The 57,671-nt window shown below is 62.7% G+C and carries 42 protein-coding genes (1 of these 42 running past the window's edge); 19 read left to right on the top strand and 23 right to left on the bottom strand.

Going from position 1 to position 57,671, the window contains the following annotated elements; all coding sequences use genetic code 11:
* From JIN81_RS12260 to JIN81_RS12225, 8 genes are all read right to left on the bottom strand, one after another.
* Positions 1-1,244: the 5' portion of a nucleotide sugar dehydrogenase gene (locus tag JIN81_RS12260; RefSeq protein WP_200279898.1), read on the bottom strand. Its footprint begins 61 nt before the window's first position; only the first 1,244 of its 1,305 coding nucleotides appear in the window; its start codon is at positions 1,242-1,244; its stop codon lies off the left edge, out of view.
* Positions 1,241-2,425 carry a UDP-galactopyranose mutase gene (gene glf, locus JIN81_RS12255; protein WP_200279895.1) on the bottom strand — a complete coding sequence of 395 codons (1,185 nt, stop codon included), beginning with the start codon at positions 2,423-2,425 and terminating at the stop codon, positions 1,241-1,243. The genes JIN81_RS12260 and glf overlap by 4 nt, the downstream gene beginning before the upstream one ends.
* A 4-nt stretch (positions 2,426-2,429) precedes the next feature.
* Positions 2,430-3,398: a UDP-glucuronic acid decarboxylase family protein gene (locus tag JIN81_RS12250; protein ID WP_200279892.1), complete on the bottom strand. Its 969-nt coding sequence runs from the start codon at positions 3,396-3,398 to the stop codon at positions 2,430-2,432.
* Between the two features lie 181 nt (positions 3,399-3,579).
* The gene (nusG, locus tag JIN81_RS12245; protein ID WP_200279889.1) at positions 3,580-4,128 is read right to left on the bottom strand and encodes a transcription termination/antitermination protein NusG; all 549 of its coding nucleotides are present in this window, start codon (positions 4,126-4,128) and stop codon (positions 3,580-3,582) included.
* A complete protein-coding gene (locus JIN81_RS12240; RefSeq protein WP_200279886.1) occupies positions 4,125-4,637 on the bottom strand; it encodes a GbsR/MarR family transcriptional regulator in 513 nt (170 codons plus the stop codon). Before JIN81_RS12240 ends, nusG begins: the two co-directional genes overlap by 4 nt.
* Before the next feature lie 61 nt (positions 4,638-4,698).
* A complete protein-coding gene (locus JIN81_RS12235) occupies positions 4,699-5,961 on the bottom strand; it encodes a DUF1501 domain-containing protein (protein ID WP_234044822.1) in 1,263 nt (420 codons plus the stop codon).
* Between the two features lie 79 nt (positions 5,962-6,040).
* A complete protein-coding gene (locus JIN81_RS12230; RefSeq protein WP_200279880.1) occupies positions 6,041-7,591 on the bottom strand; it encodes a DUF1800 domain-containing protein in 1,551 nt (516 codons plus the stop codon).
* 93 nt (positions 7,592-7,684) lie between these two features.
* A complete protein-coding gene (locus JIN81_RS12225; RefSeq protein ID WP_200279877.1) occupies positions 7,685-8,107 on the bottom strand; it encodes a hypothetical protein in 423 nt (140 codons plus the stop codon).
* Positions 8,108-8,231: 124 nt separating this feature from the next.
* On the opposite strand from JIN81_RS12225, the gene JIN81_RS12220 reads away from it, so the two are divergent.
* The 3 genes from JIN81_RS12220 (at position 8,232) to JIN81_RS12210 (ending at position 13,251) form a co-directional block, all read left to right on the top strand.
* Positions 8,232-10,727 (top strand): peptidase U32 family protein, encoded by a 2,496-nt coding sequence (locus JIN81_RS12220; protein WP_234044820.1) that lies wholly within the window; start codon positions 8,232-8,234, stop codon positions 10,725-10,727.
* 219 nt (positions 10,728-10,946) lie between these two features.
* Positions 10,947-12,665: a DUF1194 domain-containing protein gene (locus JIN81_RS12215; protein ID WP_200279874.1), complete on the top strand. Its 1,719-nt coding sequence runs from the start codon at positions 10,947-10,949 to the stop codon at positions 12,663-12,665.
* 238 nt (positions 12,666-12,903) lie between these two features.
* Positions 12,904-13,251 carry a DUF3024 domain-containing protein gene (locus JIN81_RS12210; RefSeq protein WP_200279871.1) on the top strand — a complete coding sequence of 116 codons (348 nt, stop codon included), beginning with the start codon at positions 12,904-12,906 and terminating at the stop codon, positions 13,249-13,251.
* 4 nt (positions 13,252-13,255) lie between these two features.
* Here JIN81_RS12210 and JIN81_RS12205 read toward each other — a convergent pair whose 3' ends face one another.
* On the bottom strand, positions 13,256-14,902 hold the full coding sequence (locus tag JIN81_RS12205) for an ATP-dependent nuclease (protein WP_200279868.1): 1,647 nt from the start codon (positions 14,900-14,902) through the stop codon (positions 13,256-13,258).
* Between the two features lie 133 nt (positions 14,903-15,035).
* Here JIN81_RS12205 and rseP point away from each other — a divergent pair, with 133 nt between their 5' ends.
* Positions 15,036-16,481, top strand: coding sequence for an RIP metalloprotease RseP (rseP, locus tag JIN81_RS12200; RefSeq protein ID WP_325100883.1), 1,446 nt, complete (start codon positions 15,036-15,038; stop codon positions 16,479-16,481).
* Positions 16,482-16,499: 18 nt separating this feature from the next.
* On the opposite strand, the gene JIN81_RS12195 is transcribed toward rseP, so the two are convergent.
* From JIN81_RS12195 to JIN81_RS12165, 7 genes are all read right to left on the bottom strand, one after another.
* Positions 16,500-16,964: a tRNA (cytidine(34)-2'-O)-methyltransferase gene (locus tag JIN81_RS12195; RefSeq protein ID WP_200279863.1), complete on the bottom strand. Its 465-nt coding sequence runs from the start codon at positions 16,962-16,964 to the stop codon at positions 16,500-16,502.
* Positions 16,961-17,845: a thiamine-phosphate kinase gene (locus tag JIN81_RS12190; RefSeq protein ID WP_200279860.1), complete on the bottom strand. Its 885-nt coding sequence runs from the start codon at positions 17,843-17,845 to the stop codon at positions 16,961-16,963. Before JIN81_RS12190 ends, JIN81_RS12195 begins: the two co-directional genes overlap by 4 nt.
* A complete protein-coding gene (locus tag JIN81_RS12185; protein ID WP_200279857.1) occupies positions 17,842-18,813 on the bottom strand; it encodes a CPBP family intramembrane glutamic endopeptidase in 972 nt (323 codons plus the stop codon). Before JIN81_RS12185 ends, JIN81_RS12190 begins: the two co-directional genes overlap by 4 nt.
* A gap of 435 nt (positions 18,814-19,248) precedes the next feature.
* Entirely contained in the window at positions 19,249-20,598 is a 1,350-nt protein-coding gene (locus JIN81_RS12180) for a hypothetical protein (protein WP_200279854.1), read from the bottom strand.
* Between the two features lie 104 nt (positions 20,599-20,702).
* Positions 20,703-21,218 (bottom strand): C40 family peptidase, encoded by a 516-nt coding sequence (locus tag JIN81_RS12175; RefSeq protein WP_200279850.1) that lies wholly within the window; start codon positions 21,216-21,218, stop codon positions 20,703-20,705.
* A 75-nt stretch (positions 21,219-21,293) separates the two neighbouring features.
* Positions 21,294-23,696: an ATP-binding protein gene (locus tag JIN81_RS12170; protein WP_200279846.1), complete on the bottom strand. Its 2,403-nt coding sequence runs from the start codon at positions 23,694-23,696 to the stop codon at positions 21,294-21,296.
* 21 nt (positions 23,697-23,717) lie between these two features.
* Positions 23,718-24,110: a hypothetical protein gene (locus JIN81_RS12165; protein ID WP_200279835.1), complete on the bottom strand. Its 393-nt coding sequence runs from the start codon at positions 24,108-24,110 to the stop codon at positions 23,718-23,720.
* 179 nt (positions 24,111-24,289) lie between these two features.
* Here JIN81_RS12165 and JIN81_RS12160 point away from each other — a divergent pair, with 179 nt between their 5' ends.
* The 4 genes from JIN81_RS12160 to JIN81_RS12145 all read left to right on the top strand — a co-directional run bounded on the left by JIN81_RS12160 (position 24,290) and on the right by JIN81_RS12145 (position 34,012).
* Positions 24,290-25,555: a Gfo/Idh/MocA family protein gene (locus JIN81_RS12160; protein ID WP_200279832.1), complete on the top strand. Its 1,266-nt coding sequence runs from the start codon at positions 24,290-24,292 to the stop codon at positions 25,553-25,555.
* 154 nt (positions 25,556-25,709) lie between these two features.
* Positions 25,710-29,573 carry a carbohydrate-binding protein gene (locus tag JIN81_RS12155; protein ID WP_200279829.1) on the top strand — a complete coding sequence of 1,288 codons (3,864 nt, stop codon included), beginning with the start codon at positions 25,710-25,712 and terminating at the stop codon, positions 29,571-29,573.
* 300 nt (positions 29,574-29,873) lie between these two features.
* Positions 29,874-33,356, top strand: a complete 3,483-nt coding sequence (locus JIN81_RS12150; RefSeq protein WP_200279826.1) for a hypothetical protein — start codon at positions 29,874-29,876, stop codon at positions 33,354-33,356.
* 2 nt (positions 33,357-33,358) lie between these two features.
* A complete protein-coding gene (locus JIN81_RS12145; protein ID WP_200279823.1) occupies positions 33,359-34,012 on the top strand; it encodes a hypothetical protein in 654 nt (217 codons plus the stop codon).
* A gap of 12 nt (positions 34,013-34,024) precedes the next feature.
* On the opposite strand, the gene JIN81_RS12140 is transcribed toward JIN81_RS12145, so the two are convergent.
* The 4 genes from JIN81_RS12140 to tadA form a co-directional block, all read right to left on the bottom strand.
* Complete coding sequence (locus tag JIN81_RS12140; protein WP_200279820.1) at positions 34,025-36,259, bottom strand: transglycosylase domain-containing protein; 2,235 nt, start codon at positions 36,257-36,259, stop codon at positions 34,025-34,027.
* Positions 36,259-42,033 carry an alpha-2-macroglobulin family protein gene (locus JIN81_RS12135; protein ID WP_200279802.1) on the bottom strand — a complete coding sequence of 1,925 codons (5,775 nt, stop codon included), beginning with the start codon at positions 42,031-42,033 and terminating at the stop codon, positions 36,259-36,261. Before JIN81_RS12135 ends, JIN81_RS12140 begins: the two co-directional genes overlap by 1 nt.
* A gap of 98 nt (positions 42,034-42,131) precedes the next feature.
* Positions 42,132-43,124, bottom strand: a complete 993-nt coding sequence (locus JIN81_RS12130; RefSeq protein ID WP_200279799.1) for an aminopeptidase — start codon at positions 43,122-43,124, stop codon at positions 42,132-42,134.
* A complete protein-coding gene (tadA, locus tag JIN81_RS12125) occupies positions 43,117-43,674 on the bottom strand; it encodes a tRNA adenosine(34) deaminase TadA (protein WP_325100882.1) in 558 nt (185 codons plus the stop codon). The genes JIN81_RS12130 and tadA overlap by 8 nt, the downstream gene beginning before the upstream one ends.
* Before the next feature lie 46 nt (positions 43,675-43,720).
* Here tadA and rpe point away from each other — a divergent pair, with 46 nt between their 5' ends.
* The 4 genes from rpe to JIN81_RS12105 all read left to right on the top strand — a co-directional run bounded on the left by rpe (position 43,721) and on the right by JIN81_RS12105 (position 46,784).
* On the top strand, positions 43,721-44,389 hold the full coding sequence (gene rpe / locus JIN81_RS12120) for a ribulose-phosphate 3-epimerase (RefSeq protein WP_325100881.1): 669 nt from the start codon (positions 43,721-43,723) through the stop codon (positions 44,387-44,389).
* Between the two features lie 42 nt (positions 44,390-44,431).
* Positions 44,432-45,172: a restriction endonuclease subunit S domain-containing protein gene (locus JIN81_RS12115; RefSeq protein WP_200279793.1), complete on the top strand. Its 741-nt coding sequence runs from the start codon at positions 44,432-44,434 to the stop codon at positions 45,170-45,172.
* On the top strand, positions 45,169-46,026 hold the full coding sequence (locus JIN81_RS19490) for a peptidylprolyl isomerase (protein WP_200279790.1): 858 nt from the start codon (positions 45,169-45,171) through the stop codon (positions 46,024-46,026). Before JIN81_RS12115 ends, JIN81_RS19490 begins: the two co-directional genes overlap by 4 nt.
* A 263-nt stretch (positions 46,027-46,289) precedes the next feature.
* The gene (locus JIN81_RS12105; protein WP_234044818.1) at positions 46,290-46,784 is read left to right on the top strand and encodes a type II secretion system protein GspG; all 495 of its coding nucleotides are present in this window, start codon (positions 46,290-46,292) and stop codon (positions 46,782-46,784) included.
* 14 nt (positions 46,785-46,798) lie between these two features.
* On the opposite strand, the gene JIN81_RS12100 is transcribed toward JIN81_RS12105, so the two are convergent.
* Complete coding sequence (locus JIN81_RS12100) at positions 46,799-48,052, bottom strand: anthranilate synthase component I family protein (RefSeq protein ID WP_200279777.1); 1,254 nt, start codon at positions 48,050-48,052, stop codon at positions 46,799-46,801.
* 110 nt (positions 48,053-48,162) lie between these two features.
* On the opposite strand from JIN81_RS12100, the gene JIN81_RS12095 reads away from it, so the two are divergent.
* The 3 genes from JIN81_RS12095 to JIN81_RS12085 are packed head-to-tail and all read left to right on the top strand — an operon-like array spanning position 48,163 to position 51,505.
* Positions 48,163-49,293, top strand: a complete 1,131-nt coding sequence (locus JIN81_RS12095; RefSeq protein WP_200279774.1) for a tetratricopeptide repeat protein — start codon at positions 48,163-48,165, stop codon at positions 49,291-49,293.
* Between the two features lie 12 nt (positions 49,294-49,305).
* Positions 49,306-50,787, top strand: a complete 1,482-nt coding sequence (locus JIN81_RS12090) for an SUMF1/EgtB/PvdO family nonheme iron enzyme (protein WP_200279771.1) — start codon at positions 49,306-49,308, stop codon at positions 50,785-50,787.
* A 4-nt stretch (positions 50,788-50,791) separates the two neighbouring features.
* Positions 50,792-51,505 (top strand): hypothetical protein, encoded by a 714-nt coding sequence (locus tag JIN81_RS12085; protein WP_200279753.1) that lies wholly within the window; start codon positions 50,792-50,794, stop codon positions 51,503-51,505.
* 12 nt (positions 51,506-51,517) lie between these two features.
* Here JIN81_RS12085 and JIN81_RS12080 read toward each other — a convergent pair whose 3' ends face one another.
* Complete coding sequence (locus JIN81_RS12080; RefSeq protein WP_200279750.1) at positions 51,518-52,675, bottom strand: hypothetical protein; 1,158 nt, start codon at positions 52,673-52,675, stop codon at positions 51,518-51,520.
* A 398-nt stretch (positions 52,676-53,073) separates the two neighbouring features.
* On the opposite strand from JIN81_RS12080, the gene mutS reads away from it, so the two are divergent.
* Together mutS and JIN81_RS19655 are read left to right on the top strand one after the other, a co-directional pair.
* Positions 53,074-55,791 carry a DNA mismatch repair protein MutS gene (mutS, locus tag JIN81_RS12075; protein ID WP_234044817.1) on the top strand — a complete coding sequence of 906 codons (2,718 nt, stop codon included), beginning with the start codon at positions 53,074-53,076 and terminating at the stop codon, positions 55,789-55,791.
* A gap of 70 nt (positions 55,792-55,861) precedes the next feature.
* Entirely contained in the window at positions 55,862-56,467 is a 606-nt protein-coding gene (locus tag JIN81_RS19655) for a HigA family addiction module antitoxin (protein ID WP_234044816.1), read from the top strand.
* Between the two features lie 132 nt (positions 56,468-56,599).
* Here the strand turns inward: JIN81_RS19655 and JIN81_RS12060 are convergent, their stop codons facing one another.
* Positions 56,600-56,938 (bottom strand): hypothetical protein, encoded by a 339-nt coding sequence (locus JIN81_RS12060; protein ID WP_200279745.1) that lies wholly within the window; start codon positions 56,936-56,938, stop codon positions 56,600-56,602.
* Between the two features lie 27 nt (positions 56,939-56,965).
* On the opposite strand from JIN81_RS12060, the gene JIN81_RS12055 reads away from it, so the two are divergent.
* On the top strand, positions 56,966-57,361 hold the full coding sequence (locus JIN81_RS12055) for a hypothetical protein (RefSeq protein WP_200279742.1): 396 nt from the start codon (positions 56,966-56,968) through the stop codon (positions 57,359-57,361).
* Positions 57,362-57,429: 68 nt separating this feature from the next.
* A partial coding sequence (locus JIN81_RS12050; protein ID WP_234044810.1) for a sialate O-acetylesterase occupies positions 57,430-57,671 on the top strand: 242 nt, incomplete at its 3' end.

Genomic DNA, 57,671 nt, shown 5'->3' with positions numbered 1-57,671 from the left:
ACGATGAGATCAGACCATTTCGCAAGTTCATCGAGGTTCACCACTTGGTGATGGGTGGAAATGACCACGCAATCCTGGGCGCGGATCACCTCTTCCGACCATTCCACCGATTCATGCCCCGCCCATTCCATGTGCTCGCGGGTCGGACCAACCACTGGAACATGAGGGTCGTAGTAGGAAACATCCGCGCCGAGCCGCTTGAAGCCGTCGAGCAACTCGAAGGTCGGGGACTCCCGCATGTCATCGACATCCGATTTGTAGGCCAAGCCAAGAAGAAGGATCCGGCTCCCCTTCACCGCCTTGCACCTCGAGTTGAGGGCCTCCATTGTACGATGGATCACGTAATTCGGCATGCTCCGGTTCACCTCCCCGGCCAACTCGATGAACCGGGTATGGACCCCGTACTCGCGTGCCTTCCAGGTGAGATAGAAGGGGTCAATGGGAATGCAGTGGCCACCCAATCCGGGTCCGGGGTAGAATGCCTTGAAGCCGAAGGGTTTGGTCGACGCCGCTCGAATCACCTCCCATATGTCGATATCCATGCGATCCGCAGCGATCTTCAACTCATTGACCAAACCGATGTTCACCGAACGATAGATGTTCTCAAGCAGCTTGGTCAATTCGGCCACCTTGCAGGAACTCACGGGCACGACTTCATCGAACACGGCGTCGTACAAGGCGACGCCCGCCTCAAGACAGGCCGGAGTCACTCCCCCCACAACCTTCGGGATGTTGGTGGCCGTAAACTCAGGATTGCCCGGATCCTCACGCTCGGGCGAGTAGACCACATGGATCGATTCGCCAACCTTGAAGCCTGCATCCTCGATCCTCGTGACCAGTTCCTCATCCGTTGTTCCCGGATAAGTCGTACTTTCCAAACTAACCACCTGCCCGGCCCTGAGGCCCGGTAGGATCGACTCGATCGTCGCGACGACATAGCTCAGATCCGGCTCGAAGTGTTCGTCCAGCGGAGTGGGGACACAGAGAATCAGGGCATCGCATTCGGAGACGCGTGAAAAATCGGTTGTTGCATCCAACTTCCCATCCTCGGAGGCCGCCTGAAGTTCGGAGTCCGGGATGTGCTTGATGTAGGTCTTCCGCGCCTTGATCGCGGTTTCCTTGGTGGGATCCACATCGAAGCCCAAAGCGGCGTACCCAGCCTTGGCGTAGGCGAGCAACAGAGGCAGGCCGACGTAGCCGAGACCTACGACTCCAACGGTTGCATCTTGAGGGAGCTTCTTCATTCTGATTGGTCGAGTGGAATCGGTGTTCCGTATCGCTTGAGGAGGCGTTCAGCTTCTGCCAGCGCCATCCCGGTCACCTGATCCATGTTGTAGTATCGGTAGGTCGCCAGGCGGCCAATGAAGCTCACCTTGGACTCCCGGGCAGCGAGTTCAGCATACTGCCGGTAGATGGCGGCGGAGTCATCCGCAGGGACGGGATAATAGGGTTCATCCCCTTCACTCCAATCCTTCGGAAACTCGCGCACGATGGAGGTCGCGTCGATCCGCTGCCCTGTCGCGTGCTTGATCTCGACGATTCGGGTGAATGGAACGTTTTCGTCCGGATAGTTGACCTGCATCGCTGGCTGCCAGAACCCCTTCTTTCCGGAAATCTCCTTGCGCGCCCTGAGTGAATCGCCGTCGAAGCTCTCCGATTCAAAGCGAAGGGACCGGTAGGGCAGTGCGCCGAATCGACGGCCGAAGTATTCATCGATGGGCCCGCTATAGACCAGATGCCGGCAGGTCCAACGCTTCCGTGCTTCGGAGAAATCGACGCCCAGATGAAGTTCGAGGCCCGGGGAGGCATCAAGCATCCGCTCGAACATCGCCGTGTAACCATTCTCCGGAAGTGCTTGGAATGATTCGCGAAGATAGCGGTCATCCCGGTTGGTGCGGATGGGAATCCTGCCACACACACTGGCATCAAGCTCGCGCGGGTGCCTCTTCCACTGCTTGATCGTGTATCCCTTGAAAAACTTCTCGTAGAGTTCGCGCCCGACCTGGGCGAGGATGATCTCCTCCGAGTTGGCGGGCTTGTCGATGGCAATCCTGTTGGATCCCAGCCACGCTTCGAACTTCTCCGCCGTTGAAGGCCTGCCGATGAGTTCCTCAAAGGTGTTGAGATTGATCGGGAAGCTCCAGTAGCGGCCGTCCGTGAAGCTCTTGATCTTGTAGTCGACGGGATGCCAACCGGTGAACTGCGAGAGATGGTCGACGATCCGTTGAGAATTACTACGGAAGTAGTGGGGCCCGTATTGGTGGGTCAGGACACCCGCCTTGTCCGGCGCATCGTAGGCATTTCCACCGAGGTGATCGCGGCGATCGACCACCACGCATTTCCAGCCGGCAGACGCGAGCCGTTGCCCGATCACAAGACCGGAGAACCCGGCACCCACAATCAGGAAATCGACTTCAGTCGCCACAGGATCAGGCGGGGTTCACCACTTCCCGGAAGTAATCAATCGTTTCGCCGATGCCCTCGGCAAAAGAAACCTGAGGTTCCCAGCCCAACTGCTCCTTTGCCCGACGGATGTCCGGCTTGCGGACCTTGGGGTCATCCGGCGGAAGGGGACGGTCGTCGACCTTCAGTTCCACCTGAAAGATCCCGGCGATGGCTTCGGCGAATTCACGGATGGTCATCTCGTGAGGGTTGCCGCAATTCACCGGCTCGTGGAACTCCGAGCGGGCGAGTCGCCAAATGCCTTCGACCAGATCGCTGACGTAACAGAACGACCGCGTCTGGCTACCATCACCGAAAATCGTCATCGGTTCGCCGCGCAGAGCCTGCCCGATGAAGGCGGGAACCACCCGCCCGTCGTCGAGACGCATGCGCGGGCCATAGGTATTGAAGATCCGTACGATCTTCGTGTCGACGCCGTGCGCGCGATGATACGCCATCGTCACCGCCTCCGCGTAGCGCTTTGCCTCATCGTAGCATGAGCGAACCCCAATCGAGTTCACATTGCCCCAATAACTCTCGGGCTGCGGATGGATTTCGGGGTCGCCGTAAATTTCGGAAGTCGATGCCACGAGGAAGGTGGCCCGCTTCCGTTTCGCCAAATCCAGAGCGTGGTGGGTGGCATAGGAGCCGGCCTTGAGCGTCTCCACCGGGATCTCGACATAGTCGATCGGACTTGCCGGCGAGGCCATGTGAAACACAAAGGCGACGTCCCCATCGACCTCATAGGGCTCGGACACGTCGTGTTCGATGAAGGAGAAGTTCGGATCGTTTTCCAAGTGCGCCAGATTGCTCATCGCCCCGGTCACCAGATTATCCAGAGCCACCACCTTCAGGCCGTCGGCGAGGAGGCGATCGATCAAATGAGACGCCACGAAGCCGGCGCCACCGGTCACGACCGCAATCCTTCCTTGGTAGTTGGAGGTATCCTGAATCATGGGATCACATCAAAGCTGGACACGCTGCCGCCCGTGGTCGGATGTCCAATGCACGAACAAAACCACAGGAGCATGTCGGGATCTGAGAGGCAGTAAGCTTCATGAGAAGTCCTGCAGCGCCCTGTTCATGGGCGATTTCGTATATTGTTCAATCTAAAATGAACAAATCTCGGTCCTCCCCTCACGGGAGCGGTCTCCGCGGAAGCAAGAGCGAGAACAAGTCGACCTCGACGACCTGCGGTTGACCGAGGAAATCAAGGAGCACTTTGACCCGGTCCTTGGCGGGCAGAACCGACACCACTTTCCCCTGAAATCCACCCAAGGGTCCACTTGCCACCTCGACCTCTTCCCCCACGTCAATCTGAGGTGCGACGGTCAGGGTTTCCTCGTCGATCTCCTCGTCGCGCGCATGCATTTCGGACCGCAGCACGTCGACGAATTCATCCGCCACTGGCGGAATCACGTTTCCAAAGCGAACCAGCCCCCTAACCCCCTGAGAATAAGTCACCAATCGCTCACAATCCTTGAGCACAAAGCGCCCGAGGATGTAGCCGGGAAACAGGGCTTCAACCCACCAGACCTTCCCCCTCCGCGTGGCCTTTTTGTAGCGCAACCGGGGACAAAAGACCTCAACCCCCTCCTGCTCCCGCAGGTGCCCGGCCGCGATGTGTTCACGCTTCGGCTGCGTCTTGATGCAGTACCACCTCGCTTCGTCCGGATCCGAACTCATTCGCCCAGTATCTTCTGGAGAATGGGGAGCACTTTCCGCCCCTTCTTCATCCAGCCCTCCAGCTTATCCACTCTCTCGTCGTAAAACTCCCTCGCCTGCGAGTCATCCTCCGCCGCGACCGCCTCTTGAAGCCGGCCCACTTTCAGCTGACCGCTTTCCAGGTGTGGCCGCACTTGTTCGCGGATGAACCCTCCGACGAGCCTTTTCAAATCAGCCGCGGCCTTGTAGTGCGTCCGGCGTGCTCCCGGCACCTCACAATCCCGCACGGCCCCGAGCCCCTTCAAAGTCCTAAGTCCCTGACTGGCAGAACCTTTGCTGATCCCCAAGCGCTGCACCAGGTCATCGAGCGCGAGTGGTTCCCGGCTGATGAAAAGCAGGCCGTAGATCTCTCCAACCGAGCGCGGTAGCCCGAGGACACGCACCCCATCGACGAAGACATCGACGACTTGGCGCTCCAAGGAACTGAGCACCTGAGACGGCGCATTTCCATCCTGCTGGATCTCAGGCACGAGGCGTCCCTAAACGGGATTCGACAATTGTTCAATCCAAAATGAACAGACCATCCCTTTGTTAGCCCATGAAACCCAAGGAAGGGTAATCCCCCTTCAGCACCGGCCCCGGATGGGTCTTCAGCCAATCTCCGAGCACCGTGGCGTAGACACTCCTGAAATCGATCCCGTGCTTGAGATCCCCCTGGTCCAGTTTGGTCAGGCTCGGTTGTTTGCCGTAGAATCCGCCCTTCACCGGAGATCCGGCGACAAAGAGACAGGAGGCCTTGCCGTGGTCCGTACCCCCGCTGGCATTCTCCGAAACCCGCCGGCCGAACTCGGAAAAGGTCATCAGGGTCACCCGGTCCGCATTCCCCTGCTGCTTCAGGTCGGCGAAGAACGACTTCAGCGCCTCGTCCAGCTGGCCGAGCAGGCGGTCATGCGAGTTGGCTTGGCCGTTGTGGGTATCAAAGCCGCCATGACTGACGTAATAGACCCGCGTCGGCATCTTCCCGGCGATCATCCTGGCCACCATGTTGAGACTCCTTGAGATCGGCGTGCCACCATACTGGACACGGCTCCGGTGCTTCGAAGCAACCTCGAGGATCTTCTTCGACGACACCCGAGCATCCATCGCGACCCGCTCGAGGAAGGCCAGATTGCTCTCGCCCACGATCCCTCCCACCTTGCCCACCGAGGGCTCCGCGATCGACGCCCCGTCGACCGGCGCCTGAGGCGAATTCAGGGATTCGAAGAACTGCTCCGCTCCATCCTTGTCACCCCCACTGTGGATCCAGCGGTAAAGCTCCGGCGAACTCAGGCAAACACCCGGGTTCCGCATGGCACCGAAACTCTCCGGCTGCGTCTTGTTGAGCGAGATCCCCACCGTCGGATCGGAACCCGCACAGGCGTTGTCAAAATAGCGGCCAAGCCAGCCAGTATTGGATCGATTCGCCGTGTCGCCGGTTTCCCAAATGGAGGTCGATACGAAGTGGGAGCGGTTCGGATTCGGGTAGCCGACTCCTTGCACCACCGCCAGCTCCCCTTCGTTGTAGAGCTCTCCGAGGAAAGGCATCGAACGGTTGAGCCCCATGCCATCGCCAAGCTGGATCAGATCCTTCCGTTGCTTCGCCAATCGCGGCCGGGCGTTGTAATAGGCATCGTCCTCATAGGGCACCAGCGTGTTTAGCCCGTCATTGCCGCCCGCAAGTTGCAGCACCACCAGGATCGTATCATCCTTGCCGGTGACCGCCTGCGTCGCGAGATCCTTCGCGCCGGCATGCAGGTCGGCAAACGTCCGCTCGACGAACATCGGCACCGTCCAGGCCGAGGAAGCGCCCAGCATCGTGGACCTCAAAAATTCACGTCTCGTTTTCATCGCATGTTTGGAAATCAGGATTAGTAGATGGAAACTCCAGCGAGCCTCAGGTGAGTTGATAGTGCGGCGTGCTCATCATCAGGTGGCACAACTCGGCGACTTCATGATTGGTGAACACCACGCCCTTCTTGGCCTTCGCGTAGTCCACGAATGCCGCGCGTTGCTTGGGACCCGGGTCCGCTTGGAAAAGTCGCTCGATCAGGGAATCCACCACGGCCTCGGGGTCCTCCCGCAAGGATCGCGGCACCAACTTCTCGTAGTCCGGGCCTTCCCACTGGGACATCGAGCGCTGCACCATCCGCTCCAACATCGCTCCCCGGCCGCCAGCATTCGCCATGCCCATCATCATGCTTCCGCCGTCCTCCTCGGTCCCCTGCGCTGGCTGCGCCCCCTTGGTCACCGCTCCCGCGATGTTGTAGCGCGTCAGCAGTGTGTTCGTGCTGATCCAGGCCCGCCCCCAGTCCCAGCCGGCGACATTGGGTGGACGGAACAGGGTTTGTCCAAGTTGCTCCTGCGAGGTCAGCGCATATCCGCGCGGCAAGCCGTCCACTTCAAGCTCCTTGCACATTTGGATCAGGAACTGGACCGGGCTTTTGATCTGATTCCGGATCACCGTGCTGTCGTAGAAGGCACGGGAAAGAAAGATCTCACGGAGCACCGGCTCGATCTCGAAGCCGCCCTCCCGGAACGTCCGGGCCAGGTCCTTCACGATCACCGCTGGAGGCTCATCCTCGACGAAAAACGCCCACAGCTTCGACGGCAGGTATTCCGCAGCCGCCGACTGCTCGAACAGAACATCGATCACATCCTCGCCATCAAAGCGCCCCGTCTGCCCCAGCACCGTCTTCCGGCCGCCGTCCCATTGGAAACCTGCGTGACCGACATTCCCATTCAGCCGATTGACCGTGTAGCCGGTGAATGCCCGTGCCGCTTCCTTGACGTCCTGCTCCGTGTAGTTTCCCTCGCCCAGGGTGAACAACTCCATCACCTCACGCGCGAAGTTCTCGTTCGGCTTGCCCTTCTTCGAGGTCTGCACGTCCAGATAAAGCATCATCGCCGGGTCCTTGAGGACCTGCTGAGTCAGGTGCTTGAAGTTCCCGAACGCATGCGCACGGAACAGGTCATTCTGTTTCAGCATCAGCGCGGGATTCTTCACCTTCTGCGCCGAGGTGGCGAAATGATCGTGCCAGAACAGCACCATCTTCTCCCGCAAGGGCGCACGCGTGGTCATCATTCGGTCAAACCACCACTGGGATCCCTCGACGATCCGCTGCCGTGACTCGCGTTGACGTTCACGCAGCTTCTTCTGCCGGGCCTCCGCGGCATCCTCCCGACTCATCGACCGCTCCGAGTCCCGCATCGAGCGATTCGCCGCCATCTGCTCGCGCATCTGTTCAGCGAGCCGCCCTGGATCCATCCAGCTCGGCAGCTCAAAGGCATCGAGCGGCTCATCTGGAAACAGCAGGCTCTCCACCGCCTTCTCCCTTCCCAGCTCATGAATCTCACGGATATCTTGCGGTGACGCACCGAATCCCGCCCGGCGCACCAGATGTGCCGCTTCTTCCACCGTCCATTCGTCTTTCGCTTTGGGGAGCATGATGAGTCGTACGCTTGGGTTGCAAGGTGGGTAACCTCCCCGCACCGATAAAGTTGCGATCCCCCCACACGTTTCTGCCGTAGCCCTGCCGTCTCACCGCTGCTCCGCCCGCTCACCGATGCCATGCAGCGCGATACCCAGCACGCACACCGCCGCGAGGATGATCCATATCGGCAACACAGGCTGAGTATTCATCATCAATAGCGCCAGGGTCGCGATGCCAAAGGACACGCACAGGTCGCGTGCCAGCTTCAGCATCAAGAAACGCCTACCCCGAATCGAGACATCACCGACGCCCTGGCAGCCCGAAAGAATTCGTTCGAATGTCAACATGCCCTGTCCAAGCAGAGCCATCAGCCCAGCGCCGAGAACCCACACAAATGCCGGTTCATCATGAGCTCCCAGCCACAACCCCGCCGACCCATCGCTCAGCCAAATGAATGCCAAGAGCAGCCCCCAAACACTTCCTCCGGCCCAGAAAAACCAGCCCGGCAATCCGAGAAACAACACCAGCACCACTGCTCGGCTTCGGTCACCCCTCGGGCTCATCCACCCACCCTCTGCCACTCCCATTCGCTCATCAATCCGGAAGTCGCCGGACGGTCGTCAGCGCATTTCGTCCGTGCTTTCCCACCAGTCCATGGTTTCCTCCCCCAGCACCGCCATGACCGACTCCACTCCTGAACTCCTCAGCCCCGCCGGGAACTGGGACTGCGCCCGTGCCGCGGTCGCAGCCGGAGCGGATGCCATCTTCTTCGGCCTTCCCGCCTTCAATGCCCGCCTGCGGGCCGACAACTTTTCCAACGACGACCTGCCGGAGCTCATGGAGTTCCTCCACAAGCACGGCGTCAAAGGCTTCGTGACGATGAACACCCTCATCTTCACCAGTGAACTCAAGGCCGCTGAAGCCCAGCTTCACCGGGTGGCCGAAGCCGGCGTCGACGCCCTCATCATCCAGGACCTCGGTCTTGCAAAGATGGCCCGTGAGATCGCCCCAGACGTCGAGCTTCATGCCTCGACCCAGATGACCATCACCTCGCCCGAAGGACTGCAATTCGTCGAATCCTTATTCCCTCTCGAGCGAGCCGTGCTTGCCCGTGAGCTTTCGGTGAAGGAAATCAGTCGCTTCGAAGACGCACGATCCCAGACGATCACCCCCCTCGAAGTCTTCGTCCACGGTGCCCTCTGCGTCGCCTACTCCGGCCAGTGCCTCACCAGCGAAAGCCTCGGCCAACGGTCCGCCAACCGCGGTGAGTGCGCCCAAGCCTGCCGCATGCCCTACGAACTCGTCGTCGATGGCAAAACGCAGGACATGGAGGAAGTCCGCTACCTGCTCAGCCCGCAGGACCTCGCTGCCGTCGATATCATTCCCGACCTCGTCCGCGCCGGCGTCAAGTCGTTCAAGATCGAAGGCCGCCTGAAGTCTCCCGAATACGTCGCCGCCGTCACCCGCGTTTACCGTAAGGCACTCGACGACGCCATGGCCCAGCGTGACTCAACCGTCACCGCCGCCGATCGCTACAGCCTCGAGATGACCTTCTCCCGCGGGCTCACCAGCGGCTGGCTCGCCGGGACCGATCACCCCTATCTCACGCACGGTCGCTTTGGAAAAAAGCGTGGACCGCTTCTCGGCACCATCACCCATTGCGGCGGCACCTGGATCGAGCTCGACGCCCCCCTTGCCGAACTCGATCCCCCGTTGAAGGCAGGCGATGGCGTCGTCTTCGATGCCGGAGAAAACCGCGACCTCGAACAAGGGGCGCGCATCTGGAAGATCGAGGGCAAGCGCATCGTCTTCCACCGCACCTACAGCGGCATCAACTTCGAGCGCATCCGCCCCGGCAACACCCTCTACAAAACCTCCGACCCCTCCCTGGAGTCCGAGATCCGCAAGTTCTGGCAAAACGCCAAACTCACACCGAAGAAGACCCCCCTCCATGTCAAGGTCACCGGCCAACCCGGCGCCCCGCTGGTAATCTCATCAGGACATGCCAGTTGCTCGAGCGAAAGCCCGCTTCAGCCCGCCAGCAAACATCCCCTCGGGACCGAGACCCTCACCAAACAACTCTCCCGCCTCGGCGATACCCGCTACGAACTCGCGTCCCTCGACAACCAACTGGAAGGCGACTGCCACATCGCGATCTCCGCGCTCAACCGACTGCGCCGCGAGCTGATCGCCCAGTTGGACTCGGACCTTGCCCCGCAGGAAAGGCCCATCACCACCACCGAGGTCCGCCTCGACGACCTCCTTCCCCAGCCATCCACCATCGCCGACTCAGCGTCCAGCAGCCCCCGACTCTCCGTGCTGTGCCGCACCCTCGAGCAGGTCGACGCCGCATTGGCCGAGCAGATCCACGTGATCTACTGCGACTTCGAGGATCCGCGCCGCTACAAGGAAGCCGTGGCCGCCGTCCGCAGCAGTGCCGCGCCCAGCTCCACGGTTCACCTCGCCACCCCGCGCATTCTGAAGCCCGGAGAAACCGGCTACCTGAAACTCATCGAACGCGCGGAACCCGACGGGCTCCTCCTCCGCAACCTCGCCTCGCTCCAGTATTACAAGGACCGCAGCGACCTCGTCAAAACCGCGGACTTCTCGCTCAATATCGCGAACCCGATCACCGCATCGCTGCTCAAGGAAGCCGCCACACTGGACACCCTCACCGTCTCCTACGACCTGAACATCTCCCAGGTCCTCGACCTCCTTTCCCAAGCGCCCACCGACTGGTTCGAACTCACCCTGCACCAGCACATGCCCCTCTTCCACATGGAGCACTGCGTCTTCTGCACCTTCATGAGCGAAGGCACCAGCTACAAGGACTGCGGGCGCCCCTGCGAGGAACACGTGGTCCATCTCCGCGACCGGGTCGGCCAACTCCACCGGCTCCACGCCGACGTCGGCTGCCGCAACACCCTCTTCAACGGCAAGGCACAAACCGGAGCCCGCTTCCACGACGCCCTCCGCAAGACCGGCCTGAAGAAGTTCCGGGTCGAACTGCTCGACGAAGATGCCGCCACCACCCGACTCACCCTTTCGAGCTACCAGGCACTGCTCGACGGCACCGCCAGCGCCAACGAACTCCTCGATGAGGTCGCCGCACTGGAAAAACTCGGCGTCACTGAAGGCACTCTGGCGTAACCGCCGGAAACCGAAATCACCCAAGAACACCATGCCTCCGAATTCCTATTTCTGTTAGGTTAATTGTAATTGGAGTTATCACACCTTGAATCAAAAGATATATTTGAAGAATGGGGTTGATTTCTTCTATCAAGGGCCCTAAACACAGGACGCTCCCTAAGGAGTTTTTCTGCCAGATTCAGATGCTTCGGCGGGGAGTTGCCTACAACCCCCAGAACGATGAAAAGCAAGACATTGAATGCCTGCGCCGTCGCAGCGGCGTTCGGGTTGCCACTCGGGCCCATGGAGGCCCAGAACATCCTCGTCGACCTCGAGCTCTCGCTCGTTACCGACGTGTCCGGTAGCGTCGATCTCAGCGAATACCAGTTGATGATGGACGGCTACGAAAGCGCCTTCCGGAATTCATCCCTCATCAACGCCATCGAGAGCGGACCGCTCGGCAGCATCGCGGTGAACCTGGTGTTCTTCGACTCCTCGGCCTCTGAAGGTATTCCCTTCACCCTGATCTCGAATGCTTCCGAGGCCGATGCCTTTGCCGACAGCATCTTTGCTCTTCGTGGAGCGAAACCTTCCAGCGGAGGCACGTCCATCAGCAGCGGCATCAATCTCGCGGCCTCGCTGTTCGGGCAGAACATGTATGACGGCACACGCGTCGTCATCGACGTGGCCGGCGATGGCACGGGTAGCAGCCCCGGAGCAGCCCGCGACGCCGCAATCAACAACGGCGTGGACACCATCAATGGAATCGTGATCGGAAGCGATCCGAGCGGAGCGCTTGCCCAATTCTATGAAGACGAAGTGATTGCCGGTAACGGAGCCTTCGTCGCCGTCGCTCCAACTTTCGAGGACTTCGAGCCGGAAATTCAACGTAAGATCGAGCGCGAAGTCCGGGGCCGCGAATTCGACGGAGACATCATTGAAACCGCCAGGATCCTCACCTCGACCCTGCGCCTGACGTCCATCATGTCCGCACGCACCGCGGTTCGTGGTGTCGGCGACCGGATGTTCCGCATGCGCTCCGGTGTGCGCTCGGAACCCATCGTCACCGAGACTCCCGCGCCCACGAGCGCCAAGGGCGGGATGCCAAAGAACCCCATCGTCATGACCACCCACTGCCCATGGGAAGTCTGGGGCAAGGTCTACTGGGCCACGCAGGATTATGATGCCCAGTATGCCACACTCGCCGTACCGGGCGCGAATTTCCGCAGACTGATCCAGGCCGACACATCGATCGACATCTATGGGGGCGCTGTCGGAGTCGAATACGACTTCAACAGCAACTGGGCCGTCGGATTCGCCATCAGTGGCACCCGGGCCGAAGCTGACATGAGCCTCGTGGGGAGTGCCGACATCGACACCCTCGCCCTGATGCCCTACGTCTCCTACTATCAGGATTTCGGTGGCATGGGATTCTATGCCGACCTGCTCTACGGCTACGGGATGACCGACTATGACACCTTCCGCCTGCCCGGCCCCGCTACCGGCAGCCCGGAAGGAGATTTCCACACCCTCGAGTTCAATACCGGCCTGAATTTCCGCAATGCCGGCCTCGTGCATGGTCCATTCGGACAGGTCCGCTGGCTCGACGGTGAGATCGACGCCTACACCGAAATCGGCCCCGGTGCTCTCGCCATTCCCGGAACCGACTACGAGTCGTTGGCCACCCAGCTTGGCTACCAAGTCTCGTATCCAGTACCCATGGGCAGCGGCACCTTCGTCCCCCAAGCACGCGCTGCCTGGGAGCATGAGTTCAAGGACGACCTCGGCACCATCGCCGGCCTTCCTCAGGGAACCATCGACGAAGACGTGGCCGTGCTCGGCCTCGGGTTCGGCTATTTCATGAACTGTGGATGGAATGTCATCCTCGACTACGAAGCCCGACTGGGCAGCGAAAGCCAGTCCCACTACGTCGGCCTGAAAGGCGGCGTGGAGTTCTGAGCGATACCCTCTCCCCCCACCAAACCCATCTCCCCCCCTTTGCCAGGCGCATCCGCTGCGAAGCGAAAAAATGCCGGCGGCTCTCACGAGTCGTCGGCATTCATGCACATGGATGACATGATGCTGACAAAGGATGGCATTCACTGCCCTTGCGAATGCAGCCGGACCGGCGGTTATTGCCCGAGGATTTGCCTGCCACACGGCAGCCCCGCGTCACCCCCGATTTTCCTCCCTCTCCATGGCATTCACCGAGTTCGAACAGGCACTGGTCGAGACCAAGGCGTCCGCATTCATCGAGGCCCGTCGACCTCCCGTGGAACTGCGCGCCCAGATCGATCTGGCTTATCGCATCAGCGGGCAGTCCGTGGAGATTTTCGAGATCCGTCCGCAGTTCGATGACCCCAGCCAGTCCATGGAACACTCCATCGCCAAGGCCACCTGGGTGAAGTCCGATGAACGATGGAAAATCTACTGGCAGGGCGTCGACCTGGCCTGGCAGCGCTACGATCTCCTGCCGGAAGCCAAGCACCTCGACGGCTTTCTCGACGCCGTGACCGACGACCCCGCTGGCTGCTTCTGGGGCTGAAAGCCTACTTCGATTGCGAGCGGGCCACTTTCACACAGGTCCGGATCATCTTCTGAAGGACGTCCGGCACCCCCGGTGAGCCATCCGCAGCCACGGCCTCGATCACCCTCAGCGCCAGGTCCGGCTTCGACAGCGTCTGCACCGCCCGCTGGATCACCCGACGTGGATCCATGTCCCGCGTCGACTTGCCGCCCAGTCGCGCGTGCTCCTGATACACCTTGGCATAGCCGTGCTTGTAAAAGCAGTGCTCAATGTCGGGCTCATTGAGCAGTGTGAATCTCCCCTGGCGATCCTTCGTCGCGACCGTGCGCCGGATCGTATCGATGTAGGTTTGACCCGCCTTGTCTCCGTCCGCGAGCACATGCCAGCCGATCCCCAACTGCTCGGCCACCCGGATCATGGGGGCCAGCCCCGACTGGGCGAACTCCACACATTCGATCCCCTCGACCCCGAACTCATAGCCGCACAGTCGCGCGAGCTGAGGCAGCATCCACATTTCGGACTCCCCCTCGACCAGCAGCCACATGCGGGCAAAACAGGCCGCCCCCCGGTGAGCTCCGAGGTGATAGCCGATCCGACGCAGTTCGACCCCGGACAACTGCGTGACGTCGACCCGGTGCTCCGTCACCACACCCCGGCGTCGCGTCAGCCGCCGCACATTGCTCAGCGGCATGCTACCCACCATCGCACCCGAGTAGGTGGTGATGATCTTCTGCCAGCGGATGTCACTGAGGAAATAACTGATGGATGCCAGTGACTTGGGATGCAGGTGCGCCTCGGGGTCCTCGATGATCCAGATCGGCTCCATCTCCTTGGCCATGGCCCCACGGGCCACCCGCAGCAAGGCGGCAATCAGCAGCAGAATCCCCAACTTTTCGGAACTCGTATTCGACCCTGGCAGGGTCGGCTGGCTACTGTTGAGATCGATCCCCTTCCCGAGGATCTCCCGCACTCGGCGAGCCAGGTTCGGAGCCTTCCGGTCGCGAGGAAGGGTGACCAACTGGAGCAATTCCCGGGTCGCCTTGAAACCAGCCTCAAGATCACTCTCCTGATTCGGGCTCGTCTTGGAAATCAATCGCTCGGCCGCCACCTCGATCGCCGCGATCTTCTCGTCCAGCTCCGTTTCCCCCGTCCGGCACAGCCCTGGAGCACACGGCAGGGTCTCCGTGCCGTAGCCGGTCAGCATGCCCGCTCTCAGGTGGATGGCCGGAGTGAATTCGCGGAGCCAGCGCAGCACTTCCGGATCCGAGGTCTTCCGTTTGCCCGACTTCAAGCGCCAGACTACTTCCCCTTCCGGCTGCGCCCGGAGCTCAAAGGCCACCTCCCGGCAATCCTCTCCGGCGCGGAGCAGCAAGTCGTGAATCGGCGCATAGACCTCTCCGGCCCACTCGCCCGCTTCCCGCTCGCGGAACACAATGCGAATCCGAATCGGGCCGACGATCTCGTGCTTCACCGGATCCCGGTGGAACTGGAAAGACTCAAAATTCGGAGGTTCCTCCGCCGCCCCACCATCGAGCACGCGCACCAAGGCCTCCAGCAGGCTGGACTTCCCGCTGTCATTCTCGCCGATGAGCACCGTCGTGTGACCAAAGCTCAGCCGGGCACGGCGCACCGCCCGATAATTCTCCACCTCCAGTTCGTGTAGCTGCATTCCTCGTGTGATCGCTACCCTGCCGCCTTCCCGATCATGTGACAAGGACCCGCATTCAGGGACTCCCACCCACGTGATCTCGCAGGCTTTAACTTCTTGATGCCTGAAACACCCGCCTTACGCTCCGCCCGACGTGACTGACCCCGGACCCTTCGCAACCGCTCTGCTCATCTTCCTGGTGATCATGATTTTCAATCTGATCATCTTCGTCCACGAGCTTGGCCACTTTTGGGCTGCCAAATGGCGGGGCCTGAAGATCGACCGCTTCCAAATCTGGTTCGGCAAGCCGATCTGGTCGAAGACCATCAACGGCGTGCAATACGGCCTCGGCTGGATCCCCGCCGGCGGATTCGTGGCCCTGCCTCAGATGGCCCCCATGGAAGCCATCGAAGGTGACAACCGCGAAAGCGAGCCGCTTCCTCCCATCTCCCCGCTGGACAAGATCATCGTCGCTTTCGCCGGCCCGCTCTTCTCCTTCCTCCTCGCCCTCGGCGCCGCCGTCATCCTCACCGTGATCGGCAAGCCCGTCGATGTCATCCACACCACCACCATCGGCTGGGTGCAGAATGGCAGCCCGGCCGACGAAGCCGGCCTCCAACGCGGCGACGAGATCCTCGCCATCGATGACCAACCGGTCACCAGCTGGAACCTCCCCCTCGACAGCGTCTTCATGCAGATCGCCGTCAGCCGCCGCGACAAGATCCACTTCACCATCGACCGCCCCGAAGTCGGGAAAATGGAAATCGTTTCCGAGTTCAAGATCGCACCCACCAAGTGGTGGCAGCGGAAGAAGACGCGCGAAGTCGGCATCGCGCCGATCAGCCCGGATCAACCCATCAGCGTCACCGGCCTCGTCGAAGACGAGAACGCCCCGGCAGTACTCGCCGGCCTCCAGAAAGGCGACGTCATCCTCGAACTCGATGACCAGAAGATCGTGCAATATGACCAGTTCATCGAAGCTATCCAACTCAGCGAAGGCAAACCGATGACCCTCACCGTCGAACGCAAAGGCGAACAAAAGGACCTCACCTTCACCCCGGTCCGTCCGCGCCAGGAAGGTGCGCCGGCCGACGCACCGCCACTCCCCTACATGGTGGGTGCCACCTTCGATGCTCCCGACCCCTACGTGCGCGAGTGGCGGAAGCCCGGTCCATTCCAGCAGGTCAGCGAGACCCTCCGCACCATGTGGATCACCGTTTCCAGCGTCGCCTCACCAAACTCGAGCATCGGCATCCAGCACCTCAGCGGCCCCGTCGGCATCGGCAAAATCCAGTACTACTCGCTGCTGATGGACAACCCGCTCCACCGCATCCTCGGCTTCATGGTGCTGATCAACGTCAACCTCGCGCTGCTCAACCTGCTTCCCTTCCCCGTGCTCGATGGTGGTCACATCACCATCGCCACCATGGAGGCCATCGCCCGCCGCCCCGTGAATGTGAAGTTCCTCGAAGTCCTCCAACTCGGCTTCGTCTTCCTTCTCTTCGGCATCATGCTCTACGTCACCTCGAAGGACGTCGTCGACGACTTCGGCATGGGCTCTCCGCAGGGAGGTAAGATCGTATTCCCGGCCCAGGAGTAGCCCGCAACCAACGGAGGGCTACCCACGCACCTGCCGGACCGCCTCGTAGAGCGTGATCGCGACCGCGGTCGACAGGTTCAGGCTGCGCGTGCCTTCCTCGACCATGGGAATCCGGATCCCCTGATCGCCCGCCGCCTTGACCATCGACTCAGGCAGGCCGCGCGACTCGCAGCCGAAAACCAGATAGTCTCCTTTTCGGAAATCCGCGTCCCAGTGGGCCCGCGTCGTCTTCGTGCTCAGATACCAGAAATTCGCACCGTCATCGGCGGCCGCTTGGAGTTCCTCGAAGCTGTCCCACACGCACAGGTCCACCTTGTGCCAGTAGTCCAGCCCCGTCCGCCGGACATGCTTGTCCTCGAGGGAAAACCCAAGTGGCTTGACCAGATGCAGCCGTGCTCCCGTGGCAAGCGCCAGCCGTCCCGCCGCCCCGGCATTGTGCGGGATCTCGGGCGCCACCAAGACGATGTGATGATCCGGTGTCATCTCGCCCCTCCTCGAAAGTGCTCCCAGCCTCCCACCAGTTCCCCCCCCCCTTCGGTCAGCTCCCCGATCGCCGTGAGGGGCGCAAACGCCGTCGGCCAGGCCGCCACCAGTTTCCTCCACCTGCGCGCCGGTACTGTCACCAGCAGCTCGTAATCCTCACCATCGCCGATCGCATCCTCGATTCCGCATCCGCGATTCCGTGGCACCGCCGCTTCATCGAGCGCAAACCCACAGCCGCTCGCTTTTGCCAAGCGCGGCAGGTCTTTCGCCAGCCCATCGGAAAGATCCATCATCGCCGAGGCACCCTGCTCCGCCAACTGCCGCCCCTCCTCGAGCCGCGGCGTGAACCGCAGATGCTTGCCGCGGATCGATCCGCCCAGCCGCCCAGTCACCGCAATGACATCACCCGGTTTCCCACCCGAGCGACTGACCCACTTGCCGCGCGCCACACTCCCCTCGCCCGACACCGAGATCACCGCCGGCGACCCCTCCGGCACGCTCGTCGTTTCCCCACCGGCGAGGATGCCACCATGAGCCTCCAGGCACCGGCGGATCCCGCGATAGAGCCCTTCCGCCCACACCACCGTCGTCGTGCTGGGAAGCGCCACCGTGACCATCAGATACTCCGGCCTCCCCCCCATCGCCGCGAAATCGCTCAACACACGCGCCGCTGCCTTCCAGCCGACCTGCGTCGGCACCGCGTCCGAGAGAAAATGTACCTTCTCCACGATCGCATCCGTCTTCAGCAAGCGCAGCGCCCCCCGACCCGGATCCACCACCGCACAATCATCGCCCGGACCCGCCACCAGACCCTCGCGGGAGAACCCTTTCACCAAGCGCTCGATCAAGGCGTCCTCACCGATGTCCTTCAGGCGTTTCATGACTCAGGCAGAGCGATCCAGCCCCAGTTGGATGCCAGTTGAAACCCGACCGTCGCCCCATTGAACAGCATGTGAATCCCGATCGGAGCCCAGATCGATCCCGTCAGCTCATAAGACAGCGCCAGCAACAGCGCGAGAAAGCACAGCGGAACCAGAGCCAGCGCATTGTGGTGAATCGCCGCGAAAACCAACGCACTGAACAAGACCGCCGGAGCGCGTCCGATGAATCGCTTGCTGACCGGGTAGAGGTAGCCACGGAAAAGGACCTCCTCGCTCACCGGAGCCACGATGACTGCCGTAAATGACAGCAACCCCAGCAGGATCGGATCCTTGACCGACGAAAACGCAGACACCACCTCCTGCTGTCCTTCTCCTTCACCGAGCCCCATCGCCTCCTGAAGCCACAGATTGTAGCCCCATGCTTCCAGCCCGGCCATGAATGCCCAAGTCGACAGCACCCCGACCGGAGCAAGCAGGAACACCCAGCGCCATTGGGGCCAGCCAAGCCCGAGCCAGGTAGCCGGACTGAGTCGCCAAACCACCATGCCCAGCACCAGAGCCACCATGAACGTCTGCGTCACGATCGTCCCGATCACCGCTTCCATGCCGATCTCAACCGGCGCATTCCCCGTCGTCCCGACCAAATCGAGCAGCAGCGGAACCATGTAAATCCCGACCAAAAAGGCCATGAGCACCAGATCCATCGGCCGGTAGATCCTGCAGGAAACCCGGTTCAGGCTCAGCCCCAAACGCCGGGCCAACGGCTGGCTGCCTTCCGACTGCGGGGGAGCATACGGAGTCGTCACCTCAGTAGGACACTGCCACGTCACCGGTTCCACACCAGCGGGCAGCGGCGGCGGAGTCGAAACAGCACCTCCACCCGTCCGCCACCTGACCAGGAAGCCAACACCAAAGACGAGGAACGCCACCACAAACGCCGTAGCCACCATGTAGAACTCAAAATCCATCGAACGCGGCGTGACTTTGGGAACCCACCCGCCCAGCGACCAGCCCAAACCATTCACCGGCCCCGCAGAGCATGCGTGTAAGACTACACGACCCCATTCATTCGACGAACCCATCGACCCATGCCGCCCAAGGGGTCAGGGGTTGAGGGGTCAGGGGCCAAGCGATGCCAGCGAATAGGGACCGCGGCTTTCCAAGCCGCCGCAACTCACACGCCCTCGCACCGCCCTCACCTTCGGCCACACGACTCCACTCTCTATTCTCTCCTTTCCACACACAAACAGCAGAGCATGCGCAGCTCTCATTTCGCACCCCTTTCGCGGTTCTCCAGCTCCTCCAACCCCAATCAGAGGGATCTCAACCGGCGCTGCTACAAGAAGGGACTCGAGAACGTGATGTGGCATGACCATTTAGGCCATTCGGTGGTTTCCCCACCCCTACGGCTCGTCGGCGCGAAAGTGAGTGCCGTTATGGAACACCCCGTTGTGCAGGTAGTACTCCCGCTTGGCCCAGCGCTTCCCAGGCGTCCATTCACCGTCTTCATTTCTCGCCTCTACCACGTAGTCCTCGCCCCGGAAGGTGAAATCGAACTTGATCCGTTTGGGATCCTCGGGGTGCACTCGGATCGCGGCGAAGGGGATGAGTCCCAGCATGCCTTCAGCTCCCCCTTTCAATTCCGATGCCATCCGCTGGAAGACCTTCTGCTCGTTCAGCCATTTGAGCCGCAGCTTCATCTCCTGATCAAGCAACACACCATCGTCACGAAACCACAGCGCCCCCTCCTCCACGACGATGACACCATTCTTCATCCGCAGCTTGCAGCTCATCGGCATCGGGAACCGACCGAGTGTCCTGCCCCCGGAAATGAAGCGGAGGAGAAGCTCTTCCACCCGGCCCGAGATGACGCGGTAGTGCAGGGATCCACCATCCTTGGGTAGCCGTGCCATGGCCACCTCGTCTCCATATCCCATCGACACCACATCCACCCGGACCAGACATCCTCCACCTGCCGAATCCTTTCCAAAAAGTGCCATCCGGCGGGCTGGATCGAGACAGTCCCCAAGCGCAGCGCTGACGATCTTCAACAACTCATCAACCTTCTCGACGGCGGGCGAATAATCGCTTCCATAGCTCTCCCTGAACTCCTGATAGGTCGGCAGGACCGCCACCCGGGAAAGCACCTCATGGGGAAAAACCTCCTTCATCTTGTACGCTTCCTCGATGGCCCTCAGGCTGTCCCCACACTGCCTCAGGTCATCAGCGAAGGACTCCAGTGAGGTCGTGAAGCGGGTTCTCGCCACCGATTCCTCCTCCGCGCCGACCATCCGCTTCACATCCCACGGGATCTGTTCGAAACGATTGGCGATGACGAACTCGGGACGGGTGGCGAAATAATACATGCTCCTCAGTTGCTTGCCGCCAGCACCCCGGACCTCGGCCTCCACGCACACTCCCTGGCCTAGGGCCGAGGGACCACCCACGTCCGCCCACTCCGAGTTTCGCGCGATGGCGTGAAACGCACCCACCGTCCCGGGATCGTTGAACCGAAGGGTCTTTCGAGTCCTCTCCTTCTTCCCCTCGTCCATGAAGTCAAACCTTGGCCCCGCAAAGCCATCCCACTTCACCTCAACGGCTTTCTCCCCGATCTCCGCAGTCACCAAAAAGGCGTCGCCATCCTCGAAAGCCGAGCCTTTCCACTCGACGACATAGGAAGGCGGCAGCGATTCCGCCTCGGCGCACAGCGAGACGACACACGCACACCAAAGTGCAGCAACTTTTCCCAGCATCACCCCTCTGACTACCAGCCGCTGAAAGACAGACAAGGAGAATGGTCGGGACGACCAACCTCACGATCCCACCACCCGCAATCCCGGCTGCCGCTGGCCGGAAATCAATAACCCGCCGGATGGCGCATCACATGACCCTTGCCGGGGCGCGACATCGGCTTCCAGCGTGGCCCGGTCCGGCCTCCACCCCAGCCGGTATCGAGACGAAGACCCGCCACCGTCATGAAGACATGGCCCGGACGCACATAGACCGTGATCCAGTCACCCGCACCACGGTCGCCGAACTTCATGAAGCCGCTCGAAGGCATCTGCCCATTCATCAGTCCCGCTTCACGCAGGACGTAGGACACCGCTCCGGAGCAATCGTAGCCGGTATCATCCAGCACCGCGTGACCACCACCCCACTTGTAGGGTTTATCCTGCAGCCGATTGCCCGCTTGGATCGCCCTTTTCACGGCCTCCGGCGCATTCTTCGGCGCATATGCCAGTCCATCCTGAAGCAGCGCCGTTTCACCGGGTTCGAAATGGTAGGAAACCGGTTGCCGCGCTTTGACCTGCCGACCGCAGGACGTCAAACCCAACACGGTCGCGAGCAGCAAGAGGAGCGTCAGAGCCTTCATCGGTGGGCCTTCTAGCAAAAGTTGTTAAGTTTTACAAAAAGTTTTTAAAACTTAAGGAGTCACCCTTCCCCTAGCTCACCACGCCGGACGATCGTCCGCGTCGTAGGGAAGCCACAGGAGAGCGATTTCATCCACCTTCACATTGGTCCGCGTCGGCTTGAGCGTCTCGGTTTCCAGCTCGAGTGCCGCGGGATCGAAGCTCTCGCTCAGCTCCGCGATGTCCGCCTGCAGCTCATCCTGAAGCTCCTGCATGTCCTCCTCGATCGCCTCCACCTTGTCCTCGGCAGCCGCCACGTCGCGGTGCTGCTGATAGGCTCGCGACGACCGTTTCACCGCCGTAGTGGCGCTGCGCCGACGCCCGCCGAAAAGCCCACCCAACAGGCTGCCCAGAACGCTCATGCCGGCATCGACCTTCGCCGCATCCGCTTGGGCTTTCTCCCGAGCCAGCGTGCCCTCGGCAGAACGCAGTCGGTTCTCCATGGTCTTCAACTTCGACTCCACCTTGTCGCGCAGCTTTTCCACCGCGGCATCGCGGGCTTCGCGCGCCGTCTGTGCCAGCCGGGTTCTGAAATCCGATTCACTTTCACCCAGGTTTGCGTAGGCCTTCAGCGCCGGGCAGTGGAAAATCTCGGCCCTCTCGTTGCGATACATCCACTCGGAAAACTCCTTGCCGACCGTCTTGTAGTTGGCGGCATTCATCGCGAAGCCCGGCAGCGAATCGAAACCGGCGCCGGAGGACGGATCAGACACGAGGCCATTCAACGGCACCTCGACCTCATCCTCCCAATCGACTCCCTCGTCCTGCATCGGGTTGACCTTGCCGATCTTGCGGGATCCCTCAACGCCCGCCTTCTTCAGGGCGAAATGGACCTCCCCTCGACGCAGCAGGTGGGGTCGATAGGTCGCATCCTCGGTCGGCCCCGCGACCGGAACGAAGTGCTCGACCACCCCCGGCCCGACGGATGGGCGGGCAGCAGTCTGCTTCGGCGGACCGGACATGCCCGGCATGCCCATCGGGTGGTCCGCCTTGGAAACTCGGGTAGGTATCGTACTTTCGAAGACGCCCCGCTTCGGATCCATCAATCGCTTGATGCTCGACCGCGTCAGCGGACCGGCGAGATAGCTCATCACCCAGCGCACATGGAACAGCACCGGCGCCTCATCGTGAACATTGTTCAGCAGGAATACCCGGCTTCCGAGACCCGATAGCAGGGTCTCCATGGCCGCTCGATCGAACTTGGAATCCTGCGAGGCAGCAGCGCCCTCCAGTCCGTCCAGCACGCGCAGCTTGTCGCGTTCGGTCTGCAGGCGACCGAGGAACCAGCTGCCGATGTTCGACAGCGCCTTGTAGTCGAGATCGACCGGGTTCTGCGTCGCCAGCAAGCAGCCGAGACCGAAGGCCCGGGCTTGCTTGAGCATCGTCATCATCGGCTTCTTGCTCGGCGGGTTCGCCGTCGGCGGCAGATAGCCATAGATCTCATCCATGTAGAGCAGGGCCCGCAGCGAGGTGGTCCCCCCCTGCGCACGCATCCAGCCGAGCATCTGGTTGAGCAGCAGGCTAACGAAAAACATCCGCTCGCTGTCGGACAGGTGGGCGATCGAGAAGATCGACACCCGGGGTTTCCCGTCCGGGGTGTGGAGCATCTTGGAAATGTCCAGCGGTGGACCTTCCAACCAGGTCGAAAAGGACGGAGACGCCAGCAGGTTGTTGAACTTCAGCGCCAGATCCTGACGTTTCTTCGACGGCAGGAAGGACTCCACATCGATCACCCCGACCTTGTCGAAGGCCGGCTGCTGGATGTGACGGATGAGCGATTCCAGGGTCAACCCCTTCTCCGCACGCCATTCGTGGGCGAAGATCGAGGACAGCAGCACCGCTTCCGGGGACTGGATGGGATCCGCATCCACCCCCACCAGCGACAGCAAGGACGACACCGTGGACTCGATGCGCTCACCGAGCATCTCACCGTCATCGATCACCTCAAAGGGCGGCGCCTCCAGCGAGGAAAGGATGGAGACCGGGATGCCGGCCTTCGATCCGGGCGTGAAGACATTCACATCGACCCGCTCACGCAAGGTCGAGATTGTCTCCGGTGATTGACCCCAGTCGGCGAGCCCCTTCTTCCACATGTCCGCCGTGCTCGCGGCAAATTCATCCGGGGTCTTCCCCTTCCGTGCCGCATCATCCTCGTTGATCCACGGGCGGAAATCCTCCGCCGCCAGATCAGGAAACATCAGCATGAGGTTGGCGATGTCTCCCTTCGGGTCGATGACGATCGCCGGCACGTGATCCATCGCCGCCTCCTCCAGCAAGGCCATGCACAGACCCGTTTTACCGGATCCGGTCATCCCCAGCACCACACCGTGGGTCACCAGGTCCTTGGAATCGTAGAGCAGTAGGTCATCCGTCGGGCGCGAGGCCTCCAGATCGAACTCTTTTCCCAAATAGAACGAGCCGAGTTGTTCGATGGCATTCATGCAGTGGACCGGGTGATGGGCTCAGCGACTCAAGTTGCCGGCCTTGGCATCGTAGATCCGCTTGTTCAGGCGGTTCCCGGTCTCGCGCATCCCCGCCAGGATCTTCTCCTTGGTCGCTCCTTCAGGGAGTTCACCATGCACCACCACCTTCTGACCCGCCAGATCATCAATGGCCTTGAACACCTCACTGAGGCTGCCGAACAGATGCCTTTCCTGCTCCTCCGCAGGCAGGAGGAAAAATGCGTAGTTCAACATCCAGCTCCCATCTTCGAGGAGGTAGAAACGGTGTTCCTCCATCGTCCTGCTGCCAGGCGCATACCCATCCTGACGAATGACGTAGGGGCCCTTCCCTCCGCGCAAGTAACCGAGATTGAGCAATTTGAACCGATCGACAGCATGGGAAATGACAGGCATGACCGGGCAAGTATGGATCGAGGCCCGGAAGCGTCAAGAAAGCGGTCCGCCCCAGTCGTCACCCGCTTGGGAAAACCGCACCATGCTGCTGAAACATTCACCGCACGACCGACGTTTCCCTCCACGGTGCACCGCTCTGAAGCATGCGGACTCACCCAACCAAATCATTCCGACGACCCATGAACGACCCTCTGAATCGACGTCATTTCATTTCGAATACCGCTCTTGCAGGCGCAGCCATCGCGGGTGCCCCACTTCTCCGCGCCCAATCCAATCTCAGCGGTGACAGCATCAAGGTCGCGGTGATCGGCTGCGGAGGTCGCGGATCCGGTGCCCTCGGGAATTTCATCCAGGCCTGCAAGACCCTCAACATCAAGCCGGAGATTGTGGCTCTCGCGGACGCCTTCCAGGACCGGGTCTCCGGCCTGGGCAAGAAGCATGGCGTCCCCGCCGAACGCCAGTTCGTCGGCTACGATGCCTACAAGAAGGCCCTCGCTACCGACTGCGAATACGTGATCATGGCCACCCCTCCGGGTTTCCGTCCGGTGCACTTCGCCGCCGCCGTCGAGGCCGGCAAGCACTGCTTCATCGAGAAACCCGTCGCCGTCGACCCGGTCGGCTCCCGCGCCGTCATCGCCGCCGGTGAAGTGGCGAAGAAGAAGGGCCTCGGCGTCGTCGCCGGCACCCAGCGCCGCCACCAGAAGGGTTACCTCGAGAACAAGGCCAAGATCGATGCCGGTGCGATCGGCTCGATCAAGGGCGGCGTGGTCCAGTGGAATGGCCGCATCCCATGGATCAAACAGCGCCAGGACGGCTGGTCGGACACCGACTACATGAACCGCAATTGGCTCAACTTCACCGAGCTTTCCGGTGACCACCTCGTCGAACAGCACGTCCATAACATCGACGTCGCCATCTGGTTCCTCGGCCGGCTCCCGGTCTCCGCCCTCGGATTCGGCGGACGCGCACGCCGCGTGACCGGCAACCAGTTCGACTTCTTCAGCGTGGACCTCGATTTCGGCGAAGACGTGCACATCCACAGCCAGTGCCGTCAACTTGCCGGTGCCTACTCCCGCGTCGGCGAGATGTTCACCGGCACCGACGGCATCTGCCTCGGCGGCGGCAAGCTCAAGGGCAAGGACGTCAGCATCGCTGAGATCAAACTCCAGTCGGACAATGCCATGGTCCAGGAGCATATCGACCTCATCACCTCGGTCCGCGACGGCAAGCCGCGCAACGAGGCCAAGCAAATCGCCGAGTCCACCTTGGTGGCCATCATGGGCCGCATGTCGGCCTACACCGGCCAGATGGTCCGCTGGGTCGATGTCATGGAGAACAAGAAGTCCCCATTCTACGACTACCAGTGCGCAGTGGGTCCACTCGATTTCGAAAAGGGTCCGATCACGCTTCCCGAAGAAGTGCCTCCCATTCCCGGGAAGGCCTGACCCACGTCTCCCCCAGACACCCGGCCCGGCGCCACATCGATCCACATCGATGCGGAGCCGGGCCGTTTTCTTGTCGATATGCCTCTCCCCCACCATGCCCGGCGGGATCGATCAACTGGGAAACCGACGCGCCGGATTGCCCTGATTCCCGGAAATGGAAAGCTGGAATAAGAGAACGACGATTTTTGTCCTGCTTCCTTCCGCCAATCACCTCGTCCCCATCATGCGCACCCGGCTCATCACCCTCGTTCTGACCCTTCTCGGCGCCACCGCGTGGAGCCAGACCGTGGTCAATTCGTTCACCGAACTCATCCCTTACCTCGACGACGCCAACGTCGACGTGGTCATGACTCCGGGAACCTACCGCATCACCCCGGACGACGTGGACTCCGGCCTGTTTCCCTCGAATCCCTCTGACCCCCATCAGGCGACCCTGCTGGCTTTCACCGGGTCGAACAGCACCTTCGATTTCACCGGCGTGACCATCGAGGTCGACACCCGGGTGTTCCAGTCCTTCGGAAACATCGACGTCAAGGAGGTCGCCGTCTGGGGCGACGACCTCGTGCTCAAGAACCTGACCCTCACCGACATCGGCAACACCCGCCCGCGCCGCACCGCGCTGGGCGTCCTGCTCGACGGCAACCGCAACCGCATCGAAGGCTTCAACATGACCGTCCGCGGGTCCTACCCTTACGGCTACGGTGATATCTTCGGCAAGGGAGCCGGCTACGTCATCAAACACTTCAAACACTCCGCCATCCTCGTTCGCGGCACCGATAACCATGTGCTGAACTGCAACATCTTCCACCGCGCCTACGGACACGGAATCTTTTGCCAGGGATCGTTGAATGCCCGCATCGAAGGTTGCTACCTCGAAGGTGAAGTACGCACCACCGACGAAGTCCTCGCCGAACTGGGAACCGGATCAGGTGCCGATGGTGTGAACTTCGAAACCAACTGGGCCCTCGACCCGGTGAACGACCCCGACGGCCCCGGCTTCATCCTGCCGCCCGGAAGCACCTTCAGCCTGCAAGAAGACGGCATCCGCGCCTACAACACCGGACCCGGACCCGACGGAGTCACCCGCAACACCCGCAACATGGAGGTGATCGACTGCACCATCAAATACATGCGCTCCGGCGTGACCATCGGCTTCTGTGACAACACCAAATACGTCGAGAACTGCGTCTCCCTCGGCTGCGAGAACGGCTACTGGGTCGGCACCGGAGGCGAAATCGTCAACTCGGCCGGAACCGCCGAGTTCGGACCACTCCTGACCACCGCCTACCAGAACGACCGCGACAGTGAGGTGGACCTGACGATTCTAACAAGCGAGGATGCGTCCACCAACAACATGCTCGCCTACCTCGGTGGGAGTGGTCACGACATCACCTTCCGCAGCTCGGCAGCAAGCGTCGACCCGGACCAGAAAATCATGGTCACCGGCCTCAAGGAAGGACACCGCTGGCTCGCGGTGAATCCGACCTACAACGACTTCACTTCCAACAACATCTCGCTGGACAACCGGACGAACTACAAGGTCGTCATGGACACCAAGAGCTCGAACACCACCGGGCAATCCGCCGGTCCCGTCACGGACAGTGGCACGAACAACAACCTGGGGTCGACCACCGTGAGCAGCTGTGGTGGCTTTGCCACCCTCCAGACCATCGAGTCGGAGGATCACTGCGGGCAGAGCGGCGTAAGTGTCCAGCCGACCACAGGCGGCGGACAGGCCGTCGGCTCGATCGACGCCGGCGACTGGGTCCGCTTCGACGACTTCTTCTTCGGCTCCGGACCGAGCCGCTTCGAGGCCCGGGTCACCGGAGGCACGAATGGCGGCACCATCGAAATCCGCCTCAACGCGGTCGACGGACCACTGATCGGCACCTGCGCGGTCGGGCCGGGTGCGTCCGGAAACCCATGGGTCACCGAAACCGCCGACCTGATCAGGACCACCGGCAAGCATGACCTTTTCCTCGTCTTCACCGGCAGCTCGGGAGCCATGATGGCCCTCGATTCGTTCCAGCTCACCCATTGGCTTGAAGACCTCGACGACCGCGACGACGAACACCTCGTGGGTTACTGGAAGCTCGACGATGCCACGGGCACCACCGCGGCCGATTCATCCGGCCGCGGACACGATGCCACCGTCAATGGCGTCGACTGGGCCACCGGCCTGAAGAACGGCGCGCTCGAGTTCACCGGAATCGATCAGGACGTCGAAATCCCCGCCGCCGCCTTCGACAGCATCGAAAATGAAATCACCCTCTCGATGTTCGTCCACGGATCCGCCGACCAACCCCTCGCCGATTCCGTCTTCTATGCGGTCAATGGATCCGGCGACCGGGTCTTCAACATCCACCTCCCCTACAGCGACGAACAGATCTACTGGGATGCGGGCAACTCCGGGGGCTACCAACGGATCAACCGCACCGCCACCAGCGACCAGTTCAAGGACTCATGGAGCCACTGGGCCTTCGTCAAGAACACCACTGACGGCACCATGAAGGTCTACCATAACGGCGTGCTTTTCATGGCCGGACTCAGCAAAAGCAACACCATGTCAGGCGTCACCTCCGCCGTGCTCGGCACACGCCCCGGCAATGACAGCTACGACGGACTCATCGACGACGTGAAACTCTACAACGTCGCCTTCACCGAGATGGACGTCGAGCGGCTCTATCTCAGCTCCATTTCCAATACCTCACCCGTCGCCACCCCGGCCACCGTCCGGGTCCGCGGAGGCCAGTCCATCGACATCACCCTCGAAGGTTCCGATGACGATGACGACTCGCTCAACTTCACCCTGATCAGCGGACCATCACACGGCACCCTGCAGGGAACCGCCCCGGACCTGACCTACATCCCCACTCCCGGTTTCCTCGGCAGCGACAGCTTCAGCTTCCGTGTCGACGATGGCGAACTCGAGAGCGCTTCGGCGACCATCGACATCGACGTCTGGGAAGGCTCGCTGATCGCCCACTGGGCCCTCGACGAGACCAGCGGCACCCAACTCGTCGACTCCAGTGGAAACGGCCACGACGCCACCCTCATCGGAGGCACTCCGGTCGGCGGCAAACTCGGCGGTGCGCTCGACTTCGACGGCGTGGATGACGCCGTGAGCCTGCCTGTCTCCGCCTTCGCCGGACTAACGGATCAGATCACCATCTCCATGTGGGTCTATGGCGCCGACTCCCAGCCTCGTGAGGATTCCCTCTTCTACGCGATCGATGATGGAAACGACCGCATGCTCAACATCCACCTCCCATGGACCGGCTCGAAGGTCTATTGGGATGCCGGATTCTCATCCGGATACGACCGCATCTCGAAGGAAGCACAAACCTCCGACTTCATGGGCCAGTGGAACCACTGGGTCTTCAGCAAAGATGCATCGACGGGCACCATGACCATCCGCGTCAACGGAGCCCACTTCCTCACCGGTAGCGGCAAGACCAGATCGCTCGCAGGGATCGTCGCGGCCTCGCTGGGTAGCCAGGTCTCGACCGGCGGTTTCCCCAGTGGCTACGCCGGCATGATCGACGATGTGATGCTCTTCGACTACGCCATGACCGACAGCGAGGTCACCGAGCTCCACGAATCCTACACCGTGCTGCCTCCATTCCTCGCCTGGGTCGATTCCTTCCCTGGACTCACCGACACCTCATGGACAGGGGATCCCGACAAGGACGGCATCGAAACCGGCATGGAATACGTGCTCAACGGCAACCCCGGCGTTTCGGATCCTGGGATTCTCCCCGTGGCAACCCTCTCCGAAACTCATTTCGTCTTCTCCTTCACCCGGCGGGCGGAGTCCGCAGATGATACCATTCAGACCTTCCAATACTCGGAAACCCTGACCGGAGACTGGGCGGACCTGGCCATCAGTGCTCCCAGTGCGGCCGAAGTGTCGCTCGGCCCGGTCGTCGATGGCCTCCAGACCGTCACCGTCAGCGTGCCACGCGCACTGGCCACCGAAGGCCGACTCTTTGGGCGCCTGGTCGTTTCCGAGCCCTGAGGGTCTCCATTGCCGACCGATCAAGGCACGCCCCTCCGGCACGAGGGGCGTTCACCCTTGAAATGGTCCGCATATCCCACATTTAGGGGACTTGCATCCATCCTCGAAAAAGCGGGATGGTGGGGAATGTCGTGAGTTCGTGCACGTTCATAGACTATCGAATGAACACATTCGCACCTTGACGACCCCAAGACCCAAGCTGTAGGACAGCTTTACATCTGATGTATATACATTAGATTACTAAGAACCGATTCGTTGTTTTCAAGGAACCGATTCCTAAACCCAAGACCCGAAAAACCCATGCAATCATCCAAATTGCGCAAGATCTCGACACTCAGAAGTCGCGGAGAACAAGGCTTCGCGCTGATCATCACCATTTCGCTGATGGTCCTGCTGACCCTGCTCGCCGTTGGCCTCCTCAGCCTCTCCACGCTCAGCATCTCGGGCTCATCCCGTGGCATCGCCGCCGCGGAGGCTCGCGCCAATGCCCGGCTGGCACTGGATCTTGCCATCGCACAGATCCAGAAGCAGACCGGACCCGATCAACGCATCACCATGGTCGCCGACCAACAGAGCGACGATCAGAACGGAGCCGAGACCTCGGCCGGAACAGGTCGGCGCCACTGGACCGGCGTCTACCGCGCATGGACCGACCAGTCCGAGTCCCGCCCTACGCCCGAGTTCCTCTCATGGTTGGTCTCCGGCCAACCCGCAGACCTCGATCAGCCATCCATGGCCGACAAGGCATCCTCCGCGGGAGACTCGATCGAACTGGTTGGCGCGGGAACCCTCGGTGATCACCCGGACGAGTTTGTCCAGGCACCCATCGTTCGGGTCGAACACCCGACCGGGTCGGAAGCTCGGATTGCATGGTGGAGCGGTGATCAAAGCACCAAAGCCGCCCTCTCCACTCCAGCACCCAACGAGGATCGCTCCCTGGCGGACGTCCGGACGGGACTCCAGTCGGCTCCGAAAAACGCCATCTCTCTTGCTGAGAACCTGACGGACGCCAAGCCATTCGCAAGCCTCAGCAGTGCCGACCAGCGCCTGGCCTTCACCACCGATTGGCAGCAGGCAGCCCTGCTCGCAAACTCGATCGAAGGCCCCCGTTCACTCTTCCACGACCTCTGTGCCCACTCCAGCGGCCTTGTCACAAACGTCCGCCGCGGCGGATTCCGCAAGGACCTCTCAATGGCCCTCGAACGCCCTTCCTCACAGGCTCCAAAAGACCCGCTCTATGAGGTCGGCGGCGAGACCGGCATCAACCTCCATGAGCTATGGGCCTACTACAATTCCTACAAGGAACTCCGAACCCGCGGCCGGGCATCATTCACCACTGGAGGCCGGCTTGACCGGACCGCCGAATACTTCCAGGTCGAGAACAACGCCGCGGCTTGTCAGAACGATGACTATTTCCACCTCAAGCAACCGGTCATCATCAGCTACCAGCTCGCGCTCTCATTCGAGACCCGCGAGGTCCAGGTCGGCCGCCGGACACTCAACCGTCTGCAGCTCGTCGCCGATCCCATCATCACCTTCTGGAACCCTCTGGATGTCCCTGTCTCCGTCCCCCGCAGCGCCTTCTTCTCCATCAAATACTGGCAGTTCCCCTATGACCTGTTCATCAGTGTGAATGGTCGCCAGCCATTGCAATGCCCAACCGTCGCCAGCCTCTCCCCAGGCGACGGCAACTACCTCTCGCTTCAGGCCGGGGCCCTTGAGCAGCTCGTGTTCAAACCCGGTGAGGTCATCAAGGTCTCCCAAAGCGGCAACACCATCGTCCGTGGCACCACCGAGACCGATCACAAGCTCGCCGGGCGTTCGGGATTCAACTATGGCGGCGGCGTGTCGCTGCCGGTGCGCGACATCAACCTGAACTACATCAACCTCAGGGACACCGATACCATCACTTACGAAGCACGGCCCAACAACCTGACCGCCGGACAGACCTCGAATTCAGGTCAGGTCCTCCCCGGCTATGCCCGCCACACGCGTCACTTCTCCCTCACTCACCACGAGCTTTACGTCGGCAACGACCGCGGCAGCGACAGTCTGGGATACGGCGGCATGTACATCGACTGGGACTTCGGCAACGAACGGGTCAAACCCAACGCGATCCGCTCACGGACCCAGTCAGGCTCCAAGCAGTCAAGCCAGCGCCTCTATGCCAACAACCTCCCTTCGGTCTTCACCTCGATCGAATCCTCGGATGCCCGACCCCTCTCGGTCTCCGAACTGAGTTCGCGCAAGGCACCCTTCATGCTCATCTCCTACAACGCGAAGACGGAAAACGGCTCGGACCTCGGCACGAAATCGCTCTCACGCTTCAACCCGAAGGCCTTCCACGTCGATTTCTACAGCATGTCTCAGGAAGAGCGCGACATGCTCCCGTATGAATACTCCGTCGAACCTCTGGTGAGCTGGAAAAACCGCAGTCTCGAAGTCAGTCCGGACGGCAGTGCCTTCTTCGGCGGGGCGATGAATGCTGAGTTTGGTCAAAGCTTCGTCACCACCCACTCGATTCCCCGTGAGCCCCTCGTTTCGCTTGCCGCCCTCCAGCACTCGTTTGCGAACGGCTTCGAATTCCAAAAGCCGGTGTATGGATACGCCACCCTGAATGGACGCGAGCCACTCCTCCCACAAGTCAGCCACGCGATCGGCAACTCGGTCGCCCCATCGGTCATCGACTCGTCCAAAACCGAATCCATCACCTCAGGCTCACGCATCCTCGCCGACCATTCCTACCTCGCCAACCAGGCACTTTGGGATGATTGGTTCTTCTCCGGCATCGCACCACAGACGACCTCGGCATTTTCCGAACGCCGTGACCAGAAGACCGTCGCCGAGGATTTCCTCAATGGAGAGGGATCCCTTCCGGTCGCCCGCTTCCGCCCGAACGTCGACGAGGATGACATCGACGATGTCCTTTCCCGGATCTTCAACGGCTCACGCCCGTCCGACGAAGCCACCGAGCTGGTCGGCATGCTTCTCCGCATCGACTCGCCCTTCAACGTGAACTCCACCTCGGTCGAAGCATGGAAAACCGTGCTGGGAGCCCTCAAGGACCGCCCGATCGCCGTTCGCGACACAACCGGCGCCATGTCCGTCGTCGAGCCGGAGCAGGAAACACCAGTCGTCAACCTTCATGGACCCGCTGATGTCGAGGCCACCGGCGAAGGTCGCGTCGACGTCTCGGAGCAGGAACAATGGATCGGTCGCCGGACACTCAGCGACGACGAGATCGAAAAACTCGCGGAAGCCATCGTTCGCGAAGTCCGCAAGCGCGGCCCCTTCCTCAACCTCGCCGACTTCGTCAACCGTCGGGTCGGTGCACCCAGCAGCGGACTGGCTCAGGCCGGCGCCATTCAGAGTGCGCTGGATTCCGAGGATGCCGGGTTGAATGCCGCTTACCAGTCCGGTTCGCGGGCCGTTTCCCAAGCTGTCGCTGCCCGCTTCCCATTCCCCGAAGCCGAGGAAGGACCAATTTCCTTCGGTGCTCCAGGGATCATCAAGCAGGCCGATATCCTCACTCCGATCGCTCCCGTGCTCACGGTCCGTTCGGATAGCTTCATTGTCCGAGCCTACGGCGAGTCGGTCGACAAGAGCGGCCGGGTGCTCGCCCGCGCATGGTGCGAGGCCCTGGTGGAACGGACGCCGGAATACATCGACTCCAGGGATGAGCCCGACACCCTCCCCGTCAACCTCAAGAACAAGGTGAACGAGAAGCTGGGTCGGCGCTATCAGGTGGCCTCCTTCCGCTGGCTCAAACCCGAAGAAGTCTGAACATGATCCAACCCCTGATTCTACTTGCCGTCCTCCTCGTCGGCAGTCTCCTCCACGCCGCCGAACCCAACGTCCGATTCCTCGCTGAGCGCGTTCCCAAGGAGCTTGGTTCAGTAAGCATGTTCGCCGAGGAAGCGAGAAGCGAACCCTTCAGTCTTCCCACCAACCACCTGTCGCAGGCCCAACCCGCACCGGGACGCCGCTTCGTGCTGCGCCCCGAGGGCAAGGAGATGACCGTTGCCAAGGTGGCACTTCCAGAAGACGGGAAGTCCTTCATCGTACTGCTCCTGCCCTCGCGGAAGGCCGGCTACGAAACGGTGGTGATCCGCGACGACGCCCCGAATTTCAGACCCGGCGATGTCTATGTGCACAACAACGCCAGCAAGACCGTGCTCGGCTACGTCGGCTCGACCAAATTCACCATCGCACCGGCTCAAGGGAAGTCCATCCGGCCGGAAGGGGCCCGCGACGAGGGCTTCTACGATGTCGGATTCGGCGTCCGTGAAAAGGCAGGCGACCGGGCATTGAGCAAAACCCGCTGGCCCGTCGAAGAGCAGATCCGCTCCTACGTGTTCTTCTTCATGAACCCGGAGACCCAGCGCGTTGACTTCCGCGCCGTCGATGAATTCGTGGCACCGGAAAAACCCGGCGCCTGAGTCACGCCACCACTACCGCTCCTCAACCTCGATCCGGATCACGCGCGTCTCACCACTACGTCGGTCTGTTAGAGCAAGTCGGTGGCTGCCCGGCTCGAGTTGTGCCACAGGCTCGCTGCCACTGCAGTCCAGTTGCAGCGTCGAGCACTGCCACTCGGCCACACCGGGCAAATTGGTGGAAAGCCGCAGTTTCCCGCCATTCGGCAGTTCGGGATCCAGCAGGTAGACCGTCCCAGCGCGCGGCGCCAGAACGCGCAGCGGAGTGTCCGCCGGGCGTGCCGGCTTCTCGGCAAACTCGGACCTCCGCTGGTTGTGTTCGGAGGCCAACCACTCGGCATACGTTTCATCCAGAAACAGCCGACCCGCCTCATCGTAGTCCTCCGGGCGCGCCGGCAGGAGGTCCAGCCCATCGGGAACCCACTCGTCGACCGTATGCGACCCACCGGCAAGGCGACCACTGCGCGGATCCATCCGCAGCCGGACCAGACCCGCCGGCCGCTCACGCGCAGATGGCTTCTCCTCACGATGAAGCCACCGCATCGCACGCTGGAAAATCGGCCCCGCACCATCCACTCCGGAAACCCCCTTCATCGGTGAGTGGTCGAAATTTCCCGCCCACACCGCCACCGTGTAGTCCGTCGTGTAGCCGACACACCAGTTGTCGCGAAAGTCCGAGGACGTCCCGGTTTTGACCCCACAGGGAAACGGCAGTTCCAGAGGACCACGCCGACCAAACGACGGCGTGCGCGCCACCGGGTCCGCCAGGATGTCCGTGATCAACCAGGCCGAACGCTCGGAGAAGACGCGCCGATCTACGCCGTCCTTGGCCACCAGGGTCGCCGACCGATGCCGACCACCGCGAGCCAGCGTCGCGTATCCTTCCGCCAGTTCCAGCAAGGTCACCGGAGCATTCCCGAGCGTCAGCCCCAAGCCATGCTCGACCGGGTCGTCTCCCAGCGACTCGAATCCCAGCTCGACCAACAACCCGTGCAATGGCTCGGGCCCGCCGAGCCGGTTCAGCTCCCGCATCGCCGGCACATTCAGGGAACACGCCAGAGCGCGGCGGACCGTCACCGGGCCACGGAATGCCCGGTCAAAATTCTCCGGGGCATCGAGCCCTTCCACCGTCCGGATCCGGGTCGGGATGTCCGCAATGATCGACCCCGGATGACGCCCGCCCCGTTCGAACGACAGCAGATACGTGAATGGCTTCAGCGCGGAACCCGGTGAGCGTGGCGTCAGCGCTCCATTGATCTGACCTCCCCTCGGATCATCCCAGTTGCCGGACGAAACCAGCCCACGAATCTCACTCCGCTCGTTGTCGAGCACCACGATCGCCACGTGCTGGAGATTGGAGCCCTTCAATCGCTCGAGTTCATCGGCTACGATGCCCTCCAACGTCTGCTGGAGATCGCGATCCAGCGTCGTCCGCACCTCGACCCCCGCCCCCACCGCCATGGTCGGCAACCATGGAGCCATCGGCTCATCCATCAGCGGCCGCAGAAGCAGTTCCTCATCCCTCGCCTTGGCGATGCGGGCGTCATCCGACAGCCGGGACAGCCGATCCAGCACCACCGCCCGCCTTGCCAGCGCCCGCTCCGGATGATCAACCGGATCCAGCCTCGACGGCGCTTGGGGCAAGCCGGCGAGCAACGCGCACTCGGCCAGCGACAACTGATTGAGCGGCTTCTGGAAATAGAACCTCGCCGCCTCCACCGGACCAATACGGCGATTGCCGTAGTCCAGACGATTGAAGTAGGCCGTGAGAATCTCATCCTTGCCCCACCTCATCTCCAACTGGCGTGCCTGCAGCGCCTCCATCAGCTTCACCTTGAGCGTTCTCGACTGTGGCTCTTGGCCCAGCTTCACGAGCTGCTGCGTCACGGTCGATGCCCCGGACACCTGCCGCCCCTCCAACAACCAGTCGCGCGCCGCCCGCGCCGTCGCCAGTACATCGATGCCCCCGTGCTTCCGGAAGCGCTTGTCCTCGGCCGCCAGCGTGCAGGCCACCAGATCCTCCGGCAGGTCGTCCCGGGAAACCGGTGTGCGGCGGGTGAAATCCGGCAAGGTCAGGTGATGAAGCTCGTGCCCGTCCCGATCCAGCAGGCGCGGGGAGGCATTCACCTCGTCCAGCCCCTCCGGCAGGGCCACGCACCACGGCACGACATACCAGCCCAGCAGCCAGACCGACACCATGCCGGCCAGACCGATCCACAGCCATCGCCGCCGCTGACGCTTCCTTCCCATTACGGAGTCACTGGCACCTCAAACTGACGGCTCGCCGACAGCGCGGTGTGGTCCGGATCATACATCGCCTCGACCTTGGCCGACGGCGCATATGCCTTCCCCGCCATCGTGCACCTGGCGAGATAGGTCAGGGTGCGCGTGCCACGGCTGTAGATGCGGTCGAAGAAGAACATCACCCGATCGTCACGCACCTCACTGTGCGAGATCGACCACGCCGATTCACTCGTCCTCCCCGCAGCCTTCGGAGCAGCCTGTGATTCGAAGGAATTGTTGATCGCCTCGAATACCGATGGCAACCGGTCCTCGACGACCAGATAGCGCTCGTCGTCTTTCGGCAGGTTCACCCGCAGATCCACCCGGATCAGATCCCCCACCCGGGGAATGCCCAGGGGTTCGGTCGAACCGTCCGGCAAAACCCGCTGATAGAACCGCGTGATCTCGAGTCCGTTCGTGGCCACCGGTTGGACCGGGGCCAACTCCGGTTTCGCCGACAGGCGCACCCGCAGGTAGGCCTCACCATCCGCCCCGGCACTCAACTTCAGCTCATCATGAAGCGGCACATACTGGGAATGCAGTGGATTTTCCTGGTCGAGGATCACCTCTCCCTTGTCCTCCACGCCGCCAGGCTCGATCTCGCTCCACGCCATCGTCGTCGGGGTGATCTCACCGCGAGCTTCGGCATACGCACCCAGCGCCATGAGCGACCAGGCATTCACCCAGGTCGTCCGCCAGTGCCCATACGGGTTGCGGCTTTGCAGCAGATCCACGATCGCATCCGCAGCTTCCTTGCCTTCGGCATCGATCGCCGTCCACACCAGAAGCTGCAACCCTTCATCCGGACGCCAACGCATCCACGAATTGTCCGCCACCGTGCACGGCGTAGGATCGCGCATGATCGCCTCCGCCACATCCACCCGACCACCCGCAATCTCCGCGAGCGCCAGGAAACACCGCGCACGCGAACTCAGACGCGCCGGATCCTGCCACAGCTTGTTGACGTAGGCTTGCTGGGGTTCTCCGGCAAGCGCCAGCACCCACAGGTCCCGGGCCGTGATCTCGAGATCCGCCGAAGTCGGTTCCTTCGGCAACTCGCGCAGCTGCTTCTGCAGATACGTCGCCACCGCATCGATCACCGACGGCGACACCGTCGCAGACTCGGAAGCCAGAATCAGACCGAGACCCGCATAACTGCTCGCCCACCGGTTGGACTTGGTCGCCCCATGCCAGTAACCGAATCCACCATCCTGCCTCTGCATCGCGATCAGTCGGTCCACACCCTGCTGGACCACCTTCTCAACCTCCTCGGACGAATACCGTGCCAAAGCCGGGGACACCTCCCGGAGTTGTTCCACCGCCAGCCACGGCATCAGCGACGAAGTCGTCTGCTCGAGACAACCGTAGGGATACTGCATGAGGTAATCCACCGCGCCACCCGCTTCCAGCAGCAGTGAACGGCTGGCTTCCAGTTCGATCTCACCTCGACCACCGAGCAAGCGCGGATCGAGATCATCCAAAAGGTCGCGCATTCCATCCGCACCCTCAAAACGCACCATCCGGTTCTGCCGGAGAAGCGGCACCGGATACTCGACGTCGAAACTCGACTCCACCGAATCCGAAAGCCTGCGGAAATCCGGATGCTGATCGCGGCCCGCCAGATGCACCGGCTCCGCCTTCCAGCGAATCAGGGCACGCCCCGTCGTCCGGTACTCCACCGGGAACATCACCGAAGCCGACTTGCCCGCTTCGAGCTCGACGGTCACCGCCGGCTTCACTCCATCCGACAGCACCGCCACCGGTTCGCTCGACGAGGCATCCGGGAGAATCGTCACCTCCCACGTGCCTGACTGATCGGACGCATTCTGCAGCAGCGCCTTCATCTGCTGGGTATCCCCTTCATGGGCGAAGCGCGGAACCTGTGGCTCGAGCATTACCGGCTTGTTCACCAAGAACTCATCCTCGGCGTGGCCGAAACGCGTCGCATCATGGTGCACGACCACCATCAGACGGTAGCGCGTCAAGGTATCCGGCAGCTTCGATTTCAGCTCGAAACGACCATCCGCCCCGGCCACCACGGATGGCATCCAGAACGCGCACGGATCGAAATCACGCCGCGGAATTTCCAGCGCATTCGCCGCGCCACCATCACCACCACCGATGAAGAACCCCTTGTTGAAGAAGGTCTGCTCATCCGGTGCCTCGGGGATGAAGTTCCCCAGCGAAGTCCCGCACTCGACCCGCAGCAGGCGCGGGTCATAGAAGAAATTCATCGGCTCGGGAGTGTCGTAACCTACGACAGACAGCGTACCTTCATCCTCCGCATAGATCGTCAGCTCGGCACCCGCAGCCGGGCGTCCATCCGCCAGCGTCACCCGGCCGGTCAGGCCGATCTCCGAACCCGGCAGGAATCCGTCCTTCTCCGCTCCTGTCGGCGGATCGAGCGTGACGGCCAGACGGTCGCGGACATTCTCAACCATCAGCTCGCAGTAGCCCAGACGGAGCTGCGGTTCCTTGTGCTTGCGCAGGCTCTCCTCCGCTCCCTTGATCACCAGCACCGACACGTAGCAGTTCGGCGCATCCTCGTCCCCGATCGGGATCTCGATGACTGGCTCCGTCGCCTTCAGATCAGTCAGGAAGGAGCGCGACACATCCTCTCGCTCGACCGTGACCAGCGCCTTGCCCTCGATCGGCGAAAGCACCAGCACGCGGGCCGTATCGCCCGGCTGATAGCGCTTCTTCTCCGCCACCAACTTGATCCGCATGTGATCCTCGTAGGCCCATGGATACTCATCGGCCCCATACACATGGATCGTCGTGGCGGTGGCAAACGGCCGCCCTTCCGCATCGGCCCCGCGAAGCTCAATCGTGTGCAGCCCCGGTTTCGTGGGCGCGAACATCAACTCCGTCGAACCGCCGGCCGCAAGCTCGAGGGTCTCCTTCTTCAATTCCTCTGCACGGGACTCATTGCGCACCGCACCCCGGCCATTCGCGTGCTGCATCCTCACCTGCTCGTTCACCTCACGGGTCAGGGTGGCTGACATCGTCACGGCTTCCGTCACCCGTTCACCCTCAGGGGTCACGGCCAGCACCTTCAGCGGCACCTCGTCACCCACCCGCACCAGGCGGTCCAACCGCGCGATACCGGCGTGGACGGCGGACGGATGCACGATCACGCCCGTGCTCTTGCTCAGGGTCTGACGGTTGGCATCGGTGACCGTGGTTTCAATCGTCACCCGGCGCAGCATCGGAAACTCGCTCTCGGGAACAACCGCCTTCACCTGGACCCGGCCATCCCCATCGAGCTGCATCTCCTCCGATTCACTGGTCGAATTACGGGACCCATAGTCGTCCTGCCAACGGTATCCGAAATAGTGGAACCAGTATCCGAAATCCGGCTGCCGGTGATCTCCGAAGAGATAATCACGGAACCGCTCGGGGTAGAAATTCTCGTCCTGCACGCGGGTCCACACGTCGGTCTCGCCATTCGCCACCGGCTGACCGTGGAAATAGGCCGCTTCCAGGTCGAGGATGACCTCGTCGTCCCCCGGCTTCGGGGCCGTGGTCTCATGCGTGATCTCGAAGGCATTCCGTCGAAACTCCTCGACCCGGAGCGGAAGCGCGAACCGGGAACTCTCGAGCGCATGACTGCGGTCGACCCAATTGGTCAACTTCGCAGCCGCCTCGGCCTCCGCCGTCCATTCGACCCAGATCTGATGATACCCGGTGGTCTCCGATGGCAGGGTGAAGGTCTCGTCGAATGAACCCTTCTCCGAGACCGTGATGTCGCGCTCGATGATGTCGCGGCCCGTGGGATTGCTGACGCGGAGCTTCACGCCATCACCTTCCGACATCCTGATCTCGTTTCCATCCTGCTGGCGCACCAGCCCCTTCAGATGAACGGTTTCACCCGGCCGGTAGAGCGAGCGGTCGGTGAAGAGAAACACCCGCCGCTTCTCCATCGGCGGCTCGTTCCAGGCATACCGCACGGGGAATCGCCAGAGGCCGACGGTCGGCAAGGAGGCATCAAAAGGAGCACTGAACTGATCCGCGCCACGAACCGCACGCAAGTGGCGGGCTGCTTCATCCCTGGCGAGCACCGCCATCCCCGAGGCGTCGGTTTCCACCGCACCCAGCTTCACCGCATCCTCACCGAAGACCTCGATCGCCACCCCCTCGACCGGCTGCCCGGTCTTGCACGAAAACGCAAGAACCCGTGCCTCGTTGCCCGTGATCTTCCAGGCCATCCCGATGTCGGTGAGTTGCACCAGCGACTGCACCGCGGGCTTCTTCTTCGCCCCACATCCGTCCCGCGGAACTCCCACGATCTCGACGAAGAATGCCGCAGGCGGACCCGGCTTCGCCGCAGGCTCACCCGCCTTGCCGATCTGATAGGGCTTCGGATCGCCCGCGATCACCGCGTCCCAATCGATCACCAACTGCTTCGATGTGTCCAGGCCACCTTCCAGCGGGATGTCGAGATCCACCACCGTCTTGCCGACCATCATCTCGTAGGGAATCATTCGGGTCGGCCGGATCTGCTCACCGTCCGGACCATCTCCCGTGTAGTAGCGATACCCCTGCTGGGCACGGATCAACTGCTCACCGTCCAGCTGCTTGATCCTCAACTTCAGCGACTCCACATTCACCGTTGATACCCGGTAGATCCTCGAGCCACTCGCCAACTGCGTCTCGTCCTCACTCGGCAGGCCGACCTCGGGAGCCAGTCGCTTGAACTCGATCTTCCTTTCGTGTGGCTGCCCCAGTTGGCGCCCGTCCCACGACACCACCTCCGGCGCCACCTTGACCGTCCACTGCGCATACTCGGAGAAATCCCCAAGGACATGCAGCTCATCGTCGTGCACCTCGAGCTTCCGCTCCGGCACCTCGGGCACCAGCGTGATCATCTCGGGAGCGATCTCGCTGGGGAGCTTCTGATTGAAATCCACCACCACCCGGCGCGGCTCGTCCGCCACGGTGCGTGCCATCACGTCCTGCACCTTCAGCGCCTTGATGTCACCGACATGCCGGATGCTCTCACCCGCCGGTTTCCCCGCGGCCCCCTTGAAGCCCTCCTTCATCACCAGTCGCCAGTCCCCCCCGACCGGCAGCGGTTCCGCAGGCGAAATGATCAGCCCCGTCGGCACCACCGCCTCCGGCGAAAGGTCCGGCTCCAGCGACTCACCCGCGATCGCCGCTTCCCAGCGCTTCAGATAGGTCGCCACCACGTAGCCCGGATGCTTGAGCTCGCCAAAGGTCGCCGGCTTCACCTTCGCCGCCACCGTTCGCCCGCTCTTGTCCTTGTACGAAAAGAACCCGGCAGCCTGATCCGCATTCACCGCATCGTTGAAGCGCAGGAACCACGCCCCCGTCCGCGGCGACCAGTCCTTCTCATAGCGATGAAGCCAGGTCGCGTAGTCCACCCGGAACCTCGGCGTCGCCGCCTGACCGAGCTCACCCGCCGGCACCGCCGATCCATCCAGATGGATGTGCTTCCCCGTCAGGGTAAAGGTATATCGCGTCCCCAGCGCAGGGGCCTCCGACGGCTCGAAGCTCAGCACATTCGCCTCCTTCCACACCGTTTTCCCCTTCCACGCCGGCTCGATCGACAGCCACTTCGTCGCCGCCACCTTGCCAATCCGGTCCGCCGGGCAGGCCTCCTTGTCGAGGATCACCTCGATCGGCATCCCCGGCTCGATCGTTCCACCATCCACGAAGAGGCGCGGCGCAGCCGCTAGATTTCCAACAAGGGCGAGAGAGAGGAGGCTGAGGAGTTTCATGGCGAAAAAAGGAAAGGACCTAAAGATACGCGTCACCGACCGAAGAATATGTCGATCAATTTGGCACGAACTTTGGAACCCCCACCCCCGCCGCCGGTTCAGTCATCCAACTCCTTCACCCGCACCCAGAAGCGCTCGAAGTCGCCATCGCACTCCTCGATCAGCGCCACGAAGCGCGGCACACCCGCCTCATAGGTCGTGAAGGAGTTCAGCCGCGCATTGTTGATCGGCTCCTCGATCCACGACGTCAGCCCCCGGCCCCACTCGGTCCGCAGCTCCCTCAGACGCACCTTCAGGCGCTCGATCTCCCGTTCCTTGAGCCGACACTTCTCTGCATCACTCAGATCGCGCGCATAGACCGCCTCCAGCCTCTCCGCCGCCCCACCGATCGCTTCCCGCGCCTGGTGGATCCTGCTCAGCCGCAAGTCATAGCGCGCCGCCAACCGCGGCCGCCCGGTCGCCCGGAACCACCGCCGCACCCCTTCCCTCGCCACCGCCTCGGCCATCGCCTCGTTGAATTCCGTCTTGCCCGCCACGTAATACTTCCGGTGCACCAGCTCGTGGAAAATCAACTCGGCGTAGTCCACCTCGTCACGCCGCACGAAGGTGTCCATCACCGGGTCCCGGAACCACCCGAGCGTCGAGAACGCATCCACCCCACCGACCCAGGTCTCCAGCCCGTCCGCCTCGAGCCGCGCGACCTCGGCCTCCGCCATCTCCTTGCGGAAAAAACCACGGTAAGCCTGCTTGCCCACCACCGGATACCACCAGCGCTTCGGCTCCATCGATAGCTCCGGCGCCGCATGCACGACCCACACCAGATGCTCGCGCCCGATCGCCGTGTACAGCTCGTAGCTGCCGCCGGAAGGCATCTTCAGCTCCGCCTCAGCAAAGGCCAGCAAGCGCTTCGTCAGCTCCAGCCGCTCGCGCAAATCCTCATCCTCCGTGTCCGCGATCACCCGCTCGATCGGCTCCCGCTTCGCCAGCACCTCCAGTTGCCCGATCGCCGCCTGCGAATAGAATCCCACCGTGCTGCAGCCCGTCAGCACACCCAGCCCCACCCCCAGCAGCCCAGCCGTCAGCCTACGCATCACCCTCACCGAGTTCGCGGGCCTGCCTCTCCTTCTTCGCCGCCTTGTTGCGCTCCCGCGCTTCGCGGAAAAACCCCTGCAACAGCGCCAGACACTCCTCGCCAAGCACCCCGCTCGAGACATCGCACTGGTGGTTCAGCGGTGGATTCGACTGCAGCAGGTTGATCCAGCCCCCGGCCGCCCCCGCCTTGTCATCCGGACAGCCGAAGACCACCCGGTCTGGCCGACAGTGCACGATCGCCCCCGCACACATCGGACACGGCTCCTTCGTCACATACAGCGTGCAGCCCTCCAGACGCCAATCCCCCAGCGCCGATTGCGCCGAAGTCAGCGCCAGCATCTCCGCATGCGCCGTCGCATCCTTCAGGGTTTCCACCTGATTCCACGCCCGCCCGATCACCTGCTGCTCACGCACGATCACGCAGCCCACCGGCACCTCCGTCGCCGCATAGGCCCGCCGCGCCTCACGCAGCGCCTGACCCATGAAATAATCGTCACTCAGCAGATCGATGCCCTCTTCCACGGGCCCGACCTTGAAAGCGCGCTCCACGATGTTCAATGTTGGAAGTTCCGCGATCCCCGTTCAGAGTCCCGCCGTGATCCAGCCGACCTTCAACGACCGAGTCATCGCCCCATCCCTCCTCGCTGCCGATTTCTCAAACATTGGCGGAGAAGTCACCCGCGCCATCAATGCCGGCGCCGATTGGCTCCACCTCGACGTCATGGACGGAAACTTCGTCGACAACATCTCCTTCGGCCCCGCCATCATCCAGGCCGTCCACGAACACAACGACATCTACCTCGATGTCCACCTCATGATCTCCCGGCCCGACCACTACCTCGACCGCTTCGTCGCCGCCGGATCGGACCTCATCACCGTCCATGTCGAGGCCGACCACGACGTCGCCGAGACCCTCAAGCGCATCCGCGCCGCCAACTGCCTCGCCGGGCTCGCCATCAACCCCGCCACCCCCATCGAGGCCGCCGAACCCTACCTCGACCAAATCGACCTGCTCCTCTGCATGACCGTCGTCCCCGGCTTCGGCGGACAGTCATTCATGCCCGAAGTCCTGCCCAAGATCGAAGCCGCCGCCGCCCTGCGGAAAGAGCGCGGATTGAGCTTCCATATCGAGGTCGACGGCGGCATCGGCGAAAAAACCGCCTCGCAGTGCGTCCAATCCGGTGCCAATGTCCTCGTTGCAGGCTCTTCCACCTTCGGCGCGCCCGACATGGCCGCCGCCGTCACCGCGATCCGCCAAGCATAGACAAATCCGCCCCCGCGGCGACGTTCCCCTGCTGACCGACCGATGAAACCCACCAAGATTCTCATCTCCAGTGCCGCCGTGCTCGCTCTCGGGCTCAGCGCCTGGGCCATGCTGGGTCCGGATTCCGTCGATGCGCCCGGCACCCCCGGCAGCGACGACGATGCCGCCCGCTTCTCAAATCGCCCGGCCAGCAAAGTGGGCGCCCGACGCTCCACCAGCCCCTCTCCGCGTCCGACCGGTCCCGTCAAACTGACCGACCGCACCCCGACCAAGCCCACCGAGCTCGCGAAAACCCGCGAAGACCTCAACCGGCTCCTCACCCCCGCCCAGCAGGCCAGCCTCGCCGCCGCCCGTCAGCGCGCCGCCAGCCTGCCACCAGGCCTCGTCGCCAAGCAGCCACGAGTCACCTCATCCCGGCAAAAGGCCATCACCAAGATGCAGGAAGACCTGCGCACCGCGGTGAAAACCAACCCAAGCGGCTGGATCGAAACCTACGACTCCCTCAACCGCGAATTCACCCGTAGCAACGGCAACGGCGGATACTACGGAGGCGGCGGCCTCCCAAGCACCTCGCCCGACCCCGTCGAGCCCTCCACACCGGAACCGACCGAGCCGACCGAGCCGACCCCGGTCGAGCCGACCGAACCCGTCGAAGAAGCTCCCGAGCTGCCCCTGCCGCTCGATGAAGCCCGCCGCCTCGCCGAAAAGTACCGCAACGAGCAGGGCAAGTATCTCGAAGGCCCCACCGATCGCGACGGCCGCTTTCAAGACACCCAGCAGTGACCACCGTCAACGGCGAAGCACTCGATCCCGAACTGCTCCGGGAAGCATTCCAGCGGATCAAGTCAGCGGAAGAAGCCCGCACCGAGGCCTCCTGCTGCGAGCGTGACCCCGAGTTCTACCGCCAGGCGGAAGAAGAACTCATCGAAGGCGTCCTCCTTTCCCAGGAAGCCGAACGCCGCATCCCCGAGCCCAGCAAGGACGACGTCCGCACCGCCATGGAGGCCACCCTGCGCGAATGGCGCGAACACGGCGCCTCCTGGGACCTCCTCGAACAGCGACGCAACGAAATCCGCAGCGACCTCACCGCACGCCTCCGCATGGACCGCTTCACCGAGTCCGTGTGGGACAACCTTCCCGAACTCACCGAGGCCGACCACCGCGCCTGGTTCGAAGCCCACGCCGAGGACTTCCGCACCACCGCACGCGCCCACGTCCTCCACCTCGTCCGCTTCCCCGGCCCACGGCCCGATGAAGACCACCGGCAACTCCGACAACTTCGCGAAGCCGTCCTCGATGGTGCCAGCTTCACCGACATCGCCCGCGAGCACACCGCCAAGGAGGATGGCCAGATCGACCTCGGCTGGATCGACTACGAACGCCCGCTGAACCCCTTCGAGGCCATGCTCTTCTCGCTCCGCGAAAAGGAAGTCAGCCCCGTCTTCTTCTACGAGCAGGCACTGCACCTCGTCTGGATCCAGCAATTGGAACCCGAGCGCATCCCCCCCTTCGAAGAACTCGCCGAAGAAGTCGCCCCCCTCGCCCTCAAGGCCCAGCGACGCCAGGCCCTCGCCGACATCGCCCGCGAACTGCGCAAGACCGCCACCATCGTCCGCAACGACGAACCCAACGCCTGACCACCCCCCTCAGGAGCCACCACCTCAGGAGCCACCCCCCTCAGGAGCGCGGGTTTCCAACCCGCTTCACAGCAAGCGGAGCAACGAGCAAGCGGAGCCCCCACCTCCCCCACCGAAGGTGGCACCCCCCACTTTTCACTTCTCACTTTTCACCCGTCACTCCCGCACCGCGGGCTTCACTCCCACCGACAATTACCACCCTCCACGGCGTTACCCACCTGATGGCCCACACCCGAAGCCGAATCAAACGCTGGCTCATCATCATGGGCGCATGCCTCCTGGCTTATCTAACACTAACTTCCTTCATCCGCTGCACCGGAGACGGCACGCGCAGCTCCCGAACCCACAGCGACTTCAACTCCGTCGGTGCCGCCTTGCGAATATTCCACACCCATGCCGGCCGCTACCCGACGACAGAGGAAGGACTACGAGCACTCGTCCATCCGCCCGCCACTCTCAAGTCATCAACGCGCTGGAAAAGGATACTCGATGAGATCCCCACGGACCCCTGGCAGAACCCCTACCAATACATCCGTGGTCCGGCATGCCCCGATGAGTTCGGCCTCTACAGTCTCGGCCCCAACGGCCTGCTCGACCTCGGGGACGGGCCTTCCGATGACATCTATTCCTGGGAAGAAGACCCCCCGCTCCTTGAAATCCATCGCCGCCGGCCATGGACCTTCCACCTCGCGTGCGGCTTGCTGTTAGGATGCGCCATACCCCCGATCTTCACCCGGGTGCGCAATCTCTTCCGCTGACCGCCCCTCCCGCCCTATCCGCAGTTGAATCCTTCCAAAGCCAGCCGGATCCCCTCCGCCTTGTGCAGCGTTTCCTCATATTCCTTCTCAGGGTCCGAATCCGCCACGATCCCGGCACCGGCGTGAAATTTCAGCCGTCCACCCTCCCGCACCATCGTCCGGATCGCGATGTTGAACTGGCTCTCCCCATGATAGCCGAAGTATCCGATCGCCCCGCAGTACAACCCGCGCGCCTCGCCTTCCAACTCCGAGATGATCTCCATCGCCCGCTTCTTCGGCGCCCCCGTGATGCTCCCTCCCGGGAAACATGACGCCAGCGCGTCGATCGCATCCACGTCCGGCCGCATCGTCCCACGCACCGTCGATACCAGATGATGCACCTGCTCCAGCGTCTCGAGCTGCAGCATCTCCTCCACCGCCACACTGCCGAATTCCGACACCTTCCCCAGATCGTTGCGCAGCAGATCGGTGATCATCACCAACTCGGAAATCTCCTTCGGCGAGGTCTGCAGCTCATAGGCCGACTGACGATCCGCCGCCGCATCATGAAACCGCGGCCGCGTCCCCTTGATCGGGCGCGCCTCGATCCCGCCCCCCGACATCCGCAGGAAGGTCTCGGGCGATGACGACAGCACCTCGCGCCCCGCCAGCGACATCCACGCCGCCATCGGCGCCGGCGATGCCGCCCTCAGCCTCTCATACAGCGGAAACAACGACCCGCCCTCCACGCTCAGCTCGAAACCCTGCGCCAGGTTCACCTGATAGATGTCACCCGCCGCGATCCACTCACGGATCCGCCCCACCGCCGCCTCGAACCGCGCCTTCGTCCAGCCCGCCTCGATCGGGCCCAGCCGCACCGCCTCGGCCTCCGCCAGCCTCAGCTTCGCAGAAAGCCCGCCGCGCTCGTGCCAGCCACCATCATGAGTGTGGACCAGCATTTCCGGATAGTCCCCGAAGACGAAGTCCCCCTCATAGTCCACCCATCCACACAGCCCACCCAGCGGGAAACCCCGGTCCGCCGACGGCCCCGACGAACGTTCCAGCAGAATCCGCCGCAGAGCATCCCGGTCCGCCGCACAGGCGATCGACCCCCGGATCACCTCGCACGGATCCGCCGCCACGATCGAGACCGGATTGCCGTAGCTCGAAGGCACGTGACCCGCCGTGTCGAAAAACACCATCCCCGGCCGATGCTGCAGGCCCGCCGCCACCTCGATCGGTGTCAGCGACTGCAACTCACGGGAACTCCGGGTGACCGGCGACTTCACGCCCGCACCAGAAACCCCAACGACCCGCCTGCCAAGCGCCAAGTTTCAGACCATCGCACCGACATCCTAGTCACTTGCCCCGCCGCCCCCGGTCCTCTAGCGTGCCCCCCATGTCGAAGACTAAACCCAGCCACGTCTGCTTCCACCTGTCCTGCTGGACACTCGGCATGGTGGCCTTCGTCCAGATCCTCATCGCCGGGCTCGCCGTCTCCGTGCGCGTCGAGGCCGCCCGCGAAGTGCGCGTCGAGGAAAGGGTCGTCACCCGCCTGATCAATGTCGCCCCCGAGCCCACCGTCGCCCCCGACGAGCCCGCTCCACCCGTCGTCGCTCTGCCGCCACCACCCGAGCTCCCGCCCATCCCGACCCTCCCACCGGCCCGCCCACTCGATGCCCCGCCGATCGCCGACCCCGTCGTCGAGCGCCTCGTCATGGAAGCCCGTGAAGCACGCGTCGCCGAGGACATGGGCAGCGCCATCGTGAAGCTCGAAGAAGCACGCGCCAAGGCCCCCGACGAACCGAACGTCCACTACGAGCTCGGCCTCGTCTACGAAACCATGGCCGCCTTCGATCCCACCCTCGCCGAGAAGGCCGGAGAATCCTACCAGAAGGTCTTCGAACTCGGAACCACCGGCGCCGGCGCCCTCTACCCACTCGCCGCACGCAAGCTGCGCGATGGCATCGCCCGCCCCGCCGACTTCCGCGGCAAGCTCGCCCTCGGCCGCACCCGCATCTTCAAGGACGAGACCTTCCAGAACGGCGAACGCGTCGTCCTCACCATTCCCGTCAGCGCCGCACCCGGCTCCGAGCCCGAGGCCGACGACTTCTTCGTCCAGGTCGACTTCTTCGACAAGCCGAACACCGGCGACCCCATCCCCGCCAGCCCCGACTCCAGCACCACCGTCGAGTGGATCAGCGGCGGCATCGACTGGCTCGGCGGCGAGGAACTACTACGTGTCACCTACATCCTTCCCGAGCCCGACCCCTCGCGCTCCCACCTCTTCGGACGGCGGAAATACTACGGTCAGGTCGTCAAGCTGATGTTCAAGAACGAACTCATCGACAGCCAGGCATGGCCACGCCACCTTGCCACCCAGACCATCGGCCCCGAGCCCGCCGGCCTCGACCCACTCTTCTTGGACCGCGAACTGCTTCCACCCGACTTTGATCCGAACATGCCCCTTCTCCCTCCCCTCGTGGACGAGATCCCGCTGCCCGGCCTGCCCCCTCTACCAGAACGCTGATTCACACCACCCATGGAAGCCCGCCAGCTAGGAGACTACCTCCTCAAGGAAATCATTTCGGAGCATGGCGGCCAGGCTCACTGGCTCGCCGAACAATCGTCCGTCCAACGGCCGGTGATTCTCATTGAACTCACCGACCTCACCCATCGCGACGCATTCCTCGCCGACGTCCGCGCCAAGGCCGGCGTCGACCACCCGCTCATCGGCTCGGTCTTCGAAGCCGTCTCCGACGAGACCCAGTGCTTCGTCGCACTCGAGCACATCAGCAGCCAGAGCCTCGCCGACCGACTGGCCGTCAATGAACCGCTGAAGCCCGGCGACCTCGCCCACATGCTGCGGCGCACCGCCGAGGCCATGATGCAGCTGTCGACCTCCGCCGTCGCCACCGAGCCCCTCACCCCGTCGGCCATTCACCTCGACCAGCACGGCGTCGTGCGGATCGACAATATCGCCCGCCACGGCACCCCGGACCCCGAAGCCGAGCAGGCCGACATCGCCCGCCTCGGCCAGAGCCTGCCCGCCCTCGTCGCCGATGGCCACCCCGGCGCCAGCCGCGTCCTCACCGTGCTCGCCTGGATGCGCGGCGAAGGCATCGACCAGCCCCTCACCTGGGATCAGGTCCGCGCCTACGGAGAACAGATCGAAGGCCAGCTGCTCGAAGCCAGCGCACCCGCCAACACCCCGCAGACCCAGCAGAGCATCCCCACGAAGAAGTCCCCCATGCCGGCCATCCTCGGCTCCGTGGGAGCCGTCATCATTCTCGGTATCCTCTTCCTCGTGATGCGGCCGAAGAGCCCCGCCGGCCCCCCTCCCAGCCTGCCCGTCATCCCGGAACCCGTCAGCATCGCCGGCGGATCCCACCCCACCCACGATGGCGGCACCGAGAAGCTTCCCGCCTTCCGCATCGCCGCCTGTGAAGTGACCATCGGCGAATACCACAACTTCCTCGAAGTCCTCGAACAGCTCGACCCCGAAGAGCGCACCGTCTTCGACCTCGAAGGCCAGCCCGCCGAGAAGGCCGACCACCTGCCCGACGACTGGGAGGCCATGCTCGCCGCCGCCAAGGCGGAAGGCACCTGGCAGGACAAGCCTATCAGCACCTTCCATCCCATCGTCAACATCGACTGGTGGGACGCCGCCGCCTACTGCAACTGGAAAGGCTGCCGACTCCCCACCCAGGAGGAATGGTTCGCCGCCCTGCGCACCCAGAACCAGAAGCCCGAAGTCCTCCAGCCCGCACCCTGGAGCTCCGTCATCGACATCGGCACCGACGACCGCACCCCCATCGGACTCCGCGGCATGGCCGGCTCCGTGTCCGAGTGGATCCGCCGCCCGACCCTCAATCCCGCCAACCCGCTCGGCGCCCGACGCTTCGTCATCATCGGCGGTTCCTACCTCCAGCCCGGAGCCGGTGCCCTCGAGCGACAGTGGACGAATGATCGACTCCAGCGCCGGCCCGATCTTGGTTTCCGCGTCGTCTTCTCCGCGCCCTGAACGCATGAGCAACGCTCCCCAGCTCATCGAGCTCAAGTGCAGGAACTGCGGGTCCCAGCTCGACCCCGCCGACATCTCACCACAGCTCGCCGCCGCCCGCTGCCGCCACTGCAACGCCCTCTTCGCCATACCTACGGCAGCTCCCGTAGCTCCGGCGGAAGCCATCCCCCGCCCCGAAGTCGGACTCCCCAAGGGCTTCACCACCCGCCATGAAGGTGCCGACCTCGTCATCACCCGGCGCTGGTTCACCCCCGCCGTCTTCTTCCTCCTCTTCTTCTGCATCTTCTGGAACGGATTCATGATCGTGTGGCATGGCATCGCCATCACTCAGGGCATGTGGATCATGTCCGCCTTCGGCCTCATCCACACCGCTGTCGGCATCGCAGTCGCCTACAGCGTCCTCGCCACCTTCCTGAACTCCACCGTCGTCCAGGCCGGCCCCAGCGGCATCGGCATCCGCCACGGCCCCCTCCCATGGCGGGGAAACCAGACACTCTCCCGCGACCAGCTCCAGCAGCTCTACTGCCAGGAAAAGGTCAGCCGCGGCAAGAACGGCACCAGCGTCCGCTACCACCTCACCGCCGTCACCCCCGGCAACCAGCGTCAGACCCTGATCAAGAACATCACCGATCCCGATCAGGCCATCTTTCTCGAGCAGCAGATCGAGAAACACCTCGGCATCATGGACACCCAGGTCGCCGGCGAATTCCGGCACTGAGGCGCAGAACGACTAACGCTTCACCCGCTGCACCGGCCCCATCCGCAGGAAGGCCGGAGCAGGTGGCCCGCTCGTCTCGCGCATGCGGAAGAACAGCTTCGTGTCCGACACCGTGATCGGCACCGGCACCGAGACCGATCCACCGAGCAACTCGACCGTATCAAGGTCATCCCAATCGTCCAGATCCTCGGAGACCTCGATCACATACCAGCGGTCCTCCGGGCCCGAAAGTTGCAGCGTGACCGACGTCCCCGGATTCACCGCCGTCACCTCGATCGCCGGGTCCAGAAGCGGATTGAGCGAATAGCCGATGTCCATCAGGATCCCGCGCTCGATGTCCGTTAGACTCCGCCGGTATTTGCCCGGGGCCAGCCCCGAAAGCATCAGCGAGCCCTCCAAGGACGGGTTGTCATCATCCAGATGGCTCCCGCTGCTCCCCTCTTCCCAACTTCCCGGAGAATACAACCCCACCGGCTGGCCACCATTCGCCGCCATGGCCATCGGCCCGTTGAAAAACAACCCACTCCCCGGCGATGCCCCACCCGTCCGCACGGAATTCCACAAAGGCACATCCAGCTCGAACGTCACATCATCGATCAACGGCGTCCCCGCGCTGTTGCACAAATAGTCATCGAACACATCCCACACACTCGGGTCACCCAGCGCATCACCCCAGTAATCCTCCCCCGAAAACATCACCCCACTCAGGAACCCCACCGCGTGCAGCAGCTCATGGATGATCGTCGATTTGAAATCATACGCCCCGGGCGACACATCATCATCGAGGTCCCACGTGTAGCCAAAATTCACCTCCACCCCACCATCCGCCAGGCCCCCATTGGCATCCACCCCCGTCAGGATCCGGTCCATCACCACCCCTTCCCAGTAGCCGAAGAAGGTCAGGGCCGGAGAAGCATACTCGGTGTAGGCAGAAGCCAGGAACCCCTGGTTGACGTCATTCACACTCGTCACCTCGATATTCACCGTCTGCGTGTGGTCGAACACCCGGCCCAGCTTCCCCGCCGCATCTTCCAGCGCCGCCCTGCGGGCCGCCCCCAGTGTCGGATCGTTGAATTCCACACTCCCCGAATAATCGAAGACAAACGTCACATCCGCCATGGCCAGAGAGCCCGAGACCACCACAGCCAAGCCAGAGAGTGCCTTTCGCATCCCCGAGAAACACATCACCCCCCCACCCCCTGACAAGCCAATTCCCCCCACCCGCACCCACCCCCCATCAGGAGCGCGGGTTTCCAACCCGTCCCACAACCCGTCCCACAACCCGCCCCACAACCCGCCCCACAACCCAAGCCCACAACCCAAGCCCACAACCCAAGCCCCCATCCCGCGGAGCCCCCCAACCCCGGCACTTTCCACTTCTCACTTGGCACTTTCCACTCCCGCGCAGCGGGCTCCCCCATCCCGGCACTTTCCACTTCTCACTCGCCTGCCCGCCATAGCTCGGAGAGCGACGGCGGGGCACTTTTCACTCCCGCGCAGCGGGCCTCCACAAACTTCCCCCCACTTCAACATTGGCCCAGCCAGATCCGGCGTTCATCCTCCCACCAATGGCAGGCAAGAAGCTCACCCCCATGATGGCGCAGTATCAAACGATGCGCCGCTCCTTGCCCGACGACGTCCTGCTCCTCTACCGCCTCGGCGACTTCTACGAGATGTTCTTCGAGGACGCGCAGACCGCCGCGCCCATCCTCAATGTCGCCCTCACCCGGCGCAACTCCATCCCCATGTGCGGCGTGCCCTACCACGCCGCCGATGCCTACATCGCCAAGCTCGTCAAAGCGAACAAGCGCGTTGCCATCGCCGAGCAAACCTCCGAGCCCATCCCCGGGAAACTCGTCGAGCGCGAGATCGCCCGCATCATTTCCGCCGGCTCCATCATCGAGCACAACCTCCTCGAGGACAACCGCCCCAACTACCTCGCCGCCGTCTATCAGATGGGAAAAAAATGGGGCCTCGCCTGCGTCGACCACACCACCGGCGAATTCAGCGTCGCCGAGTTCACCACGCGCGGATCGCTCGACGACGAGCTCGCCCGCCTCACCCCCTCCGAGCTCCTCTACGCCGACGACCAGATCGAGCACTTCGCCGCCATCCCCGCCGCGCAGGACTACGACGCCTTCGCCTTCCTCCCCGAGCCCGCCGGCCAGCTCCTCTGCGACCACTTCGGCGTCCACTCGCTCGCCGGCTTCGGCTGCGACGACATGCACGCCGCCACCGGCGCCGCCGGCGCCATCCTCCACTACCTCATCCACCAGCTTCGCCGTCCCTGTGAGCACCTGCGCGCGCTGAAAGTCCGCGAGAACGACCGCCTCGTCCTCATCGACGCCGCCTCGCAGAACAACCTCGACCTCGTCGAGTCCCGCTCCGGCCGCAAGCACACCCTGCTCGGTGTGCTCGACCGCACCAAGACCCCCATGGGCGCGCGCCTCCTGCGCGACTGGATCCTTCACCCCCTACGCGACCTCCAACCCCTGCTCGCCCGCCAGGAAATGATCGCCGCCTTCCTCGCCGAGCCCTTCATCCTCGCCAAAGTCCGCGAGTCCCTGCAAGGCATCCGCGACGTCGAACGCACCACCTCCCGCCTGAGCCAGGGCGCCGGCAACGCCCGCGACCTCCAAGCCCTCGCCATCTCCCTCAGCCACATCCCCCAGCTCAAGGACGACCTCGCCAGCCTGTCCCCCAACTCAAGGAGCACAGGCGTCCCGCCTGTGGCCCTAGGAGACAGTCACTCTCAAGACGGAGCGCGCGACTCCAGTCGCGCCCCCCAACCCGCGGAGCCCCCCACCGAATCCGCCGAAGGCGGCACCTCCTCCACTTCTCACTCGTCACTCGTCACTTCCCACTCCGATCGTCTCCACGACTTCACCGAACTCACCACCCTTCTCGAGTCCTCCCTCTCCGACGAACCACCTGCCACCCTCAAAGACGGCGGCCTCATCAAAGAAGGCCACAGCGCCGAGCTCGACGAACTCCGCTCCGCCTCCTCCGATGGCAAACAGTGGATCGCCCAGCTTCAGGAAGACGAGCGCAAGCGCACCGGCATCGACACCCTCAAAGTCAAATTCAACAACGTCTTCGGCTACTTCATCGAAATCTCCGCCGCCAAGCTCGCCACCGCGACCGTCCCCGACGACTACACGCGCAAGCAGACCATGGCCAACGCCGAGCGCTTCATCACCCCCAAGCTCAAGGAGATGGAGAACAAGGTGCTCGGTGCCGAAGAACGCTCCAAAAAACTCGAATACGAGCTCTTCCTCGAACTTCGCAAGCAGGTCTGCGAACACCTCGACGCCCTCCAACAGACCGCCGCCGCCGTCGCCGAGCTCGACGTCCTCGCCGGCCTTGCCGAGACCGCCCAGACCCACCGCCACTGCCGCCCCGTTCTCGAAGAAAGCCGCCACCTCGAAATCAACAACGGCCGCCACCCCGTCCTCGAACAAACCCTCGTCGACGAAAAATTCGTCCCCAACGACACCCTCTTCATCCCACCCCCAGACGGACCGCGAGCTTCAGCTCGCCCCTCCCCCCCCGCCGAACCACAAACGTCACCCCACCCCCCCGAGCAACAGGCAACCGGAGACCCCTCCCTCATCCAAATCCTCACCGGCCCCAACATGGCCGGCAAATCCACCTACATCCGCCAGGTCGCGCTCATCACCCTCATGGCCCAGATCGGCGCGTATGTCCCCGCCGAGTCCGCCACCATCGGCCTCGTCGACCGCATCTTCTGCCGCGTCGGCGCCAGCGACGACCTCTCACGCGGCCAGTCCACCTTCATGGTCGAGATGAATGAGACCGCCCTCATCCTCAACCACGCCACCGACCAATCGCTCGTCATCCTCGACGAGATCGGCCGCGGCACCGCCACCTTCGACGGCCTTTCCATCGCCTGGTCCGTCGCCGAGCACCTGCACGATGAAATCCAGTGCCGCACCCTGTTTGCCACGCACTACCACGAGCTCACCGACCTCTCCAACGCCAAGGCCGCCGTCGAGAACTACAACGTCGCCGTGCGCGAGTGGAACGACGAGATCATCTTCCTACGCAAAATTCTCCCCGGCGCCGCCGACAAATCCTACGGCATCCAAGTCGCCCGCCTCGCGGGCCTGCCAAAGCCCATCATCGAACGCGCCAAGGACATCCTCTCCCACCTCGAGATGCACAGCGCCAAGCCTGATGCGAAGAAGCGTGGCCCCAAGGCAAAGAACACCCGCCCCAAGAACGCGCCGGAACCGAATCCACCGCAGCTGGATCTCTTCGATTGAGGAGCGCGGGATTGCATCGCGCTGCCTCAACCTCGGCGAAACGGCCCGGTCTTCTCGCTCCCCCAACCCCATGATCCGCAACTTTACCGACCGCGACACCGAGCTGCTTTTCCGCAATGAACGGAACCGCCGCTACAACGCCATCGCTCGTGTCGCCCTGCGGAAGCTGATTCAGATGAATCAGGCGGGCAAACTTTCCGACCTCAAGGTCCCACCCGGCAATCGCCTCGAAGCCCTCAAGGGCGACCTTGCCGGCTTCCACTCCATCCGAATCAATTCCCAGTGGCGCGTCGTCTTCCGCTGGACCGATGACGTGCCGATGTGGCCATTTGCGACTACCATTGACGACACCCCTATAACGTCATACGTTATACTCATGAAGTCACCGATCACACCCGGCGAGATCCTTCTTGAGGAATATCTCAAACCCATGGGCATCTCCCAGAATGCCATGGCTCGAGCCATCGGTGTCGCACCACGCGCCATCAATGAGATTGTCCACGGCAAGCGCTCCATTACGCCTGCCATGTCGCTGCGCTTCGGCGCCTTCTTTGGCCAAACCGACACCTTCTGGCACGGTCTCCAGGTGGAATGCGATTTCCGCGCGCTCGCCAAGGACCGCAAGAAACTCACATCCGGGATCCAACCCGCCGAGAAGCTGTCGACCGCTAGATGAATGTTTGTTTTCGAGGACCGGCCCCTTCGACAATAACGAGCCCGGGATCGCATCCCTCATCTGCCCAAAACCGCTCCGCTCCATTCGTGCAAGGGCAGCGACCTGAGACGTTTGCAGCCCACCTACTCTGCCTTAGGAATGGAAATCTGCTCGTAAATCCGCCAGCTTCAACCTACCTTGACTGGCGATGCCGAAAACCGAGATCCACAGGAAACTTGCCCAGCAGATGAGCGAGGCGAGGGCTCTTTCCTCCTCCCGGGTGATGTCGCGCGCGCAATTTGTGGCGCAGACTCCGGTGGAACTACGGGTTTCTTCCAAGGCAAAGGACGTCTCGAAGTCCTCAAAGCCCAGCAAAAAGCGGTAGCCGAATCCGGACTTCTCCGCTCCGTCGAGTTTCCGAAGACGACGAATATCGATGCCCGTGGCACCGAGCATGTCGTCCGATTCCGCGGACAGCGGGTCGAGAAACATCAGAAGAACGAGGCCTGGGTGCCGATCGTGACCCGAGAAGGCAGGTTCGGGATCGAGCGGGCCCTGCCCACCGAATACTTACGGAGGCTCGAACTGCAGAACCAGATGTTCGGCGATGACATCCGGATTGTCGCACTCACCCGGGGCGATCGATTTGTCATCACCCAGCCCACACTGCGGGGTGGCGAGCCGACCGAGAACGAGATCCGTGACGTTCTGGAAGATGCGGGTTGGAAACGCATCTCGCCTTCGATGCAGAACCTGCCCATTCAACTCATGGGTTCCGCGTGGTGGCACGACGAAGAAGACCTTGTGATGCTCGACGCCCGAAAGCCCAACTTCAAGAAGACCGAATTCGGAGTCCTGCCAATCGACCTCATCCTTGCAGATCTCACCGTAGAAATGAAAAAATCCCTCACTTAAGAATTCGCAAGCACCCCACTCTTCAATCTCCCCACTTTCCACTTTTTACTTCTCACTCGGCACTACCCATGAAACCCACCGCCTCCCTCCTCACCTCCCTCCTCCTCGCCACCGTCTGCGCCGAAGCCAAGCCGCTCAAGGTCTTCATCCTCGCCGGCCAGTCGAACATGGAGGGCCACGCCCGCATCGAGACTTTCGATTACATCGGCGACGACCCCGCCACCGCGCCCTTGCTCAAGATGATGCGCGGACCCGACGGCCAACCCGCCGTCGCTGAAAATGCCTGGATCTCCTACCTAACCGGTCATCA

This window comes from Haloferula rosea, from assembly GCF_016595525.1.
GTDB classification, from domain to species: domain Bacteria; phylum Verrucomicrobiota; class Verrucomicrobiia; order Verrucomicrobiales; family Akkermansiaceae; genus Haloferula; species Haloferula rosea.
Note: the sequence above shows the minus strand (reverse complement) of the source record. Positions and strands in the feature narration are given on the sequence as shown.

Excerpts from the sequence above, each read along its gene's own strand:
- JIN81_RS12250 (WP_200279892.1), bottom strand. The coding sequence starts at position 3,398 with ATGATTCAGGATACCTCCAACTACCAAGGAAGGATTGCGGTCGTGACC.
- nusG (WP_200279889.1), bottom strand. The coding sequence starts at position 4,128 with ATGAGTTCGGATCCGGACGAAGCGAGGTGGTACTGCATCAAGACGCAG.
- JIN81_RS12235 (WP_234044822.1), bottom strand. The coding sequence starts at position 5,961 with ATGCTGGGCGCTTCCTCGGCCTGGACGGTGCCGATGTTCGTCGAGCGG.
- JIN81_RS12230 (WP_200279880.1), bottom strand. The coding sequence starts at position 7,591 with ATGCTCCCCAAAGCGAAAGACGAATGGACGGTGGAAGAAGCGGCACAT.
- JIN81_RS12220 (WP_234044820.1), top strand. The coding sequence starts at position 8,232 with ATGGTTTCCTCCCCCAGCACCGCCATGACCGACTCCACTCCTGAACTC.
- JIN81_RS12215 (WP_200279874.1), top strand. The coding sequence starts at position 10,947 with ATGAAAAGCAAGACATTGAATGCCTGCGCCGTCGCAGCGGCGTTCGGG.
- JIN81_RS12210 (WP_200279871.1), top strand. The coding sequence starts at position 12,904 with ATGGCATTCACCGAGTTCGAACAGGCACTGGTCGAGACCAAGGCGTCC.
- JIN81_RS12205 (WP_200279868.1), bottom strand. The coding sequence starts at position 14,902 with ATGCAGCTACACGAACTGGAGGTGGAGAATTATCGGGCGGTGCGCCGT.
- JIN81_RS12195 (WP_200279863.1), bottom strand. The coding sequence starts at position 16,964 with ATGACACCGGATCATCACATCGTCTTGGTGGCGCCCGAGATCCCGCAC.
- JIN81_RS12190 (WP_200279860.1), bottom strand. The coding sequence starts at position 17,845 with ATGAAACGCCTGAAGGACATCGGTGAGGACGCCTTGATCGAGCGCTTG.
- JIN81_RS12185 (WP_200279857.1), bottom strand. The coding sequence starts at position 18,813 with ATGGATTTTGAGTTCTACATGGTGGCTACGGCGTTTGTGGTGGCGTTC.
- JIN81_RS12180 (WP_200279854.1), bottom strand. The coding sequence starts at position 20,598 with ATGCTGGGAAAAGTTGCTGCACTTTGGTGTGCGTGTGTCGTCTCGCTG.
- JIN81_RS12175 (WP_200279850.1), bottom strand. The coding sequence starts at position 21,218 with ATGAAGGCTCTGACGCTCCTCTTGCTGCTCGCGACCGTGTTGGGTTTG.
- JIN81_RS12170 (WP_200279846.1), bottom strand. The coding sequence starts at position 23,696 with ATGAATGCCATCGAACAACTCGGCTCGTTCTATTTGGGAAAAGAGTTC.
- JIN81_RS12165 (WP_200279835.1), bottom strand. The coding sequence starts at position 24,110 with ATGCCTGTCATTTCCCATGCTGTCGATCGGTTCAAATTGCTCAATCTC.
- JIN81_RS12160 (WP_200279832.1), top strand. The coding sequence starts at position 24,290 with ATGAACGACCCTCTGAATCGACGTCATTTCATTTCGAATACCGCTCTT.
- JIN81_RS12155 (WP_200279829.1), top strand. The coding sequence starts at position 25,710 with ATGGAAAGCTGGAATAAGAGAACGACGATTTTTGTCCTGCTTCCTTCC.
- JIN81_RS12150 (WP_200279826.1), top strand. The coding sequence starts at position 29,874 with ATGCAATCATCCAAATTGCGCAAGATCTCGACACTCAGAAGTCGCGGA.
- JIN81_RS12145 (WP_200279823.1), top strand. The coding sequence starts at position 33,359 with ATGATCCAACCCCTGATTCTACTTGCCGTCCTCCTCGTCGGCAGTCTC.
- JIN81_RS12140 (WP_200279820.1), bottom strand. The coding sequence starts at position 36,259 with ATGGGAAGGAAGCGTCAGCGGCGGCGATGGCTGTGGATCGGTCTGGCC.
- JIN81_RS12135 (WP_200279802.1), bottom strand. The coding sequence starts at position 42,033 with ATGAAACTCCTCAGCCTCCTCTCTCTCGCCCTTGTTGGAAATCTAGCG.
- JIN81_RS12130 (WP_200279799.1), bottom strand. The coding sequence starts at position 43,124 with ATGCGTAGGCTGACGGCTGGGCTGCTGGGGGTGGGGCTGGGTGTGCTG.
- JIN81_RS12115 (WP_200279793.1), top strand. The coding sequence starts at position 44,432 with ATGAAACCCACCAAGATTCTCATCTCCAGTGCCGCCGTGCTCGCTCTC.
- JIN81_RS12105 (WP_234044818.1), top strand. The coding sequence starts at position 46,290 with ATGGGCGCATGCCTCCTGGCTTATCTAACACTAACTTCCTTCATCCGC.
- JIN81_RS12095 (WP_200279774.1), top strand. The coding sequence starts at position 48,163 with ATGTCGAAGACTAAACCCAGCCACGTCTGCTTCCACCTGTCCTGCTGG.
- JIN81_RS12090 (WP_200279771.1), top strand. The coding sequence starts at position 49,306 with ATGGAAGCCCGCCAGCTAGGAGACTACCTCCTCAAGGAAATCATTTCG.
- JIN81_RS12085 (WP_200279753.1), top strand. The coding sequence starts at position 50,792 with ATGAGCAACGCTCCCCAGCTCATCGAGCTCAAGTGCAGGAACTGCGGG.
- JIN81_RS12080 (WP_200279750.1), bottom strand. The coding sequence starts at position 52,675 with ATGCGAAAGGCACTCTCTGGCTTGGCTGTGGTGGTCTCGGGCTCTCTG.
- mutS (WP_234044817.1), top strand. The coding sequence starts at position 53,074 with ATGGCAGGCAAGAAGCTCACCCCCATGATGGCGCAGTATCAAACGATG.
- JIN81_RS19655 (WP_234044816.1), top strand. The coding sequence starts at position 55,862 with ATGATCCGCAACTTTACCGACCGCGACACCGAGCTGCTTTTCCGCAAT.
- JIN81_RS12060 (WP_200279745.1), bottom strand. The coding sequence starts at position 56,938 with ATGTTTCTCGACCCGCTGTCCGCGGAATCGGACGACATGCTCGGTGCC.